At 60.1% G+C, this 41,130-nt stretch carries 37 protein-coding genes (1 of these 37 cut by a window edge); 14 read left to right on the plus strand and 23 right to left on the minus strand.

What is annotated here, in order from left to right; all coding sequences use genetic code 11:
- Both DW870_RS04005 and DW870_RS04010 read left to right on the plus strand, forming a co-directional pair.
- Positions 1 to 95, plus strand: the 3' end of a protein-coding gene (locus tag DW870_RS04005; protein ID WP_117770259.1) for a LytTR family DNA-binding domain-containing protein. It extends 628 nt beyond the left edge of the window; only the last 95 of its 723 coding nucleotides appear in the window; its start codon lies beyond the left edge, outside the window; the stop codon is at positions 93 to 95.
- Positions 95 to 1,372, plus strand: coding sequence for a GHKL domain-containing protein (locus DW870_RS04010; RefSeq protein ID WP_117770258.1), 1,278 nt, complete (start codon positions 95 to 97; stop codon positions 1,370 to 1,372). The genes DW870_RS04005 and DW870_RS04010 overlap by 1 nt, the downstream gene beginning before the upstream one ends.
- Positions 1,373 to 1,446: 74 nt before the next feature.
- On the opposite strand, the gene DW870_RS04015 is transcribed toward DW870_RS04010, so the two are convergent.
- Positions 1,447 to 2,022 carry a hypothetical protein gene (locus tag DW870_RS04015; RefSeq protein WP_055285316.1) on the minus strand — a complete coding sequence of 192 codons (576 nt, stop codon included), beginning with the start codon at positions 2,020 to 2,022 and terminating at the stop codon, positions 1,447 to 1,449.
- A 136-nt stretch (positions 2,023 to 2,158) separates the two neighbouring features.
- On the opposite strand from DW870_RS04015, the gene trxA reads away from it, so the two are divergent.
- From trxA to hypE, 7 genes are all read left to right on the plus strand, one after another.
- A complete protein-coding gene (gene trxA, locus DW870_RS04020; protein WP_022093990.1) occupies positions 2,159 to 2,479 on the plus strand; it encodes a thioredoxin in 321 nt (106 codons plus the stop codon).
- Positions 2,480 to 2,700: 221 nt separating this feature from the next.
- Positions 2,701 to 2,949, plus strand: coding sequence for a hypothetical protein (locus tag DW870_RS04025; protein WP_006235225.1), 249 nt, complete (start codon positions 2,701 to 2,703; stop codon positions 2,947 to 2,949).
- A gap of 1 nt (position 2,950) precedes the next feature.
- Positions 2,951 to 3,463 carry a nickel-responsive transcriptional regulator NikR gene (gene nikR / locus DW870_RS04030; RefSeq protein WP_118205863.1) on the plus strand — a complete coding sequence of 171 codons (513 nt, stop codon included), beginning with the start codon at positions 2,951 to 2,953 and terminating at the stop codon, positions 3,461 to 3,463.
- A 29-nt stretch (positions 3,464 to 3,492) separates the two neighbouring features.
- A complete protein-coding gene (gene hypF / locus DW870_RS04035) occupies positions 3,493 to 5,964 on the plus strand; it encodes a carbamoyltransferase HypF (protein WP_117770257.1) in 2,472 nt (823 codons plus the stop codon).
- 134 nt (positions 5,965 to 6,098) lie between these two features.
- Positions 6,099 to 6,359: a HypC/HybG/HupF family hydrogenase formation chaperone gene (locus tag DW870_RS04040; protein WP_055310039.1), complete on the plus strand. Its 261-nt coding sequence runs from the start codon at positions 6,099 to 6,101 to the stop codon at positions 6,357 to 6,359.
- Entirely contained in the window at positions 6,359 to 7,471 is a 1,113-nt protein-coding gene (hypD, locus tag DW870_RS04045) for a hydrogenase formation protein HypD (protein WP_233504644.1), read from the plus strand. The genes DW870_RS04040 and hypD overlap by 1 nt, the downstream gene beginning before the upstream one ends.
- 48 nt (positions 7,472 to 7,519) lie before the next feature.
- Positions 7,520 to 8,554, plus strand: coding sequence for a hydrogenase expression/formation protein HypE (gene hypE / locus DW870_RS04050; RefSeq protein ID WP_117770256.1), 1,035 nt, complete (start codon positions 7,520 to 7,522; stop codon positions 8,552 to 8,554).
- A 122-nt stretch (positions 8,555 to 8,676) separates the two neighbouring features.
- Here the strand turns inward: hypE and DW870_RS09560 are convergent, their stop codons facing one another.
- From DW870_RS09560 to DW870_RS04075, 6 genes are all read right to left on the minus strand, one after another.
- Positions 8,677 to 8,799, minus strand: coding sequence for a hypothetical protein (locus DW870_RS09560; protein WP_255413495.1), 123 nt, complete (start codon positions 8,797 to 8,799; stop codon positions 8,677 to 8,679).
- A gap of 19 nt (positions 8,800 to 8,818) precedes the next feature.
- Positions 8,819 to 9,085 (minus strand): HPr family phosphocarrier protein, encoded by a 267-nt coding sequence (locus DW870_RS04055; protein ID WP_117583648.1) that lies wholly within the window; start codon positions 9,083 to 9,085, stop codon positions 8,819 to 8,821.
- A 9-nt stretch (positions 9,086 to 9,094) separates the two neighbouring features.
- The gene (locus tag DW870_RS04060; RefSeq protein WP_117583649.1) at positions 9,095 to 10,627 is read right to left on the minus strand and encodes a glycoside hydrolase family 1 protein; all 1,533 of its coding nucleotides are present in this window, start codon (positions 10,625 to 10,627) and stop codon (positions 9,095 to 9,097) included.
- Positions 10,628 to 10,716: 89 nt separating this feature from the next.
- Positions 10,717 to 11,049 (minus strand): PTS lactose/cellobiose transporter subunit IIA, encoded by a 333-nt coding sequence (locus DW870_RS04065; protein ID WP_117583650.1) that lies wholly within the window; start codon positions 11,047 to 11,049, stop codon positions 10,717 to 10,719.
- A complete protein-coding gene (locus DW870_RS04070; RefSeq protein WP_117770254.1) occupies positions 11,042 to 12,430 on the minus strand; it encodes a PTS sugar transporter subunit IIC in 1,389 nt (462 codons plus the stop codon). The genes DW870_RS04065 and DW870_RS04070 overlap by 8 nt, the downstream gene beginning before the upstream one ends.
- 12 nt (positions 12,431 to 12,442) lie before the next feature.
- The gene (locus DW870_RS04075) at positions 12,443 to 12,784 is read right to left on the minus strand and encodes a PTS sugar transporter subunit IIB (protein WP_117583652.1); all 342 of its coding nucleotides are present in this window, start codon (positions 12,782 to 12,784) and stop codon (positions 12,443 to 12,445) included.
- A gap of 301 nt (positions 12,785 to 13,085) precedes the next feature.
- Here DW870_RS04075 and DW870_RS04085 point away from each other — a divergent pair, with 301 nt between their 5' ends.
- On the plus strand, positions 13,086 to 15,056 hold the full coding sequence (locus DW870_RS04085) for a PTS sugar transporter subunit IIA (RefSeq protein ID WP_158556923.1): 1,971 nt from the start codon (positions 13,086 to 13,088) through the stop codon (positions 15,054 to 15,056).
- A gap of 182 nt (positions 15,057 to 15,238) precedes the next feature.
- Positions 15,239 to 15,907: an HAD family hydrolase gene (locus tag DW870_RS04090; protein ID WP_117770252.1), complete on the plus strand. Its 669-nt coding sequence runs from the start codon at positions 15,239 to 15,241 to the stop codon at positions 15,905 to 15,907.
- A 309-nt stretch (positions 15,908 to 16,216) separates the two neighbouring features.
- Here DW870_RS04090 and DW870_RS04095 read toward each other — a convergent pair whose 3' ends face one another.
- The gene (locus DW870_RS04095) at positions 16,217 to 16,774 is read right to left on the minus strand and encodes a hypothetical protein (RefSeq protein ID WP_117770251.1); all 558 of its coding nucleotides are present in this window, start codon (positions 16,772 to 16,774) and stop codon (positions 16,217 to 16,219) included.
- Positions 16,775 to 17,010: 236 nt separating this feature from the next.
- Positions 17,011 to 17,547, minus strand: a complete 537-nt coding sequence (locus tag DW870_RS04100) for a PTS glucose transporter subunit IIA (protein ID WP_022093778.1) — start codon at positions 17,545 to 17,547, stop codon at positions 17,011 to 17,013.
- Between the two features lie 326 nt (positions 17,548 to 17,873).
- On the opposite strand from DW870_RS04100, the gene DW870_RS04105 reads away from it, so the two are divergent.
- Entirely contained in the window at positions 17,874 to 18,728 is an 855-nt protein-coding gene (locus DW870_RS04105) for a MurR/RpiR family transcriptional regulator (protein WP_117770249.1), read from the plus strand.
- Between the two features lie 516 nt (positions 18,729 to 19,244).
- Here DW870_RS04105 and pyrE read toward each other — a convergent pair.
- The 3 genes from pyrE to DW870_RS04120 form a co-directional block, all read right to left on the minus strand.
- Entirely contained in the window at positions 19,245 to 19,928 is a 684-nt protein-coding gene (gene pyrE, locus DW870_RS04110; protein ID WP_117848347.1) for an orotate phosphoribosyltransferase, read from the minus strand.
- A gap of 121 nt (positions 19,929 to 20,049) precedes the next feature.
- Positions 20,050 to 21,594 (minus strand): helix-turn-helix domain-containing protein, encoded by a 1,545-nt coding sequence (locus DW870_RS04115; protein ID WP_117848348.1) that lies wholly within the window; start codon positions 21,592 to 21,594, stop codon positions 20,050 to 20,052.
- Between the two features lie 379 nt (positions 21,595 to 21,973).
- On the minus strand, positions 21,974 to 23,404 hold the full coding sequence (locus DW870_RS04120; protein WP_117848349.1) for a 6-phospho-beta-glucosidase: 1,431 nt from the start codon (positions 23,402 to 23,404) through the stop codon (positions 21,974 to 21,976).
- A 384-nt stretch (positions 23,405 to 23,788) separates the two neighbouring features.
- Here DW870_RS04120 and DW870_RS04125 point away from each other — a divergent pair, with 384 nt between their 5' ends.
- Complete coding sequence (locus DW870_RS04125; protein WP_117848350.1) at positions 23,789 to 24,895, plus strand: ATP-binding protein; 1,107 nt, start codon at positions 23,789 to 23,791, stop codon at positions 24,893 to 24,895.
- A gap of 197 nt (positions 24,896 to 25,092) precedes the next feature.
- On the opposite strand, the gene DW870_RS04130 is transcribed toward DW870_RS04125, so the two are convergent.
- The 9 genes from DW870_RS04130 to DW870_RS04170 form a co-directional block, all read right to left on the minus strand.
- Positions 25,093 to 25,737: a DUF4867 family protein gene (locus DW870_RS04130; RefSeq protein ID WP_117876934.1), complete on the minus strand. Its 645-nt coding sequence runs from the start codon at positions 25,735 to 25,737 to the stop codon at positions 25,093 to 25,095.
- A gap of 144 nt (positions 25,738 to 25,881) precedes the next feature.
- The gene (locus DW870_RS04135; RefSeq protein ID WP_117848352.1) at positions 25,882 to 26,370 is read right to left on the minus strand and encodes an S-ribosylhomocysteine lyase; all 489 of its coding nucleotides are present in this window, start codon (positions 26,368 to 26,370) and stop codon (positions 25,882 to 25,884) included.
- Positions 26,371 to 26,539: 169 nt separating this feature from the next.
- Complete coding sequence (locus tag DW870_RS04140) at positions 26,540 to 28,030, minus strand: glycerol kinase GlpK (protein ID WP_117778710.1); 1,491 nt, start codon at positions 28,028 to 28,030, stop codon at positions 26,540 to 26,542.
- Positions 28,031 to 28,086: 56 nt separating this feature from the next.
- A complete protein-coding gene (locus DW870_RS04145) occupies positions 28,087 to 29,028 on the minus strand; it encodes a transketolase family protein (protein WP_117876936.1) in 942 nt (313 codons plus the stop codon).
- On the minus strand, positions 29,021 to 29,857 hold the full coding sequence (locus DW870_RS04150) for a transketolase (RefSeq protein ID WP_199573597.1): 837 nt from the start codon (positions 29,855 to 29,857) through the stop codon (positions 29,021 to 29,023). The genes DW870_RS04145 and DW870_RS04150 overlap by 8 nt, the downstream gene beginning before the upstream one ends.
- A gap of 2 nt (positions 29,858 to 29,859) precedes the next feature.
- Positions 29,860 to 31,260 carry an L-fucose/L-arabinose isomerase family protein gene (locus DW870_RS04155; protein WP_117876938.1) on the minus strand — a complete coding sequence of 467 codons (1,401 nt, stop codon included), beginning with the start codon at positions 31,258 to 31,260 and terminating at the stop codon, positions 29,860 to 29,862.
- Positions 31,261 to 31,517: 257 nt separating this feature from the next.
- Positions 31,518 to 32,528, minus strand: coding sequence for a LacI family DNA-binding transcriptional regulator (locus tag DW870_RS04160; RefSeq protein ID WP_117876940.1), 1,011 nt, complete (start codon positions 32,526 to 32,528; stop codon positions 31,518 to 31,520).
- A gap of 226 nt (positions 32,529 to 32,754) precedes the next feature.
- Positions 32,755 to 33,729, minus strand: coding sequence for a nucleoside hydrolase (locus tag DW870_RS04165; protein ID WP_117564514.1), 975 nt, complete (start codon positions 33,727 to 33,729; stop codon positions 32,755 to 32,757).
- A gap of 4 nt (positions 33,730 to 33,733) precedes the next feature.
- Entirely contained in the window at positions 33,734 to 34,729 is a 996-nt protein-coding gene (locus DW870_RS04170; RefSeq protein ID WP_117876942.1) for a ribokinase, read from the minus strand.
- Positions 34,730 to 34,916: 187 nt separating this feature from the next.
- On the opposite strand from DW870_RS04170, the gene DW870_RS04175 reads away from it, so the two are divergent.
- On the plus strand, positions 34,917 to 37,133 hold the full coding sequence (locus DW870_RS04175) for an acyltransferase family protein (RefSeq protein WP_117876944.1): 2,217 nt from the start codon (positions 34,917 to 34,919) through the stop codon (positions 37,131 to 37,133).
- Positions 37,134 to 37,678: 545 nt separating this feature from the next.
- On the opposite strand, the gene DW870_RS04180 is transcribed toward DW870_RS04175, so the two are convergent.
- Both DW870_RS04180 and DW870_RS04185 read right to left on the minus strand, forming a co-directional pair.
- Complete coding sequence (locus DW870_RS04180; RefSeq protein ID WP_117640528.1) at positions 37,679 to 38,875, minus strand: Nramp family divalent metal transporter; 1,197 nt, start codon at positions 38,873 to 38,875, stop codon at positions 37,679 to 37,681.
- Between the two features lie 74 nt (positions 38,876 to 38,949).
- Positions 38,950 to 40,794, minus strand: a complete 1,845-nt coding sequence (locus DW870_RS04185; RefSeq protein WP_117876946.1) for a magnesium transporter — start codon at positions 40,792 to 40,794, stop codon at positions 38,950 to 38,952.
- Positions 40,795 to 41,130 lie beyond the last annotated feature (336 nt).

A 41,130-nucleotide genomic window follows, 5' to 3' on the forward strand; every position in this document is an offset into this window, starting at 1 on the left:
TGCGCTCCGGCGCGTGCATTCCGCTGTCGCGCAGCTGCAAGCAGGGATTCCAAGACGCCTACTTTGCGGTGCGCTTTGAGGGCGGGAGACACTGATGGTCTCCTCGGTCGAAATGGTCCTTTGGGCAATCCACCACGCCACGACGCTGCTCTTTGGCGTCTTTGCCTCGGCGGCGCTGTGCGGTGTCGAGATCAACCGGCGTCATGCGCTCGAGTTGGTGGGGGTCGGAGCCGCAACCGGATGCGCATTTGGCCTCGCCAATGCCGTCGGCGGAGAGCTTTTTGCCCGTCAGGTCTATCCGCTCGTCGTGCATCTGCCGCTCGTCATCTATTTGTGCGCGCGCTACCGCCTGAGCCCGCTGCTTGCCGTGCTCGGCATTACGAGCGCCTATCTGAGCTGCCAGTTCAGCAATTGGATGGGCATCGCCGCATTTGCCGCAACCGATTCTCAGATCGCGTACTATCTGGCGCGCATCGCGACCACACTCGCCGTCTTTGCCGTCCTGTTGCATTGGGCCGGCGACATCGGTCCACGCTTGGCGATTAAAAGCACCACCGAGCTGGGCATCCTTTTAATCCTGCCGCTCGTCTATTACGTCTTTGACTACGCCACCAACGTCTACACCACGCTGTTCCACTCGGGCTCGGTGGTGACGGTTGAGTTTTTGGCCTTTGCGCTCTGTGCCTTCTATCTTATGTTTCTTGCCGTTTACCTGCGCGAATACGAAGAAAAGGAAACCGCCGAGCGAGAGCGCTGGATGCTCGAAACCCGCGACAGCGCCGCCATTAAAGAGCTCGAGGCCTGGCGTCAATCTGGGCGCGAGCTGTCGATTCTTCGCCACGACATGCGCCACTTCCTACGCGGCCTGGCCGCTTTAATTGAGGAGGGCCACACCGACGAGGCGCTCAAACGCATCGATGAACTCTGCGAAGCCGGCGACCGCACCGCCGTACGCCGCTTCTGCGCCAACGAAACGGTAAACATTGCGCTTTCGTCATTTAACTCGGAAATCAATAGAAACGGCATTACCGCCAACCTGCGCGCCGCCGTGCCCGAAACCATCCATGTAGGTGACGCCGACCTGTTTAGCGTGCTCTCAAATGCCTTGGAAAACGCTATCACCGCCGCAAGCGCCGCACCCCAAGGAAAGCGATTCGTCGACTTTGACCTGCGATTAGAGGACGGCCAGCTGCTGCTGTTAGTTTCCAATACGTTTGACCGCGCGCCGCGCATGGTCGACGGCATGCCCGTGACCCGGCATGCGGGCCACGGCTTTGGCACCAAGAGCATCAAACTTGCCGTGGAGCGCATGAACGGCAACTGTCAGTTCCGCATTAACGGCGATCGGTTTGAGCTGCGCGCTGTGATGTAAGGGCGCGGGCGCGACGGATTTGCGTTCCGCGGGTACGGCTCGCCCGCTCGGGGTCGCTTGTCGACGCGGGCTCGCTACAGCGGGGCGGCCGCCGGAGTCAGCTGCTTGATGTAGGCCCACATGCGCTGCTTAGCGGCCTTGTCGGTGAGTGCCGCCTCAAAGCCGTCGAGCGCGAGCACGCGGCGGCCCTGCACATGGGCGACCAGGCCGGGCTTGAGCATGGCGGTGTCGAAGTCATCGATCGCCACGAGCATATCGGCGTAGGTCTCGCGCATGGCGTCAGCCGCGTTGTTGTCGAGCAGTAGCACTGCCTCGGGGTCCAAAGCCTCAAGCGCCTCGCGGAACAGCTCGCACGGCAGAGTCTCGCCCACCGCGACCGCTCCGTCACCCACGCCGGCGACGCTTGCCAGCACGCAAAAATCCTCGGGCGCGTAGCCGATGGCCCCGAGCGCCTTGCGTAACGCCGCGCCATCCGGGCCGGCAGCAAGCTCGCCACCCGAACGCTCGGCCTCGTCCAAATCGCCTTTGACCAGCACGATCGGCGAGCACGCGTTGCCCGCGATACGCACGCCACGGACCGCAAGCGATGTGAGCTCCTGCTCGGCCGCCTGGGCGATGGCTTCTTTTTTCTGGCTTTGTGACGTGGGCATGCGCTCTCCAATCGTTTGCGTGCCCACCATTATATAAAAGAGCCGCCCGCGAGTGGTTGCTTTGCGGGCGGCTGGGTATAAGCACGGTCGTACTGAGTTTTACGCGGCCGGACCGCGTCGCATTATGGAGGTCACCATGGCTGACATTAATCAGATTACCCCCGAGAACTTCGATTCCATCGTTAACGACAGCCTGCCCGTGCTGGTCGATTTTTGGGCACCGTGGTGCGGGCCCTGTCGATCCCTCTCGCCCATCGTTGACGAGGTTGCCGATGAGCTGGCGGGCAAGCTTGCCGTTGCCAAATGCAACGTCGACGACAACCAGGACCTGGCCATGAAGTATGGCGTCATGAGCATCCCCACGCTGATTGTGTTTAAGAACGGCGAGGAGATTGACCGCTCGGTTGGCGCTCTGCCCAAGGCGAGGCTGCAGGCGCTGCTGGAGAAGCATCTGTAATACGCTTGTTACTTACCCGCCGTCCATGAGCGGTTTTGCACCGCTCGCCGGACTGCCGGGCGCGGCGCGGACGACCACGGATAGTATGGTAGTTACAAACAGCCCCCAGTGAACGGGTGCGGGTCGCACAGACTCGTACCCGTTTTCTTATGCAGCTGCGCGCAGAGCGGGCGTAGTAAAATCTGAACCACTGAACTGCCCCATACAAAAGGAGATTTTCCATGCATGATGTTGGAATGAACATGAGCCAGCTTGCCATGAGCGTCAAACAGGTCGACGACACCATCGAGCTCGCTCATGAGTGGAGCCATCAGCTGCTGCATGCGACCGAGAATTTTGACATGGAGCGCATCGGCGCCAAGCTCGAGGCCGCCATGGCCGCGCTGCACGAGGCGCATGACGCGCTCGAGGGCTACGAGGAAGCCATCGAGGCCGACCACAACTCCGTCGGCTCCGTGAAGCTGGTGTAACGTGGCCGAACATGAGCACGGCTGCGGGTACGAGCACGAGCATCCGCACGGGGCGGACGGCGACGCAGGCTGCCACTGTAGTGGCTCCGGCTCCGAGCTGGTCCGCTTTTCGGTTACCGCACCCGACGACCTGCTGCGCCGTTTTGACGAGCAGATCGCGCGCCGCGGCGACGTGGCCAACCGATCCGAGGCCGTGCGCGACCTGATTCGCGCCTCGATCGCCAAGGAGCAGATGCGCACGCCCGATGAGCACGTTATCGGGTCGCTCACCATGATTTACGACCATCACACCGGCGACCTGACGCGCCGCCTGGACGAGGTGCAGCACGACTACACCGATGAAATCGTATCGACCATGCACGTGCATCTGGATCACCACAACTGCTTGGAGATCCTGGCGCTCAAAGGTCGCGGCGAGCGCGTCTACGAACTAGCCGACCGCCTGCTGGGCCTGCGCGGCGTTAAGCACGGCGAGCTCACGTGCGCCGCCACCAAGCAGAGCCTGGGGCTGTAACAGCACACATTTCAACGAAGGAGGGTCGCATGCGACATGCGCATATCCATGTAACGGGCATTGTGCAGGGCGTCGGCATGCGGCCGTTTGTGTATCGCGAGGCCATGGCGCACGGCATTTGCGGCTGGGTGCTCAACGCGGGCGACGGCGTGCATATCGAGGCGCACGCTCCGGCCGATGCGCTCGATGCTTTTGTTGCCGCGCTTTCTGAGCATGCGCCTGCGGCAGCCCGCGTTGAGCGAGTCGATATTGCGGATTTGGGGCCTGGCGGCTGGAGCGCTGCCAATGAACAGGGCTTTCGCATCGTAGCATCGCAGGACCAGACCGCGCACACGACGCTCGTCTCGCCCGATATCGCCACCTGTGACGATTGCCTGCGCGAGTTGTTCGATCCCGCCGACCGACGCTATCACTACCCCTTTATCAACTGCACTAACTGTGGCCCACGCTTTACCATCATCCGCTCGCTACCTTACGATCGAGCGGCTACCTCGATGGACCGTTTTCCCATGTGTCCCAAGTGCGCCGCGGAGTATGCCGACCCACTCGACCGGCGTTTTCACGCGCAGCCCGATGCCTGCTTTGATTGCGGACCGCATATTACGTGGCGCGAAGCGGGCGTGGGCGATGGGCCGGGCGAAGCCGCCGCGTCGCTGGCCGTCGGCACCACACGCGAGGCCAGCGACGCCATTATCGACCGCTGTGTTGAGCTGCTGGCCAGCGGTGGCATCGTCGCCATCAAGGGCCTGGGCGGATTCCATCTATCCTGTGACGCTGCCAACGAGCAGGCGGTGGCTGAGCTGCGCCGTCGCAAGCGTCGCAGCAATAAGCCGCTTGCCGTCATGGTGCGCAGTCTTGCCGATGCCGGGCGCCTGTGTCATATCGACGATGCTGAACGCAATCTGCTCGCTGGCAGTATCCGCCCAATCGTGCTGCTGCGCCGGCGGGCTGTTTGCGGGAACGACGGCGATTCTTCCGACGCCCTCGTACTCGCACCGTCCGTCGCGCGCGACCTGCCCGAGCTTGGCGTTATGCTCCCCTATACGCCGCTTCAACATCTGTTGCTTGCCGTGGCAGAAGCCTGCGGTATGCACGCGCTCGTCATGACCAGCGGCAACCTGAGCGAAGAGCCCATCGAGACCGATGACGATCTTGCCTGGGAGCGCCTCGTTGCCGCCGGCATTGCCGACGCGCTGCTCGGCAACGATCGAGCGATTCTCTCGCGCTATGACGATTCCGTGGTGCGCGTGGTCAACGGCGCCGTTATGCCCGTTCGCCGCGCTCGCGGATATGCACCCCAGCCGCTGCCGTTGCCGGCGCTCGACCGCGCTCCGTCCTGCGTGCTCGCCTGCGGGCCACAACAAAAGGCCACGATTGCGCTCACGCGTGAAGGGACGAACGGCGAGGCGACCTGTTTTGTGTCGCAGCATATCGGCGATGTTGAAAACGGCGGGACCTTCGATGCCTGGAACGCTGCGCGCACGCGCTTGGAAGATCTCTTTGATTTGGCGCCCGCCGCCTTGGCTTGCGATGTACACCCCAGTTATCTATCGGGCCAGTGGGCGCGCGAGCAGGCGCGAAAATGCAATCTGCCGCTCGTCGAGGTGCAGCACCATCATGCGCATATCGCGAGCGTAATGGCCGAAGCCATCGCCGCGGGCCAGCTTACAACCGACGCGCGCGTCCTTGGCATCGCCTTTGACGGCACCGGCGCCGGCACCGATGGGACCATTTGGGGCGGCGAGTTTCTTGTTGCCAGCCTTGGCGGCTTTGAGCGCACCGCGCATTTGCGCACCTGGGCGCTCCCCGGTGGGGCGGCCTCCGTGCGCGACGCCCGCCGCAACGCCTTTGCCCTGCTCAGTGAGCTCGGCCTGCTCGAGCACCCAGGTGCCGCTCGGCTTTTGGGCAGCCTCGACGAGCAAACGCGCAGCGTGACAGCCACCATGATCGAGCGCGGCATCAACAGCCCGCGTACCAGCAGCATGGGGCGTCTCTTTGATGCCGCGGCAGCAATTCTGGACATCTGCGACAAGGCAACCTACGAGGGCGAACCCGCCATCGAGCTCGAAGCCGCCGCCTGGCGCGCGCTCGACAGCGAAGGCGTCCATTTTCCCGACGACAATGCCGGCTATTCCACATCTGACCCATCGCGGCTGGACGGCCCCGATGTTCTGGACCAGAAAGCGCTCTTTGAGGCACTTTTGGGAGGAATTGAAGCCGGAGCGCCCGCCGACAGGCTCGCACTCGATTTCCATGTCGCCGTCGCGCGCTCCTCGGCGCGCATCGCCAGCGATATCTGCGTGCACGAGGGCATCGACACCGTCGCGCTCTCGGGCGGCGTGTTCATGAACCGACTTCTGCTTCAGCTTCTCACCCGCGAGCTCAAAAGCGCAGGCTTTACTGTCCTTGTCCCCCACACCGTACCCGTCAATGACGGCTGCATCGCCTACGGTCAGGCAGCAGTCGCACGCACTCGTCTTGCGCAGATTGCATCACAGTAGCTCGCCCTCGCACGCCGCCGCGCCCAGCCGTCTCACAGGCGTAACGCGTTTGCCCGCGAACCCCGCGAGCGCTACCATCAACTGATGGATTATTGAGCGCCCGTCCAGCGCAAAGCGTATAAAAGGGGAACAATATGTGCCTTGCCGTTCCCGGTAAAGTAGTCAAACGCGACGACGACCTCAAGGCCACCGTCGACATGATGGGCATCGAGCGCCCCGTGTCGCTGCGACTCGTGCCGACGGCGCAGGTTGGCGACTATATTCTCGTACACGCCGGCTTTGGCATCCAGATTGTCGACGAGCAGGAAGCACAGGAAACGCTCGAGCTTGTTAATGCCATGTCCGAGCTGGTCGAAGAAGACCAGCTGACCACCAACCCGGCGGAGGCTTACTAGTGGCGCCCGAGCAGCCGGCGCGCTCCGGTATCGATTTCTCGGCATTCCGCGATCCCAAGCTGGCTCGCGAGCTCATCGAGCGCATTCATGAGCTTGTCGGCGACCGCACCATCAACCTTATGGAAGTCTGCGGCACGCATACCGTGAGCATCGGACGCTATGGCTTTCGCTCCATTATGCCGGCCGGGCTCAAGCTGCTGAGCGGCCCGGGCTGCCCCGTCTGCGTCACCGCCAACCGCGACATCGACCACGCAATCGCGCTCGCCAACATAGACGGCGCCATCATCACCACCTTTGGCGACATGATGCGCGTGCCCGGATCATCCACCTCGCTCGCTGCGCAAAAGGCGGCGGGGCGCGATATCCGCATCGTCTATTCCCCGCTCGACGCGCTCGACATTGCCGAGCAAAACCCTGATCGCCCGGTCATTTTTATGGGCGTGGGCTTTGAGACTACGACGCCCACCATCGCCGCCGCCATCTTGGAGGCCGAGGCGCGCGGGCTTTTGAACTTCTCGGTCTATTGCGCCCACAAGACCACGCCGCCGGCGTTGCGCGCCATCGCCAACGACCCCGAGACCACCATCGACGGCTTTATCCTACCGGGCCACGTCGCCACCATCACGGGCTTGGCGCCCTTTAGCTTTTTGGTCGACGAATTCAATACCCCGGGCGTGGTCACGGGATTTGAACCGGTCGATATCCTGCAGGGCATCTGCATGCTGGTCCAGATGGTTGTCGAGGACAGGCCGGCGATTGACAACGCCTACCGCCGTGGCGTCAACGCAGACGGCAATCCCGTGGCGCGCCAGCTGGTCGAGCAGGTGTTTGAACCATGCGACACCACGTGGCGCGGTCTGGGGCCGATTGCCAACTCGGGCCTTTCCATCCGCCCCGAGTTCTTGCGTTTTGATGCCCGCGCTCGCTTTGACGTGCCCGTTGAGGCGACGGTCGAGCCGCGTGGATGCCGCTGCGGCGACGTGCTGCGCGGGGCCATTACGCCGAGCAGCTGCCCGCTCTTTGGCCGCACCTGCACGCCCGAGCACCCCGTCGGCCCGTGCATGGTGAGCTCCGAGGGCAGCTGCGCGGCGTACTACCGCTACCGTAACTAGTCCGGACGCACCCGCACACTGGCACCACCCACGATTGGAGTTTTCGATATGTCCCATAGCGTTACCGATAGCACCGTCCTGCTGGGCCACGGCTCCGGCGGCCAGATGATGAAACGCATCATCGATGAGGTCTTTTTGGATGCCTTTGGGTCGCCCGAGCTGCTCGAAGGCAACGACGCCGGCGTCGCCACGCTGCCCGCGAGCGGGCGCATCGCCATGTCGACCGACAGCTTTGTAGTCTCGCCGCAGTTCTTCCCCGGTGGCAACATCGGCCGCCTCGCCGTGTGCGGAACCGTCAACGATGTCGCGACCTCGGGCGCCAACGTGCGCTACCTATCGTGCGGCTTCATCCTCGAAGAGGGCTATCCCATGGATAAGCTCCACCAGATTGTGCAGACGATGGCCAAAACGGCGCACGAAGCGGGCGTGTCCATAATCACGGGCGACACTAAGGTGGTCGAGCGCGGCGGGGCCGACGGCGTCTATATCAATACCGCCGGTGTGGGCGAGGTACCCGCGGGCGTGGCGCTCAGTGGCGCAAACTGCCGGCCCGGCGACGTCATCCTGGTGTCGGGCACACTGGGCGACCACGGCATCGCCATCATGAGCCAGCGCGAGGGCTTGGCGTTTTCGAGCACGATCGAAAGCGATGCCGCACCGCTCAACCACCTGATTGCCGACGTTCTGGCCGCAGCGCCCGGCACGCGTTGCTTTCGCGACCCCACGCGCGGTGGCCTGGCCTCGACGCTCAACGAGTTTGCGCAGGCCAGCGGCGTTGCCATGGAGGTCGACGAGGATGCCGTGCCCGTGCGTCCCGACGTGCAGGCCGCCTGCGAGATGCTCGGCTACGATGTGCTGCAGGTGGCAAACGAGGGCAAGATGGTTGCCGTCGTGCCGGCCGAGCAGGCCGATGCGGCTCTAACCGCCATGCGCGCCGCCCACTACGGCGAAAACGCCGCCATCATCGGTCGCGTGCTGCCACTTGCCGAGGGCGCCCGTCCCGCCGTGCGTGTGCGCACCGGCTGGGGCTCGACCCGCATCCTCGACATGCTCGTGGGAGAGCAGCTGCCGAGAATTTGCTAACGACGGCATCCGTGCGCCACCGCGCTTTGAACAATGCGCTTTTGATCGCTCAGCACAAGAGACCCCCACGACCGAGTTGAATCGGTCGCGGGGGTCCTTGCATTTGCGAGCTTTGCCGTTATCTACACTCGGAACTTTGGATACGTCAGCAGTACGAGCGAGACGCTCACGCCCAGCTGTATGAGAATCTGGCGAACGTCGCCGATGCCTCCAAGCGCCATGATAGGCAGCAAGGTAACGAGCATCGACGTGGCTTTTGCCCGCCTACTCCCCGCAGCCGCTCTCGATTAGCGCCACGAGGGCATCGACGGCGGCCGCCTCGTCGGCGCCGTCGGCTGCAATCTCAATCTCGCAACCACAGGCCATTCCCAGGCTCATAACCATCAGGATCGACTTGGCGTCTTTGGCGTCTCCGCCCACCTTACCAACGGTGATCGAGCTCTCGTACTTGCTCGCCTCCTGCACAAACAGCGATGCAGGGCGCGCGTGGATGCCGCTCGGATTCTTGACGACCGTCGTCTTGGAAACCATCTCTACTCCTTACTCCACCACGATGTTATCGGTTGCGGTGTCGGCGCCGTTGCTGGCGATGAGTTTCTTGTAGTAGAAATAGGACTTCTTTCGCCCCAACGCCATGCTTCCATTGCCAAAATCGTCAACATCGACCGAAACAAAGCCGTATCGTTTGCTTACCTCGGAAGTTCCGGAACTTACCAGATCAATCGGACCCCACCACGCATAACCAAATACATCCACACCATCCTTAATTGCTTCAGCGAGCTGCTCGACATGGCGCTTCATATAGTCGATACGATAGTCGTCCTCGACATATCCATTCTCGTCGAGCTCATCTATGGCTCCAAGACCGTTCTCAGAGATAAAAATAGGCAAATGGTAACGATCGTAAATATGATTAAGAGTGATACGGAAACCAATGGGGTCGATAGGCCATCCCCATTCCGACGCCTCAAGATAGGGATTTTTAATTGCCGTAACCAAAGAGCCCGAGGGCTTGGGGACCGGCTCACCCTTATAGCGCATGATGTAGGTCATGTAGTAACTGATCGTTACGAAATCGACAGTACCCGACTTGAGCACCCCAGCATCACCCGGCTGCATATCAATATGAATATCGTTCTCATCAAAGAAACGATCCATGTAATACGGGTATTCGCCTTTAGCCTGGACGTCACTGTAGAACCAGTTGAAGTGGTCTTCGAACAGAACCTGGAGCTGATCTTCGGGCTTGGGGGTCTCAGCATAGTTCTCGAGTCGGCAGAGCATGTTTCCGATCTTTGCATCCGGATCAATTTCGTGGCACTTCATAACGGCCTTGGCGCTCGCAACAAATTGATTATGGGAAACCTGATACTTAAGCTCCCAATTGTCGCGATACGGATTCTCCGGAGTCTTAGAATCCTCTTCGCTCATAATGACGCCACTGCAGGTGAAAGGATTGGTAAGAACATTGTTGATTTCGTTGAACGTAAGCCAGTATTTAACTTTCCCCTTGTAACGCCTAAAGCAAGTCTCCGCATAACGCTCAAATGCTTCGACAGTGTGGCGGCTTTTGAAACCACCGTATGCTTCGGCAAGATGAAGCGGGGTATCGAAGTGGCACAGCGTCACCATTGGCTCCATACCGAGCTTGTGGCATTCATCAAACACGCGGTCATAAAAAGCCAAACCGACCTCGTTTGGCTGAGCATCGTCACCGTTGGGGAAAATGCGGCTCCAGCTGATCGACATGCGGAAAACCTTAAATCCCATACCCGCAATCTCGGCCAGTTGCTCCTTATAGCGATGATAAAAATCGATTCCCCGACGCTTGGGAAGATTGTATTGCTCGGGATGTAGCTTCATTTGCTCCAACATCTCGGCGGTAACGGAATTATGCGGGAGAGGCTGACCTTCATATCCACGATTCGCCTCGCGAGAAATAAACGGAGCGAAATCAGAGGTTGCAAGCCCGCGACCCCCCTCATCAAACGCACCCTCAATCTGATTTGCAGCCGTTGCTCCTCCCCAGAGGAAGCCATCAGGAAATGCGCTCTGCTTCTTAACAGTATCCATAAATCTAGTTCCTTAAAGATGGAGTTCTTAAAAATAGAGGGAGACCTTTGTCGCAATCTCCCTCGCGTCAACCAATTGGAAGATTCGAATTACTGACCGGCGCGGATAGCCAGTGCGCGCACAATCGGCATCATCTTTTTAACCATATGAAGTTCAGCACTAATGGTCATGAGAGTGTCCTGAGCATGCGTAAAAAGCAACGAGTACTCGACTTCCTCACCTGCCGCTTGGGCTTGAATCGTGGCAGTCTGCACTTTATGCGCGGTCAGAATCTTTGCATCCGCTTGGGCAAGGTGCTCCTCTGCCGCATCAAAATCAAACTCCGCCAAGCTATCCAACGCCTGGTCAATACAAGTCCTACCGTCACCAGTATTTAAAATGACTTCCATAGCCACAGCGCTGATGTCAATTGCGTCACTCATCGTTCGCTCCCGTCGTTGTAGAATCTGCAGCTGCCAGCACAACTTTTTCGGATGGACCATTCTCAGAAGCAGTCTCGGAAATGTTTGCAGCCTTCCTTGCCTCACGAGCGACACGTTTTGCCGCCTTCTTCGCAGCGCGCTCAGCCTCGCTTTTCTGCTCGTCCTCTGCGGCATGTTTGTCGAAAACCTTAAAGAAGGGATACCAAATGATTGCCGCAAGAATCAGGTTCACCACGACAAGCACCACGTTGCGAAAATCTCCGTTGGAAAGGAAGTAAGCCGAAACCGCGTTGGGAAGGAAGTTCATCGCAAACATCTGGGTATGGAGACTTGCCCAGTCGAACTGCAGCCACAGATAGGCATTTGCGGGCAGAATGATAGCTTGAAGAATAACCGGGATGAACAGATAGGGATTATTAACGATAGTGGAAAAAACCAGAGGCTCATTGATATTAAAGAGGGACGGCACGAACGTCGCCTTACCGAGCGTGCGGTTCTTTTTGGATTTCGAGAACAGCATCATAAACGCCAGAGGCAAAGTGTTGAGCTCTCCGCCAATCATGTAGTAGCGCGAAAGGCCATACGCATTGATGTTGGTCGGCGTAGCCCCCGCGGCAACTGCAGCCATATTCTCAGCCATACCACCCTGGGTGATCGGAAGCGTCACCGAAATAAACGCCCAGCCCGAAACACCAAAGAAGTAGAACACGTCCATCACCAAAGCCATAAACACAACGCCGGGGAGAGACTGGCCAAAACTGGTAACGGGTGAAAGAATCAGCGCAATTACGGTAAAGACATCAATTCGAACAAGAAACGTCAGCAGAAACGCAATTGTAAGGCTCAGCAAAATTGGGATAATGCTGTCGAACCAGCTTTTAACAAAATCAGGGATAACCGATTCTTCACCGAAGAAGCTATGATGCGCTGCGAACTTGTAGATTGCACCGACCGTGATACCCACTGCCATAGCCGCAAACATGCCGCTCGAGCCGAACTTCCACATCTCGAAGGCCATGCCCTCATCGACCGTCTGGGGATTCATGCACAGCATAAAAGCGCCGACGCCGGTAAAGCCAGCGATCAGGGCCCTACCTTTATCGTCCTCCTTGACACAGACGCTGTGAGGAATGATAAAAGCGATGAACATTCCTACGAGACCAAACGAGTAGGTATTAAGCGCTGACAGGTCAGGTAGAGCGGGCACAAAATTACGAACCACATTAAAAAGGCTCGGAATTGCCGAGACCATTGTAAACGGAACGATATACAAAACGGCATTGGCAACGATTCCAAACCAATAGCTCGACGTAAGCTTATTGACAACGGGGACAACGTTCTTTTCGATGCTCCCTTGGACTTTTTCCATCACATTAGACATATCAAGCACACCCTATTCGCCATCAAAATCTATGTCGAGAAGATCGTAGGCATCTTCGAGAATCCCCTCGCCATCAAGCGACGCATAATAATCAGGGTCGATTGACATTACCTTTACACCGTAAGGCTCAAGCATTTTTTGCGTCGCCGGAACCTCGGCGGCAAAATGCGGCCCCAAGAGGAGGGCATCGATCTTATCGGCATAGTCCATAATTTCAGATTTGCTGACCGCATTGATGGTGCAGTCAAGGCCCTTGGACTTTGCGACCCTGCGCATGCCCGCCGCCATAAAGCCGGTCGAGGCACCGATGCCGCAAGCGAGGAGAATACGGACGGTGCCGTTCTCGTCTGCCATGGGGTACTCCTTTCCCAATAAGCGGGCCCAAGGCAGCTCCGATGCCGCCGCAGTCCCCGCCATGTTCTTGAGCGTCCGTGTCGACCCGGCCGCCCTTGACCGTGACCGCACTATACGCGGCAGAGGGTTCTTGCCGCCAACCGTCTTTTTGCCGCATGGCGGCAAGGCGGCAGATTTTCCGCTTGCGCGGCAAGCCGGGCGGTTTTCCGCTTGGGCGGCAAATTGAAAAAGACGCCCCGTCTTTCCCTGAGATACCATGGGGCGGTACACCCTATCTGCCGATCATCTCTGGGAGAAAACCATGTCGAGCGCCAAGCAGAACCGCATCAACCGCATGATCAATGTGCTCGAAAACAGCAGCTCCTGGATATCTTCCTCTATGCTCGCCAGCTTGTTGGGCGCAAGCGAGCGCAGCATCCGCAACTATGTTGCCGAGGTCAACGAGGCCGGTACACGACATATCGAATCATCTAAAGAGGGGTATCGTCTTGCTGCAACAACGTCGGCCGCCGGCAATGCCCCGGCCTCCCTCCTCGGCAACGCCGATATCGTCCCCGCTGGCAGCGATTCGCGGCGCGACTTCACCATCTCGCGCCTTGTGAACGCGCGCGACGGACTCTCCGTCTTCGATGTGTCCGACGAGCTCTTTATCAGCGAAAGCACGTTTCAGAGTTCCGTGATGCCGCAGGCGCGGGCGCTCGTGCGACAGTTTGACCTCAATATCGAGACACATGACTACCGCATGACGCTCACGGGGCGTGAGGCCGACAAGCGCAAACTTCTCGGCCACATAGCCACGCACAACTCCTATGGCTACTTCACCTCGACCAAGACGCTCGAGAACATGTTTCCCGGCTTTGATGTGCAAGGAATCCTCTCGAGCCTGGTCGAGATTTGTCAGCGCTCGGACCTGTTTATCAACAACTACGCGTTCTCCAACCTGCTCATGCACCTGCTGGTGATCATTATCAGGCTCACCTCGAACAACGAGCTCAGCGAGGTGGACGGCCCCATCGACGGAGACGGCCTGGTGGCGCAGCTTGGGCAGCGTGAGCAGATTGTGCGCTGCGCCCAGTGCATCGCCGCCTACTTTGAGAAGGAGTTTGGCTGCGCCGTCCCGCGTGCCGATTTTCAGCAGATCCTGCTGCTTCTGGCGCTTTCCGTCGAGCGCTGCGATTTTGGCGACCTCAACCGCGAGAAGCTCGCAAGCATCATCGACCGCGATTTTATGGACATGGTCCTGGGGATTCTCGACGAGTGTGGCGAGCGCTACAACCTGCCGCGCTTTATCGACGAGCCTATGCGCTTGCAGCTCGTCCTGCATATGTTTAACGCCTACCAGCGCGCCGTCTACCACGTAAGCTACCCCAACCCGCTCGCCGCGCAAATCAAAAGCGAACACGCACCGGTCTACGACATGGCGGTCTATATCGCCCACCGTTTCTCGACCGCCATGAATGTTGAGGTAGGCGAGAACGAAATCGCGTTTATCGCCTTTCACATCGGCGCCTACTTTGAGAAGTTCTCTGCGCCCGACGGTGCCATCACCTGCACGGTGATTATCGAGGAGTATCACGATTTTGCACGCAGGCTCGTCGACGACCTCAAGTCCGAGTTTGGCGACGACATAAGTGTTGTTGCCGTGATGAGCTGTGATGGCTACCTGGCCGATCCTCCCGAGAGCGATGTGGTGATTGCAACGATCGACGTGCCGGTTTGCGGCGGCAGCACCAAGATCTTGATTGGGCCAATCCTCACTAAGCAAAACGTGCGAAAGATCCGCGACCGGCTTTGCGCTATCCAAGAGCAACGGCGGCGCCTCTATGCCCAGGGCCTTTTGGGGCGCCTGCTACAGCCGGGGCTGTTTATGCGCAACGTAGACGCAAACGACGCCACAAGCTGCATCGACCGAATGGGAGAGCTTTTGGCCGCTCAGGGGCTCGCAACGCCCGAGTATATCGCTGACGTGCATCTGCGCGAGAGTGTCTCGTCGACGGCGTTTACCGACAGCCTTGCCATGCCTCACGCGATCTCGGTATATCCCGAGCGCTCGTTTATCGCCGTGGCCCACAATGACGCCTCGATTCCCTGGGGACGCCACGACGTGCGGTTTGTGCTGCTTATAGGCATCGCGCAGGAAGACATGGGGCTCTTTAGAGATGTGCTCGACCTGATTATCGAGGTGTTCTCCTCGGTAGAGACAACGATGAGGCTCATGCAGACCGACACGTTCGAGGAGTTTCTGGCTGCGCTTACGCATGATATCGGGTAGAGGGCTCGACCCGCATTCTCGACATGCTCGTGGGAAAGCAGCTGTCGAGAATTTGCTAGGGCGGAATCGCATGATTGGCGCGATGTCACCTGATATCCCTGGAGATGTTCAGATTCCAAGCACGCCCAACGCATAAGCCCAGTATTATGAGGTGCGTTTTAAACCCAACGACGGGAGCTTTCATGGCAGCAGCCTTTTCCCATGTGATCTTTGATCTGGACGGCACCATCCTCAACACGCTCGAGGACCTGGCGGCCGCCGGCAACCATACCTGCGAGACGCACGGCTGGCCTACGTTTGCCGTCGACGAGTACCGCTACAAGGTGGGAAACGGCATGCTCAAGCTGGTTGAGCGCTTTATGCCCGCCGAGTATGCGGGCGACGGCCGCATGTTTGAGCAGACGCTTGCCGAGTTTAGGGCTTACTACGGCGAGCACAAGGAGGACCACACCGCCCCCTATGCCGGCACAATCGAGATGCTCGACCGCCTGCGTGCCGCGGGCGTGCAGCTTGCCGTGCTCACCAACAAGGACCACGTCTCGGCCGCTCCGCTTATCGAGAAGTATTTTGGTTCCGAGCGCTTTGCGCTGGTGCAGGGCCGCGTCGATGCGTTTCCCCCCAAGCCCGAGGCGCCAGTTACGCTGCATGTGATGGAAGAGCTGGGCGCCGACCCAACGACCACGCTCTACGTAGGCGATTCCAATGTCGATATCCTGACCGGCCACAACGCCGGCCTTAAGAGCGCGGGCGTCAGCTGGGGCTTCCGCGGCCGCGCAGAGCTGGAAGCCGCCGGCGCCGACTACGTGGTGGACACCCAGGCAGAGCTCACGGCGCTGATTCTGGGCGAGTAACGCTGGTGCTGCTCAACCCAGCCGCCGCAATACCGTTGCGCGGAAAGTAGTCGTTGGGGACGTTCTTAAACGACTAGTCAAACAAGAACGTCACCAACGACTAGTCATTTAAGAACATCCCCAATGACTGCCATGGCAACGCCGATGTTTTGGCAACGACAGCGAGCGGTCACCAGAGCGAACAAATTGGCATGAAAAGAGGGCGGCATTGACCTTCTGGTCATGCCGTCCTCTTTGAATGACAAGTTGTCGCTCTGGTGACCGCGCAGCGTCGAGCAGTTGCGGCGTTTGGTAAAACGCCGCAACGAACTAGCTCAGCATTGCATCCATCATCTCGGAGTTGACGGAGTCGTCGGCAGACCACTCGCCGTCGTCGTTGCAGGTGTACTTGAAGATAACCGTGGTCTTCCTGGGCTCGGTGGCCTTGGTCACATCGACCATAACCTGACCGGCCATCTTATACAGCTCGTCATCGGAAGGAACCGCATCAAGCGCGGCGACCTTCTCCTGATACTGGGTGGAGAAGTCCTCGACGATCTTGTTCATGGACTTGCAGGTGATGGAGACCTCGGCGGTCGCGACACCCTTGTCCTCGTCGACCGTCACGTCGCCGATCTTGTAGTCAAAGCCTTCGAGATAGGTCTTGGCATACTCCTTGGGATCGATACCCAGCTGCTCGAACTCGTCGCCCGAAGCCTCCTCCAGACCAGAGAGGAAGTCGTCGCCACCGTTCTTGACCTCGTCAAACTGCGTCGTAAGATCCTCGGTGATGAGTTCCTCAACCGAAGGGCCTCCGCAACCGGAAAGCACGACCACGCATGCAACCAAGACGGCCATGAGGGGCGCAAGCAGCAGCTTCTTTTTCATGTTGTTCCTCCCAATGAGCGGCACCGCGCTTCCCGGACGCGGCACACGTTGTAATAAGTAAGCCCATACTATCCACTTATGAACACCCTCGGCAACGCGAAGGCGCGGTCGGTTCGTTTTAGCGTCCGAACGGTTTGCAAACCCGCCAAACGTGCAATAAAACGCTTCCCCGCGGTGCAATAAAAAAGGTGGCCGGAAAACCCGACCACCCTTGCACATCCTTTGGATGCCGCAGTTTACTTGCGGACGACCTTGACGATGGCGTCACCGGCGGCGACGGCAGACTCGGCCTCGACGGCGAGCTCGACGTCAGCAAACTCGGCGGTGTTGGACACGGCCACGACGACGCAGTCCTTGTAACCGGCGGCAGCGATCTTGGCGCGGTCGATCTTGAGTATGGGCTGGCCGGCCTTCACGACGTCGTCAGCCTTGACGAAGCCCTCGAAGCCGTCACCGTTCATGTTGACGGTATCGACACCAACGTGCACCAGAACCTCGATGCCGCTATCGGACTGCAGGCCCACGGCGTGACCCATGGTGACGGTCACCTTACCGTCGCAGGGAGCGTAGACCAGATCATCCTCGGGCCACACGGCACAGCCCTTGCCCAGAACCTCGCCACCAAAGACGGGATCGGGCACGTCGGCCATCTTGATGACCTTGCCCTTGACGGGCGAGCACAGCACGTCGGCGCCGGCAGAAGCAGAGATGGAGGCCGGGGCAGCGGCAGCCGCGGGCTCAGCCTTCTTCTTGAACATGTCAAACAGACCCATACGTTTTCTCCTCTTGATTAAGCGCAACGTTATGCGCATCCCTATGGTGATTATAGTGCTAAATGACCAAAATACTAAGGCGAGGGCTCGAATCGCAAGCCCTTCCCGGTAGTGCTCGTGGGATGAGCATCTCCTTTGCATCGCGGGTCGATAAGCCGAGTATCGCCTGCGCACGGGACGAGCAGAAGCGGGCGCACCAAGCCAGATACTTCTTTTCGCTCTCGAGTCCTGCCGCCGCCCCGTCCCTGACACTTCCTGATACCGACCGAAACGTGCCAAAATAAACCCATCCCTTTTTGGTAGGTTTGGCGAGTGTGGGAGTTCGCATGGATATCAAACGCAAGATCACCGAGGCGCAGGGCCTCACCCCCACCGAGCAACAACTCGGCATTGCAGCCCTTGCCATCGGCGAGGACATCCGCGGGCTTTCTATTAAGGAATTTGCCGCGCGCACCAACGTTTCTGTTGCGAGCGTGCACCGTTTTTGCAAAAAGCTCGGCCTCGAGGGCTTCAAAGATCTCAAGGTCGAGCTTATTCGCTTAGCAAGCGAGGCGGGAAACCGGCGCGACGTGGATATCAACTTTCCCTTCGATGCCACTTCCACGCCTGCGCAGGTTATGGAGCGCATGGAGGGGCTCTACCAGACCACGCTGGCCGAAACGCAGGAGCTGCTAGACCCCACGCAGCTCGACCACGCCGCCAAGCTCATCGCGAACGCCCGACAGGTCGACATCTACACGGGCTCGCACAACCTCTATCCAGCGGGAATGTTCCGCGACCGCCTGCTCTCCGCCGGCAAGAGCGCCACATGCTACGGCAACATCGAGGCACAGGTGCGCACGGCGCTTACCTCGGATTCAGACCGCGCGGCAATCGTTATCTCCTACAGCGGCCTTGCGCCCAACCTCAAGAAAATCTTGCCGATCCTCAGCAGCCGGCATGTCCCGGTCATCATCATCGGCACGCCCTACTGCGCGCGCATTCACCCCGGCTTTGCCGCCTACCTTACGGTGAGCGATCACGAGAGCATGACGCACCGCATCACGCAGTTCGCAAGCCACATCGCCGTGCAATACGTGCTCGATTCGCTCTACAGCAGCTACTTCGCCAAAGACTACGCCCGCTGCGCCGAATTCCTGGAGCGCTCGTTCCCCTACACCCGCCTGCCCGGGCTCAAGTAGTCATTTAAGAACGTCCTCAATGACTAATGGCCGACCTAATAACGACTTCTCGTCATTAGGTCGGCCATTTCAGCTCTAATAACTATTTATTCCGTAAACTCGTTATTAGAATCTGGCACAGGAGGCCAGGCTCACATGTGGCACCACAGCGGAAAACAGCTTGCCCCTGCGCCAACCGAATGAGCGTTGATTTTCGGACACCTATCCAACGAGCGTGGATAATCTCCCACTTTGAGGCCGTCACCGAGCCAAAACCGGGAGATTATCCACGCTCGTTTCTGACTAGTCATTGGGGACGTTCTTAAACGACTAGTCAAACAAGAACGTCCCCAATGATTACCACGGCAACACCGATGTTTTGGCAACGCCAGCGAGCGAGCCGCATTTGAGGCAAGGTGACGTGAAACGAAAGGGCGCTGACCTTTCGGTCGCGCCCTTGAAGTTGAACGTCAGATTGTCCAAATGCGGCCCGCGCAGCGTCGAGCCGTTACGCGATTTGGTAAAACCGCGTAACTACTACTCCCGAGCTCCGTACTGCTCGTAGTAGGCGTCGATGGCGGTCTTGAGCTCGTCATCGATGACAACCTTGCCGTCGATCTCGTGGTTGTAGAGGGTCTCGACGACCTCGGCCATGGAAACGATGCTCGCGACGGGGAAACCGTACTTTGCCTCGATCTCCTTCTGAGCGGTGGTCACACCGCCCTTGCCGACCTCCATGCGATTGAGGGACACGATCAGGCCCTTGATCTCGACATCGGCAGCAGCCTTGACCTTGGGATAGGTCTCGTCGATGGACTTGCCGCTGGTGGTAACGTCCTCGACCATGACCACGCGGTCGCCGTCCTTGGGCTCATAACCCAGCAGGTTGCCCTTATCGGCACCGTGGTCCTTGGCCTCCTTGCGGTCGCAGCAGTACTTGACCTCCTTGCCGTACAGCTCGTGGTAGGCAATTGCGGTAACAACAGCCAGCGGAATACCCTTGTAGGCCGGCCCAAACAGGACGTCAAAGTCGTCGCCAAAGTTATCGTGGATGGCCTGGGCGTAATACTCGCCCAGCTTCTTGAGCTGATAGCCCGTCACGTAAGCGCCGGCGTTCATAAAGAACGGGGACTGACGGCCGCTCTTGAGCGTAAAGCTGCCGAACTTAAGAACGTCGGACTCAACCATAAACTTGATGAACTCTTGCTTGTAAGCCTCCATGCGGGCTCCTCTCGTAATTGCGTACGTGCTCTTCAGTTTAGCGCAGGCGAGGCGTCGATGTGGGCGTGCTTTGAGGCCACATCCCCCCGTTAGAGTAAGGAACTGGGCGGCGGCTCATACGCTAGTCCTTGGGCGTCCAGGACCAGAAGAAGTTAATAAGGGCCACACGCGAGGCGGTATCGGTCTTCTTGTTGATTGAGGAAATGTGGCGATAGAGCGTGGAGCGCGAAAGGAAGAGCGTTGTGGCGATGTCCTGAACGCTCTGGTCCGAAACGACCAAGACCTCAAGAATATCGCGCTCGCGCTCTGTAAGCCCAAAGGTGGCGACGAAAGCATCGAGGCGTTCATCGGACGTGAGCTCCGCTGCCTCCACGGGCTCGGGGTCGGAACATGTGGGCGCAAGATCCCCACCAAGATCGTCGGTGGCAAGCGGCAGGCCATCCTGCATCACGGCATCATCGGCTCGTTGCCCCAACTGCCCCAGCAGCGTAATCGCAATGCCCACAAACATCACGAGCGCCGCACCGACCGCAGCCAGCACGTTTTGACTCGAGATGATCGCCACCGCCGGCGCCGTCACGAGCATCGAGCACACGTTGTTGACGACGCGACCCATGCACGGCCAAAAATATGACCAGCGCGCATAGAGCGAGACGGCGGCGAATTTTGTGGTAAAGAACACCACGAAAAAGCCCGAGCCCAGATAAAAGATGATCGTGGCAGCAAGCTCGTTGCCGCCATTGCCATCGACGATGAGCACAAAGAACGAAAGCGTGGACAGTATGGCGGCGCATGTCATGCCGATATTCATATACGAGCGGCCGTGCAGGTCAAATAGTGCGCCAGCGACCAACGAGCTCACGACAAGCAGCAGGCGCGGCCAATCGCCCAAATCGACGGCTCCGACAGCATGCAGGGTCGTGAAGCCCGCGTTGAGAGCGGCGAATACGCTGGAAAGATACGCCGTCGCCACGGTCAGGCGAACTACGGCGCGACGGAATGCCGCCTTTGCCTCGGGATCGTCATGCCACTTGGCGCCATATTCCAGAGCATCTACCGAAAGCCCGGCAGCACTGGGTTCAAAGTTGGGATCGGACTCGTCGCGCAGCTTGGCGCATCGGGCACCGTGGAGCAACGCCACCTGCGCGATCGCACAGACGACCAGAACAGCCTGCTGAGGAATGCCGACAGGCATCACCATGTGGTTGAGAACCTGCACCAGAACGCCCATGGCGTAAGAAAGTGCGGCGGCGCGCGCCAGGCAGGGCGTCTGCGCAAAACGCCGCGCAAGATTGGCATGGGCGGTCGATCCGCAATAGCCCAGGGCGCAGCACGCCACCAGGCCGCCGGCAATTACTACCTCAAACCGCACTGCCGTAATCATCAGCAGCAACGCCGATACCAACAGCACGCCTGTAATATCGCTCGTCGCATCGATCGTCTGGGGAAGGCGATAGTACAGAAATGGGCGCACGAAAAAGCCAATCACGCTCGCGCCGACAACGATGCTCTCGTAGATGACGACCTCACTCGATGGCACGAACTCGGCTATGCGCACATCAAAAAGATACTCGCACGCCAAAAACGTGAAGAAGAACAGCGCCAGGCATATAATCTCCCGAATGCCCCGACGCAAATATGCGGTTGTGTCTCCCATGCCCCTCATGGTTAACCCCCAGCAGCTCAATTGTCTGGAAATCTATTTTAATAAAGAACCAGTCTCAATATCGAAGCCAGGCTCGAAATGCTGCCAATTCGACCCCAGTCATCCACATCACGCCGCGATTTTGAGCCGCATGGACCAGAAGGGACACGCGCAACGCCACTTCCTTGATGGGCATCCCGATGCGAACGCGCCCGGCAAGCATTAACTGCTCGCCGGGCGCCTGGGCTAGGACGTTATAAAGCAGGACTTCCGAAACGCGACGGTCAGGTCCGCCTCCTAAGGGCCTGAGGTGCTCAAGATTGGGAGCGACAAGCCCGACGAAGCGTACTTTAGGTACGCGAGGAGGGTTGGAGCCTCAAGGTTGAGTACCTCAGTGCCCTTAGGCCAAATCTTCGCCGTTGGTGGCGATAACCTTCTTGTACCAGTCGAAGCTCTTCTTTTTGGAGCGCTTGAGGGTGCCGTTGCCCGCATCATCGCGGTCCACATAGATAAAGCCGTAGCGCTTGGACATCTCGCCCGTGCCGGCAGACACCAGGTCAATCGGGCCCCAGGTGGTGTAGCCCAGCAGGTCAACGCCGTCCTCGGTCACCGCATCGCGCATCGCGGCGATATGCTGGCGCAGGTAGTCGATACGGTAGTCGTCGTTGATGGAACCATCCTCCTCGACAACATCCTTGGCGCCCAGGCCGTTCTCAACCACAAACAGTGGCTTCTGATAACGGTCGTACAGGTCGTTGAGCGTAATGCGGAAGCCCAGTGGATCGATGGCCCAGCCCCACTGGCTCTCCTGCAGGTAGGGGTTCTTGGCGCCGGCGAAGGCGTTGCCCTGGGTGCGCTCGACATCGGGGTTATCGGCACCGGCGGAGCAACGGGTGCTGTAATAGCTAAAGCTGATGAAGTCGACGGTGTTGGCGGCCAGGATCTCGCGGTCCTCGTCCGTCATGCCCACATCGATACCCAGACGCTCGAGCTTCTTGACGGCATAGGCCGGGTAGTAGCCACGGCTCTGAACGTCGACGAAGAAGTAATTGTCCTGATTGTCGAGCTGCGCCTGGCGCACATCGCCCGGACGACAGCTGTAGGGGTAGTAGCTACCTGCGGCGAGCATGCAGCCAATCTTGACCTCGGGGTCGATCTCGTGGGCAATCTTGGTTGCCCAAGCGCTGGCAACGAGCTCGTTGTGGGCGGCCAGGTACTCGACAGCCTCCTTGTTCTCGCCCTCCTCAAAGACCAGACCGGCACCCATAAACGGCAGGTGCAAGATCATATTGATCTCGTTAAAGGTAAGCCAGTACTTCACCAGACCCTTGTAGCGGGTAAAGATTGTGGTCGCGAGGTTCTTGTAGAAGTCGATGAGCTTACGGTTGCGCCAGCCGCCGTACTCCTTGATGAGGTGAATCGGACAGTCGAAGTGCGCGATGGTCACGAGCGGCTCGATGCCGTGCTTTTGACACTCGCGGAATACATCCTCGTAGAAGGCCAGGCCAGCCTCATTGGGCTCGGTCTCGTCGCCGTTGGGGAAGATGCGGGTCCAAGCCAGGCTCATACGGAAGGTCTTAAAGCCCATCTCGGCAAAGAGAGCAATGTCCTCTTTGTAGTGGTGATAGAAATCGATGCCGGTCTGCGCGGGATAGTAATAGCCGTCCTCGAAGTCGAGCATTTTACGCTGGCCGGAGACCACCGCATAGCGCTCGGGGCCGTGCGGAGCCACGTCCACGTTGGCAAGGCCGCGGCCGTCCACGTTATAGGCGCCCTCGCACTGGTTGGCAGCCGTCGCGCCGCCCCACAGAAAGTCTTTACGAAAAGCCATGCATCGATCCTTTCATACGCTGCTTGTCGTGGTTTCAGTATCCCCGCAAATAGGGCCTCGCCCAACGACAGCGACGCAGGCCGACACTTCTTTTCGCACACGGCGGCCCGGCAGCCGCCCCCGTCTGACACTTTCTGATACCGCCGCCCCAAACCACCACAAAGGGGACAGGCACCTTTGTGGCGGCTTGGGCCCGGTTTGTCTCGATCTGTAACAGGTAGAGACGATTTAGCCCGCTAGATGTTACAGATCGAGACAGAAGATTCTAGTCGCAGGTGATGTCGAGGTTTTGCCGACGAGGCCTACGTAACCGCCTTCGCTCAGCAATTCATTTGACTGAATAGGAAAGAAAGGAAAAAATAGGAAAAAAAGGAAAGGAGACTTATGACTGAAACCATCTTCTCCCCCTCATTTGGAAATCGCCCGTCCTATCTGGTGGGTCGCGGGAACGTGATTTCGACATTCATCTCCGGTCTTGAGCAGGAGCCGGGCAATCGAGACCGAGCCATGCTCATGCTCGGCCAGCGAGGCAGCGGCAAGACGGTTCTTCTGTGGGAACTTGCCGACCGCGCACGCAAGCTCGGTTTTGTTGTCGCCACACCCACCGTAGCCTCCGAAGATATGCTTGAGCGCATTGTTGAAAAAATCCAAGAAGCAGGCGAGCCTTATGTCAGCAAGCGTCATCTCCCCAAACTTTCTGGCGGTAGCTTGAGCGTCTTCGGCTTCTCAGCCGGTCTCGAGTTCACACGCGATGTGCAGGAGACCAAGAGTTTCCAGTTCAAACTCACGCAGCTGGCGCGCAAGCTGACCGAGCAGGGGCACGGCATCCTCATCCTTATCGATGAGCTCCAAGCTAATTCACCTGAGATTAGACAGCTCGTCACCGCCTATCAAGAGCTGGTCGGTGAGGGACTCAACGTCGCGCTTGTTATGGCAGGTCTCCCGGGAGCCGTCTGTGCAACGCTCAATGACCGCGTGCTGACATTTCTCAACCGCGCTCGCAAGGTCACGCTCGAACCGCTTTCAGTCGGAGATGTCGATGCCTATTATCAGCGGGCTTTCGAAGAGCTCGACCTTGATATTCCAGGCGATCTTCGCCTCCGTGCCGCTCGCGCAACCCAAGGCTCGCCCTATATGCTGCAGCTCATCGGCTATAACATCGGCAATCGCTGCAAGACAGGAGAACACGTAACGCCAGAGCAAGTCGACGGAGCTATCGAAGCGTCAAAAGCCGATTTCGAAAACGATGTTTGTGAAACGACGCTCGCCGCGCTATCGGACCAAGACGTCGCGTTTCTCGACGCAATGACTGATGACGAAGACGCCGTTTCGCGCATTTCCGATGTAGCGAAACGTATGTCAGTCACACCCGACTATGCGCAAAAGTATCGCCGGCGCCTCATCGACGCCGGCGTAATCGAACAGGCGCGCCGCGGTTACGTGCGTTTCGCCGTTCCATATATGGCTGACTATCTGCGCAGCCAACTCTAGGCAGCCACCACAAAGGGGACAGGCACCTTTGTGGCGGCTTGGGCCCGGTTTGGCTCGATCTGTAACAGGTAGGCCGTCGAAACCGAGCCTGGTGTTACAGATCGAGATTGTTCGGTCTGTCCCCTGCAGTTTGTCTAAATCTGTAACAGGTAGAGACGATTTAGCCCGCTAGATGTTACAGATCGAGACAGAAGATTCTAGTCGCAGGCGATATCGAGGTTTTTGCCGATGAGGCCTACGTAGCCGCCCTCGGCAGCCTTGGGGCTGTCAGCATGGCAGAGAACCCACTTGTCGGCCTTCCAGTAGCAGTAGCTGTCACCGGCGGTAGGCATGTCGGTTGCGGCCTCGGGGCGCGGGCCGTTGGTGCCGGCGGGAAGCGCCACCATCACCTGGAAGCCACCGTCGTCGACCATGCACGGCGTGTAGTGGAGCGTGGTGTTGAAGACCTCGACAACCTTGCCCGCCGGCACGCAGAACGCCTTGACGCACGCGGTATCGAGCTTGCCGTCCTCGATCTCCCAGCGATGCGCCACGAGCAGGATAAAGTCGCGCGCGCCCAGGTTGAACTCACTCGCGCGGTGGTACTCCAGGCAGTTGAGACGCGTGTTGTGGCCGTTGCACCAGCCGAGCTGGAAGGGACGGCCACCAAACATGAGAAAGCCCAGTTTATCGGCATCCTTGACGCCCTCGAGCTCCGGCGCACTTGCAACGTACTTGCTGCCCTCGGGGATGGGCGCGGCAGAGAGCGCCTCGAGCACGGGCGACGTGAGCTCAGACGGAACGTCATCCCAAACGTTGCCATAGGATTTGAACTCGGGATCGTTGACAGAGTAGATATGCATGTTCACTCCTGTTCGTAAATGTGACTATACGAACATTCTAGAACAAACATGAGCGATTTTGAACGCTCACCCCGACCAATCAACAAAAAGGCGCCCCCGCATAAGCGAAGGCGCCCAATGCGCGCGTTTTGGACGACAAAGCCCTTACGCCTGCTGATAGTGCAGATGCTTCTCGTCGATATCGGCCAGGTCGCGGTCGAGGTAGCGGCGCGCAAGCCAGTTGGCCATGGGGAGGTTCTGGTCCAGGTAGTTACCGCATTCCTCGGGAGCGGCACCGGGGACATCGCCCTCGAAGCCGGCGACAAACTCAAACAGCTCGCGGACGAGCGGCAAGACCTTCTCGCTCGTCAGCTCGCCAAAGACAACCAGGTAAAAGCCCGTGCGGCAGCCCATGGGGCCAAAGTAGACAATGCGGCTCGACCACTCGGCATGATTGCGAAGGAACGTCGCGCCCAGGTGCTCGATGGTGTGGCACTCGGCCGTGTTCATGACCGGCTCCTTATTGGGCGTGGTCAGGCGCAGGTCAAAGGTGGTAACGGCGGCGCCGGTCGCCGGATCGCGGTCGATGCGGCTCACGTACACGCCGGGCTCAAGCAGCAGATGGTCAACGGAAAAGCTCGCGATACGCTCCATGGCAGTTCCTCTCGGTAGTTAAATTGGGACGGGGCTCTTTTAGCTGGTTCGAATGGTCGCACCAATCATACCAGTCAAAAAAGCCCCGCCCCAAATGAGCTGCCTAGGACGGGGATCAATGAGTTTTTTATCCCCGTCCCAGAAAAATCCTTGGGCGCCGCGCAGCCGCCTAGGCAGTGTATGCAATTGTGGCGTCGACAGCATGGCGCCAGCCGGCGATCTTTTTGGCTCGCTCGTCGGCAGGCATGGCAGGCTCCACGATGCCGCGGGCGCCGTAGACGTCAACGACATCGCGCGTGTACATGCCCAGCGCAATGCCGCAGGCCCAAGCCGCACCCAGGCCGCTCATCTCGTCGTTGCTCGCAATGCGGATGGGCGAGCCGACCAGGTCGCTCTCAAACTGCATCAGGTACGCGTCGCGCGTGGGACCGCCGTCAACACGAAGCTCGGCCAGTGCCGCGCCCGAATCCTCGACCATCGCATCGATCACGTCGAAGATCTGATAGGCGATCGACTCGTCGGCGGCCTTTACGAACTCCGCACGGCCCGTGGTGCGCGTCATGCCAAAGACGCAGCCCTCGGCATCGCTCGCCCAGTGCGGCGCGCCCAGGCCAGTGAACGCCGGCACAAAGTAGACGCGGCTCGCCGGATTGGCGGCGTAGCACAGGTCGGTGACTTCCTCGGGATTGTTGATGAGCTCCAGGTCGTCGCGCAGCCACGTCTTGACGGCGCCGGCGTAGCTCACGTTGCCCTCGAGCACATACTCGGTCACACCGTCCATACGCCACGCAAGCGAGCTCGAAAGCCCGTGCGAGCTGGCGACGAACTCGTCGCCGACGTTCATCATGACCGAGCTGCCGGTGCCATAGGTCGCCTTTGCCATGCCGCGGCTATGGCAGCCCTGGGCAAACAAGGCGGCATGGCTGTCGCCGAGCACGCCGTGAATGGGCACGGGCGCCGGCAAAAAGCCGCCCAGGTTCGTCATGCCGAACAGGCCATCGGAATCGGTCACCTGCGGCAGGCAAGCCGAATCGACGCCAAAGGCCTCGCACACCGGCTCGCTCCAGCAGCCACGGCGCAGGTCAAAGAGCTGCGTGCGGCTGGCATTGGACCAGTCGCAGCGAAACTCCGCGCCGCCCGTGAGCGTCCAGACCACCCAGGCATCGATGGTGCCCAGGCACAGCTCGCCCGCCGCAGCGGCCTCGGCAGCCGCGGGAACGTTCGCGAGGATCCAGGCCATCTTGCCCGCCGGGTAGTAGGGCGAGAGCACCAGACCCGTCGTGTCGCGCACCAGCTCGGCCACGCCTTCGCGCGCAGCAAGCTCGTCGCACAGCTCGCGGGCGCGGGCGCACTGCCACACCACGGCGTCGCACAGCGGCTCGCCCGTCGTGCGCTTCCAGGCAACGGTAGTCTCGCGCTGGCTGGAGATGCCGATGCCGGCGACGTCGGCCGGATCGACCCCGGTCTCCTCCACCACGGCGCGCGCCACGGCCAGCACGTTAGCGGCGATCTCGGCTGGATCATGGCTCACCCAGCCGGCCTCGTTGACAATCTGGCGATGCGGGCGATCGGCACGATGAATCAAATGGCCGCCCTCGTCCACCAGCAGCGCCTTGGTGCCCTGCGTGGATTGATCGATTCCGATGATGTAGCGGCCCATGGCCACCCCTTTCAAAACGAATGTGACAAAGGGGCGGTCCCTTTGTCACATTCCAGTTACTCTGCGGGAAGGAACTCGGCGACCGTCTTTGCGATTCCCTCGCCCGTCAGGCCGTAGTGCGCAAAGACCTCGGGGCTCGTGCCGGTGATGACCGGCGCATCGGGCAGGCTCAGGCACTTGACCGGACGCGGGCAATGCTCGCCCACGACCTGCGCGACCATGGAACCCAGGCCACCGAAGGGGCTGTGCTCCTCGACGGTCACGACGGCGCGCGTGGCACCGGCGGCCTCGATCACGGCCTCGGCATCGAGCGGCTTGACGCAGTACATATCGAGCACCGTTGCCGAGATGCCCTGCTCGGCCAGCAGATCGGCGGCGTCCACGGCATGGCGGACCATCTCACCGGTGGCGACAATCGTCACATCGGTGCCGCGGCGCACCCAGGTGGCGCGATCCATCTGGAACGGGCACTCGTCCTCAGTGTACACGTCCTCCACCGGGTTGCGGCCCACGCGGATGTAGGCCGGCTTGTTGTCGGCGACCAGGGCACGCACGAGCTCGGCGGTCTGGAAGCGATCGCTCGGCAGATACACGCGCATGTTGGGAATCGCGCTCATGGCGGCGATATCCTGCGCGGAGTGATGGCTCATGCCTAAGGCGCCGTAGGACACGCCGCCCGAGATGCCGATGAGCTTGACGTTGGTGTTGGAGTACGAAACGTCGACCTTGCACTGCTCATACGAGCGCGTGGTCACAAAGGACGCCGGCGAGGCGGCCCAGGCCTTCTTGCCGCACGAGGCCATGCCGGCGGCGATGCTCACCAGGTCCTGCTCGGCAATGCCGACCTCAACGGACTGCTGGGGATACTGGTCAAAGAACGGCGTGAGCGATGCAGAGCCGCGGGAGTCGGAGCACAGGACGACGATGTCTTTATCGGTTGCGGCGGCCTCGAGCAGCGTGTCGCAGATAGCCTTTCGGTTGGCGATCTTGTTAGCCATTGATGGCCTCCTTATGGGCAGCGAAATCGGCGATGATCTGGGCATATTCCTCATCGTTGGGCAGGTGATGATGCCAGGCGGCCTTGTCCTCCATAACCGGCGAGCCGTAGCCCTTCACTGTGTTGAGGATGATGACCGTGGGCTTACCCTTGGTCTCGGCGGCCAGCGTCAGCGCGGCGTCGATGGCCTGGACGTCGTTGCCCGGAATGGACAGCACGTTCCAACCGAAGGCGGCCCAGCGCTCCTCCTGCGAGTCCTGCTTCATGACGTCCTCGGTGCTGCCGCTGATCTGCAGGCGGTTGCGGTCCACGAGCGCGCACAGGTTATCGAGCTGGTAGTTGCCGCCGCTCATGGCGCCCTCCCAGACCGAGCCCTCGGCAAGCTCGCCGTCGCCCATGATGGTGTAGACGCGGTAGCCGCGGCCATCCATCTTGCCGGCAAGTGCCATGCCCACAGCCACGGGCAGACCGTGACCCAACGAGCCCGAGTTCATCTCGATGCCCTTGAGCTTGTTGTTGGGGTGGCCGATGTAGGGGCTGCCGAACTTGGAGAAGCGGGCCTTGACGTCATCAAGGTCAAGATAGCCCTCGTGGCAGAGCACCGCGTAGTAGGCCTCCATGGCGTGGCCCTTGGAGAGCACGAAGCGATCGCGGTTGGGATTGTCGACGGTCTCGGGCGAAATGTTGAGGTGGTTGGCGTAGAGGGTCATCAGCGCATCGATGACCGACATGTCGCCGCCGATGTGCCCGCCGGCGCCAGCCATGATGATATCGACGCAATCGCGTCGAAGGTCCCAACGCAGGGACTCAAGCTCTTCGATAGTTGCCATTTCTACTCTCCTCGCAGGTAAGCTTTGACGTCTTCTTCGATGGGGTCGTACAGGTCGGGGGCAATGCCAATGTACTTGCACGCCTCGTAGAGCACCGGCACCACGTTGGCGTGAATGGCGACGCAGTGGTGGATGTAGGGACCCTCGACGATCTTGGCCTCGAGGCGCTTGAGGTTTTCGACCTCGACCCACAGGTAGGTGCCCATGCCGGCCGGGCCGTCGATGCCGCGAGCGTTGCCCAACAGCAGCGAGTACTCGCCGTTGTCGCCGTCAAAGCGAGCAAGGGTGAGGTCGCCGTGCTTGGCCTCGGCCGTCAGCGCGCCGGGGTGATCGAAGGCCAGCGGGTAGGTGAGCTTGGGCTTGACGGCCGCGCAGCTGCAGGGCCAGGGGCCGCAGTGCTGCAGCAGCTCGCCGTTCTCGTTATCGGGATGGCGCACGGTCCAGTCGGCGAACATGCCGCGGTGGCGGCCCAGGTCGGCGGCCTCGACCATCAGCGCAGTGATGGCGCCATGGATATCGGTCTCGCACACGACGGGGATACCCATCTCGTTGAGGATAGCGTTGGCGGCGCAGGGCATAATGCCCAGCTCGTCCTGCAGGGCGTTCCAGCATTGGATGGCACCGGCGTTGCAGCCGTACTTCTCGACCAGGCGCTTCATGGCGATGGCAAGTCCTGCGACCGCGGGGACCTTGTCCTCGGGAATGCAGATCTCAAAGCTGTCGTTGATGTGGGCAAGCATGGCGGCCATGGCCTGCTCGTCGGCCTGGGCGTCGCGCACAGCCTGGACAAGCTCGGTCATGGGGATGGGCGAAAGCTGGATGTTGAACTTCTCGAGCAGCTCGCCCTCGTTGCACATGGTCGACCAGAAATCGAACGGACGGGTGGCCATCTGCAGGATGCGGGTGTGCTTGAAAGTCTTGACCACGTTGCACACGGCCAAAAAGTCCCAGACACCGCGCTCGAACTCGGGATCGGTCAGACGGCAGTTGGTCATGTAGGTGAAGGGAACCTGGAAGCGACGCAGGACCTTGCCGGTGGCGAACAGACCGCACTGGCTATCGCGCAGACGGGTGCCGTCGGGCTCGGGGCGCTCGTCGCGCGGACCCCACAGCAGCACGGGCAAGCCGAGCTCGCGGGCAAGGCGGGCGCAGACATACTCGGTACCAAAGTTGGCGTGGCAGAGCATGATGCCGTCGACGCCCTCGGCGCGGAACTTCTCGACGATAGGCGCGATATGGCTGTCGTCGAACAGCAGGCCCTCGTCGTTGATGTCGTCGATATCCACAATCTCGACGCCGATCTCGCGCAGGCGATCAGCCGTAAGGCCGCGATACTTGATCGCGTCCGGCGCGCTAAAGATGCTACGGCGCGTGGGCACAAAACCGAGCTTGATCTTGTCCATGTACGTCCTCCCCTAGTCACATGTTCAGTAAACAGACGCATGTTTCGTTTTGTTCTGTTTACTAAATGTTTTACTCTTCTGTTTAGAAGTTTAGCGCGAAATACCCGTAGACGGTAGAGAAATCAGCCTAAACGGTATGTAAACAATCTGAACATACAAGGGAAACAAAAAGAGGACCCCGAAGGATCCTCTTCTGAATGGCACTATGTTAACTGCCCTAGCGAGCTTTGGCACGCTGCAGGCAATGCCGTCTCCGCCTAGATTTCGCGCACGCTCTGGCGCTCGACAAAATAGGTCGACACGGCCGTTTTGCAGGTATAGCTCTTGGGATTGCGGATGTTACCCACCAGACGGCGCACCGCGATCTCGCCCACCTCGTGTTTGGGAACATGCACCGTGGTGAGTGGCGGGTTGGAGAAGGCGCCCAGAGATAGGTCGTCAAAGCCGATGATCGAGACATCCTCGGGCACGCGAATGCCGTGCTCGTTGAACGCGCGCATGGCACCCACGGCGAGCACGTCGTTCTCGGCAAAGAAAGCCGTCGGCAGGTCGTCGCGTGAGACGCTGTCGAGCCATGCACCCATATCGCGATAGGCACCTTCGAGCGTGGTGCCCAGCGTGACGCGCCATGCCGGGTTTGCCTCGAGGCCCGCATCCTCAAGTGCTTGGCGATAGCCGCGCTCGCGGTCCTTAAAGTTGCGGATACGAAGGTCGCCCGCCAGATAGCCGATTTGCTTGTGACCTTTCTCGATAAGGTAGTCCACGGCACGCAGCACCGAATCGGTATTGGCAATGACCACGGCATCAAAGTACTGGCGGTCGCTCCAGCCATCGAGCACAATCAGGTGGGCGGCGGCGTTAGCGAACAGGGCGTAGTCCTCCTCGCCCAACTCCGTACCCATTAGTACAATAGCGGCGGCCGGATCGGCAATCAGGCCCTCGACCTGCGGACGCACGGCGTCTAGGTCGCTAAAGTCGAGCGAGACAAAGCTCGTGCTCATGCCGTGGCGACGCGCCTGGCGCTCCACGCCCTCGATGACCGCGGGGTGGAAGGTGCTCTCGTCCAGGATGGCGCCCGTCTTGCGCGCGAGCACAAACTGGATGCTCTCGAGCTGCGTCGACTGCTGATAGCCGAGCGACTGCGCGCACTCCAGGATGACTTTGGCGGTCTCCTCGCTCACGCTGCGCTTGCGGTTGAGCGCGTTGGACACGGTTGCGGGCGAAAAACCGGTGATGCGGCTGATCTCGCGAACACTTGCTTTGGCCATTGTTCCCCCTAGCAACGGTCGTGGCGGAGCATCGTGGCCTGACCGCCCCGTGACTCGACAACTAAACGACCGCAAATTCAATCTAAACAGAATAGTAAATGTTTAATAGCTAGTTTAGCCTGTTGTCAAGCGAAGCGACGCGACTATTCCCCCAACGGGCGTATTTACTCGGTAGCTAAAAAAGCCCGTCCCAAATTGACTACATGGGACGGGGCGTGAAAATCATTTAGCCCAGGACACGAGCCATACGGGCCTTGAACTCGGACAGGAAGCGCGGGGCGTCCACGGTGAGCGCCACGAGCGCGCTCTTATCCGGATCGGACAGACGGTGCTCGTCACAGATAGTGCGGCCGCGGTACTCGCCCAGCAGGTCGACACGAAGATTGCAGCCGAGCGCACCCACGAGCGTGGGATCAATCGCCACGGCAACCGCCAGCGGATCGTGCAGCGCGCAGCCGCCCAGGTAGGGCGCGTTCATTTCGTACGAACCGATATAGTGCTCGACCATGCTCGCAAACGCGCAGCCAGCCATAGTGCCCGAGCCCGTCCAGCCGGCAACGTCGCGACGTGTGAGCACCACGCGGTGCGTCACATCCAAGCCCACCATGGTGAGCTTGCGGCCCGAGCGCAACACGGCGTCGGCAGCCTCGGGGTCGCCCGCCATGTTGGCCTCGGCGCCCGCGCTCACGTTGCCGGGCACGGTAAGCGCACCGCCCATCACGACCACGCGGCCGATGGACATCATCGCCGCCGCATCGCGCTCCAGGGCAAGCGCCAGATTGGTGAGCGGGCCGGTCGCAACGTAGACCAGATCGGGACCATAGGTACGCGCGGCATCAATCAGGTAATCGACCGCCGCATTGCCATCGGCCGACGTCGCGCCCACTGGCTCGTACGGCGAGGCGGGCACGCTTGCGCCGCCAATACCGTTCTTGCCGTGGATAAGCGTGGTGGACGCCGGCGGCGTGTAGGGTTCGGTCGCCTTCATGGGACGATCGGCGCCCAGGTACACCGGCACCTCGGGACGACCCAACAGGTCGAGCACCGCCAAGCAGTTGTGCGCCGACTGCTCGACGCGCACGTTGCCAAAGCACGTGGTGATGCCCACGAGCTCCACCTCGGGGCTTGCGATGGCATAGGCGAGCGCCATCGCATCATCCACACCCATATCCAGATCAAGGATCAGCTTCTTGGTTGCCATTGTTCTACTCCGCTTCTCCGTCTACATCCAAACCGTCTAAACCAAACTTGTGCTCGACTTCCGTACGCGTGGGAATTGATTGCTGAGCGCCCAGGCGCGATACCGTCACCGCCGAGGCGCGAGCACCCGCGGCCATGCACTCAAAGAGCGGCAGACCCTCCAGACGAGCTGCAGCAAGCGCACCAATAAACGTATCGCCCGCGGCCGTCGTATCGACCACCGCGCTCGAAAGCGCCGGCATGCGCAGCGGCTCACCGCCATCGCCGAGCGTAACCGAGCCGGCGCCGCCCAGCGTGATGACCGCGGCGCCGGCGCCCTTGTCGAGCAGCGCATTGAGCGCGGCGACGCAGCTCGCATCATCTGTGGGCAGAATGCCCGTCAGCATCTGGCACTCGGTCTCGTTGGGGCAGACCAAGTCGACCGCAGGCCACGCTCCTGCCGGCAAATCGCAGGCGGGCGCAGGGTTAAAGACCGTATAGAACCCCAGCTCGTGAGCGCAAGCAAGCGCCCCGGCCGTCGCCGCAAGGTCACATTCGCCCTGGGCGATAAAGACGCCGCCAGCAGCCGGGGCAATCTCGCTGGCATCGCCGTCGAGCTCGTCGGCCACCAAGCGCCTCAGTGCGCGGGCAACGTCCTCGCCCGCAAGCGCATGGTTGGCGCCCGGCGACAGCACGATGCGGTTGTCGCTCTCGCAGCGAATGATAGTCGCGGTACCGGTCTCCACGTCATCGCGACGCGCCACGAACTCAACGCCCACGCCGGCATCCTGGAGCCCTGCCACGAGCGCATCGCCAAAGGTATCGCGCCCAACAGCGCCGATCATGCATGTGCGCGCACCCATGCGCGCAGCGGCGACGGCCTGGTTAGCGCCCTTGCCACCAGCGTTGGTGATAAAACCGCTGCCACCGACTGTCTCGCCCGCACGCGGCATGCGCTCGCACGCCACCGAAAGGTCCATGTTCATGCTGCCGAACACCGCAACGATGCTGTGATCCGCCATGGAAACCTCCTCGTCTTCAGGCTTTGCGCCCACCGTCGACCAACGATTGTGCACTCTCGCACCCCCTATAACTTTAGTCCACTTTGATGTGGACGCGCGCTTGAGCTTACGCCAGCAGCAAGCATTCACAGGGGCAGGCAGCTACAATGAATACGTGCTGATTATTCTCGTCATTGGATGATGTTTTATGGAACAATTCTCGCAATCGGGCTCGCGCGGTCGACGCCGCACGGGCAACGAGCCGGCGCCGCACGAACGCGTGAAGGGCGAACGCCGTGCCAACGAGCCGCGACGCACCGCGAGCCCCCATCGCGCTTCTGCCAACAACGCGGGCCGCGCCAACACTCCCGCCGCGGAGCAGACGCCTGCTCGCCCCAAGTCCCGCTACATCCCTGCCCTTGACGGCCTGCGCACGCTTGCCGTCGTCGCAGTGGTGCTCTATCACCTCAACCTCACGTGGGCTCAGGGCGGCCTGCTTGGCGTCACGATCTTCTTTGTGCTTTCGGGCTATCTGATCACGCGCTTGCTGCTCAACGAAGTCGCTAAGACCGGCCGCATCGACCTCAAGAGCTTCTGGATCCGCCGCATCCGTCGCCTGGTCCCCGCCGTGGTAACGGTAGTGTTCGTGACCTGCGCGCTGTGCACCATCTTTAACCACGTGATGCTCACCAAGATGCGCCCCGACATTCTGCCGTCGCTGCTGTTCTTCAACAACTGGTGGCAGATTGCCCAAAACGTCTCGTACTTCAATGCTCTGGGCGATCCCTCGCCGCTTACGCACTTTTGGTCGCTCGCCATCGAGGAACAATTCTACCTGGTTTGGCCACCGCTGCTGTTTGCCATGGTGTCCATGCATGTGAGCAAACCCAACACGCGCCGTGTGGTCCTGGGACTCGCAGCGGTATCCGCCCTTGCCATGATGGTGCTCTACAACCCTGCCGCCGACCCCAGCCGCGTGTACTACGGCACCGACACCCGCGTCTTCTCGCTGCTGCTGGGCGCCTGGATGGCCTTTATCCCCGATCGCGACCTGGCGCCGGTGCGTCTCGCTCATCGTTTGGGGCTCAATCGCCTGGCTGGCGCCGCCAAGCACGGCAAGAACGCCGAGGGCAAGCCTAGCGAGAAGGCCGACAACGCAGCCGAGACCGTCCCGGCACAGCCGAGCGCCCTCGTGCGCTTTTGGTCCTCGCCCGCATCCATCGATGTGTTGGGCGTCGTGGGTCTGGTTGGCCTTGCCGCCATGGTCGCGCTCACCAACGGCTACACCGCGTTCCAGTATCGCGGCGGCACGCTGCTATGCTCCATCCTCACGCTCATGGTCATCGCGGCCTGCGTGCAGCCCCAGGGAATGGTTGCCCGCGCACTGTCCGCCGAGCCGCTCGTGTGGGTTGGCAAGCGCTCGTACAGCATCTACCTGTGGCACTATCCGCTACTGTTGCTCATGAACCCGGTCGCCAACATCAACGATACGCCGTGGTGGCAGTACATTTTGCAGGTGTTGTTGGTGGTCGCCGTAGCCGAATGTTCATATCGCTTTATCGAGACGCCGTTTAGAAAGGGCGCCTTTGGGCGCACCGTATCCGAGTTTCGCGACGGCGCCACCACGCCCGCCAACTGGGTACGCGCGCACGTCCCTGTCTGCGCAGCCTGCGCTGTCGTGTTGGTCGTTGCACTGGGCGGCCTGGTCTTTGTGCCCGAGACGTCTGCACTGAGCGGTGAGGGCGCCGAAGTCCTCAACAAGGAAGCCAAGAACACCGCGCCAACGGACCAACAGGCAGCCGACGACACCGACAAGGACAACGACGGCTTCCCCGATGGCTCCTACGACCTGTTGATGATCGGTGACTCCGTGTCGCTGCGCGCCGTTGATTCCTTTGACGGCGTGTTCCCGGACAGCCATATCGATGCCGAAAAGGGCCGCCAGTTTGATGCGGGCCGCGCGACATTTGAGGGCTATCTCCAACAGAACCTTGCCGGCAAGATCGTGGTCTTTGCACTGGGCACCAACGGCTTGGTAACCGACGACCAGATCGACGCCATCATGACCGATGCAGGAGATAAGCGTATTGTGGTGTTTGTGAACACGCGCAGCCCGCAGCCGTGGGTTGACTCTACCAACCAGGCCATCGCCAACGCTGCTACGCGCTACAAGAACGTGCGCGTTATCGACTGGTACGGATACAGTGCCAATCGCAACGACCTGTTCGATGGCGATGGCACGCACCTGTCGACCACTGGCGTGACTGAGTACCTCAACTTGATCCACGATGCAGTCAAGAAGGACCTGCCCGTGCATCCCGAGGATCACGTCAACGATCCGCAGCCGGCGGCCGTCAAGTCTGCCACCGACGCGCTCGTCAATGCGCTCGCTCTCAAGCCGCACAAGCTGGGCACCGACAAGTAACCTGCAACGCAAACTTCCCACATCCGGAGGGGGTGCCTGCCACGGCAGGCACCCCCTCCGGCAGTTAGGGACGTTCCTTATGTGCCGGCACCTAGGGACACTCCTGACACAGCCGAGGAACGCCCTCCTTGCGACCGAATTCTGGGCACCTCGCCACCCCGAACGTTGTTTCCAAGCCCACACCCGCAGCAAACAACCCAAAATCACTCTTTTCGAGCCGGCTCCAAGAGGTCGTGGACAAAAAGGGGCAAATATGAGTACTGTTGCCATTTTAGTAGCAGGCAAAACCACCCAAAATGGCGCTCATGCGGTAGCGCGCGACCCTTTCAGTTGACCAGAATAGCCGGCTTAGGACTTGGAGACCCGCTTTTAATGAACAGATTCTTAGCTATGTTCATTATTTTCTTGGTCGTAAATGCTATCGGCCAGGCAACAGTACTCATATTTGGCATTTTTTGTCCACTCGCATATTACTAACCCCCTATAACAGGCAAAATACAGGCCGCAACCCATGGCAGCGGCCTGTTTGGAGTCCAAAAGAGACGCTAAGCGCTGTAGCCCATCGCCTGCAGGACAAACATGACGACCGTCAGCACCGTAATCACGGCGATAGTCGCCCACGTGAGCACGTTCCACACGCGACCGTTGCGGTTGGCACCCATAATGTGACGGTCGGCGGCGATAACCACCTGGAACACCAGAACCACGGGCAGTAGCACGCCATTGATGACCTGCGAGGTCATCATAATCTGGAACAGATCGACGCCGGGCATAAGCACCAGCACGGCAGAGATACCGATGATGGCCGTAATGATGCCGCGATAGACCGGGGCCTCGTCCCAGCTGCGGTCGGCACCGCGCTCCCAGCCAAATGCCTCGCAGATGGCACTCGACGTAACGCCCGGCAGCACGCAGGCAGCCAAAAAGCTCGCTGCGACCAGGCCCGAGGCAAACAACACCGTGGACCACTGGCCCGCGATGGGCTCCAGCGCGCGGGCGGCATCGGCGGCATCGCTAATCTGAATACCCGCCGGGAACAGCACCGTACCGGTCGTGATGATAATGAAGCCCGCAATGATATCAGCAGCAATCGAACCGCTCACGGTATCAATACGCTGCAGCACGATGTCGTCCTCGCCCGCATTCTTATCGACCACGTTGTTCTGAGCCAAGAAGATCATCCACGGTGCGATGGTGGTACCGATCGTTGCGACCACGAGCGACACGTAGCTGGGGTCGTTTTGAATATTGGGGACGACCAAGTCGACCGCGACCTCGCCCCAGTTGGGGCCGGCCATAAACGCGGCGACGATGTAGGTCACGAACACGCAGCTTACCAGCAGCAAAATCTTCTCGATGCGCTGGAAACTGCCCGACATGGTAAGCATCCACACCAGCAGCGCCACGAGCGGCACCGAAATGCTCGCCGGCACGCCAAACAGGGCAAGTCCGCTCGCGATACCCGCAAACTCCGAAATGGTCACGGCCGTGTTGGCGATCAACAGCGCCGCCATGGCCAGCACGCTCTTGCGCACGCCAAAGCGCTCGCGAATGAGCGACGCCAGGCCCTTACCCGTGACGCATCCGCAGCGCGCCGCGGTCTCCTGCGTCACGATGAGCAGCACGGTCATGACGGGAAGCATCCAGAGCATCTTGTAACCATAGCTGGCGCCCGCGCTGGAATACGTGGCGATGCCGCCGGCGTCATTGCCCGAAAGCGCCGCCAACAGACCGGGGCCCATGGCGCCAAAGATGGCCGCAATGGTCAGCTTTTGCTTGGTGCTCGCCTTTTGCTTCGTGTTTTGCACGCGACCACCTAACCCATGACTGACATGGTGAGCAGCACCGCGGCGATGCAGTACGCCACACACGAAATCATGACGGCGATGACGTTCATGGCGGTACCCGATGTGTTAAGGTCGTGCTCATCGCGCCAGAACAGCACTATCAGGTAAATCACGGCGCTCATGTTGCCCACCAGGCAGATGATGGCGGCCATGTTAAAGCAGCCGGTAAAGAGCTGCTCCTCAAACATGGGCGCGCCGGGGAACGCGGCGGTGCGCACCAGCTGCGCGCACAGGTAAGTAACAAGCGAAAGGATCAGGCCCATACCCGTGCTCTGGAAGAAGAATCCCAGGTACGGTTTGGGCTCGTCGTCGTGACCGTCGTACTCGAGGAAGTAGTTCTTGACGAACGACACCATGCGCGAGGCAGCCAGCAGCACGAGCGGCATGGCGCACATGGGGAACACCACCAGATGCGCGGAACCCAGCGCCGTCCCCAGCACCGTCGCCATAATGCACGAGGCGATGCCCCACACGACGACCCAGTACTGACGATGCACGAACCAGCTGAGCACGTTCGTCGAGTCGTCCGACGCGCTATCGCCCGAGCCGACACCGGCGATCTGCAGGTCCTCCTGATGCTCCTCGGCGATAACGTCCATGGCGTCGTCGAAGGTCACGATACCCAGGATATGACGGTTCTCGTCGCAGACAGGGATTGCAACCAGGTCGTACTTGGTCATCTCGTCCGTCACGTCTTCCTGGTCCTCGTCGGGCGACACGTAGACCAGATCGCGATAGGCGAGCTGGCCCAGCGTGGCGTCGCGGTCGGCCACGATCAGCGTGCGCAGCGAAAGCACGCCCGTCAGCATGCCGCTCGGATCCTCGGTATAGACGTAATAGACGCTCTCAAAGTCCTCGTCGAGTTTGCGAATCGCCTCGATGGCATCGCCGACCGTCGCCGTGGCGGGCAGCGAGACAAACTCCGAGGTCATGATGCGGCCGGCGGTGTTGTCCTCGTAGCCCAGCAGATTACGAATCGCCTTCTCCTCCTTGACGCCCATCAGGCGCAGGAGCTTCTCGGCCTTCTCATAATCGAGCTCGTCGATCAGGTCGGCAGCGTCGTCCGGGTCCATCATGGCCAGCATCGACGATGCGTCGGTATCGGACAGGCCCTCGAGCATCTCGGTCATGAGTTCGTCGTCATCGAACTCCGAGATGGCCTCGGCGGCCTGTGCCGTATCGAGCTGGGCGAACACCTGCGCGCGCAGGCGCGGATCGAGCTGCTCGATGATGTCAGCAATGTCGGCAGGATGCAGCTCGCCAAGCGTCTTGTGCGACACCGAGAGCTGGATGTTCTTAGTCGAGCGATCGAGCAGGTCCATATAAGACCAGGCGATAATGTCCTCGCTGAGCGGCTTGCCCAGGTGCTTCATAAAGCCCTCGACGACGTGCTCGAGCGCGGGGCTGATTGCACGCAGCAGGCCGCGGACGCCGACCTCGGCACCCAGCAGGCGCAGCTGATTTTCGCCCGACATGGAGAACTTGATGTCGTTGACGCGCACGACCTTCATGCCCTGCGTGTCGACAATCTGTTTGTTGAGCACGTCGCGCGCGAGCAAGAGTTCAGTCGGCTGCAGGTACGAAAAACGGATTTCGGTGGCCGACGTCTTAAGGTGCACGCCCGTCTCGTCGATACGGTCGACCCATTTGCGCCAGCTGATCATAAACGGCGTCTTGCCGGGACCACGGAACGCGAGGGACGTCACGTGCGGAAAAACTTCGCCGGTTGCAATGCCAAAATCGTTCACAACGCCGAGTTTTTCGCCATCGACGTCCAAGACCGGCAATTTGAGCATCTCACTCAGATAATTCAATGGTGCTCCCCATCATTATTCCTGCGGACCGCGTGACCATGCCGGCACGCAATCCGTGGACTTTTAGACATGTATACGCATGCGCGGGCGGCACGCCGCTCGGCGCTCACACCCCGTGCACGCGCAGAAAGCACCTGCATGGGGTCATCGACTGTATGGTCGAGGTTTGGATTTCACCTGTAACCTTTCTCTTGACCCTCATTAACCGCAGTAACTATAGCATCAGCATCGCGCTGCGGCACCGAATTTATGCGCTGCACATTGCAGGCATACCAAACCCTTGATTCTCATCTTCATTGCAACAGCCTCAGGACTCAGCGCAACGCGTTGCGCTGA

The sequence above is a fragment of the Collinsella sp. AM38-1BH genome (genome assembly GCF_003467545.1).
Lineage (GTDB): Bacteria > Actinomycetota > Coriobacteriia > Coriobacteriales > Coriobacteriaceae > Collinsella.

Coding starts and splice junctions, on each gene's coding strand:
- DW870_RS04125 (WP_117848350.1), top strand. CDS start 23,789: ATGACTGAAACCATCTTCTCCCCCTCATTTGGAAATCGCCCGTCCTAT.
- DW870_RS04145 (WP_117876936.1), bottom strand. CDS start 29,028: ATGGCTAACAAGATCGCCAACCGAAAGGCTATCTGCGACACGCTGCTC.
- DW870_RS04065 (WP_117583650.1), bottom strand. CDS start 11,049: ATGAGTGACGCAATTGACATCAGCGCTGTGGCTATGGAAGTCATTTTA.
- DW870_RS04180 (WP_117640528.1), bottom strand. CDS start 38,875: ATGGGCCCCGGTCTGTTGGCGGCGCTTTCGGGCAATGACGCCGGCGGC.
- DW870_RS04135 (WP_117848352.1), bottom strand. CDS start 26,370: ATGGAGCGTATCGCGAGCTTTTCCGTTGACCATCTGCTGCTTGAGCCC.
- DW870_RS04070 (WP_117770254.1), bottom strand. CDS start 12,430: ATGTCTAATGTGATGGAAAAAGTCCAAGGGAGCATCGAAAAGAACGTT.
- DW870_RS04130 (WP_117876934.1), bottom strand. CDS start 25,737: ATGCATATCTACTCTGTCAACGATCCCGAGTTCAAATCCTATGGCAAC.
- DW870_RS04040 (WP_055310039.1), top strand. CDS start 6,099: ATGTGCCTTGCCGTTCCCGGTAAAGTAGTCAAACGCGACGACGACCTC.
- DW870_RS04010 (WP_117770258.1), top strand. CDS start 95: ATGGTCTCCTCGGTCGAAATGGTCCTTTGGGCAATCCACCACGCCACG.
- DW870_RS04140 (WP_117778710.1), bottom strand. CDS start 28,030: ATGGGCCGCTACATCATCGGAATCGATCAATCCACGCAGGGCACCAAG.
- DW870_RS04100 (WP_022093778.1), bottom strand. CDS start 17,547: ATGGGTCTGTTTGACATGTTCAAGAAGAAGGCTGAGCCCGCGGCTGCC.
- DW870_RS04170 (WP_117876942.1), bottom strand. CDS start 34,729: ATGGCGGATCACAGCATCGTTGCGGTGTTCGGCAGCATGAACATGGAC.
- DW870_RS04155 (WP_117876938.1), bottom strand. CDS start 31,260: ATGGACAAGATCAAGCTCGGTTTTGTGCCCACGCGCCGTAGCATCTTT.
- hypE (WP_117770256.1), top strand. CDS start 7,520: ATGTCCCATAGCGTTACCGATAGCACCGTCCTGCTGGGCCACGGCTCC.
- pyrE (WP_117848347.1), bottom strand. CDS start 19,928: ATGGAGGCTTACAAGCAAGAGTTCATCAAGTTTATGGTTGAGTCCGAC.
- DW870_RS04060 (WP_117583649.1), bottom strand. CDS start 10,627: ATGGATACTGTTAAGAAGCAGAGCGCATTTCCTGATGGCTTCCTCTGG.
- hypF (WP_117770257.1), top strand. CDS start 3,493: ATGCGACATGCGCATATCCATGTAACGGGCATTGTGCAGGGCGTCGGC.
- DW870_RS04090 (WP_117770252.1), top strand. CDS start 15,239: ATGGCAGCAGCCTTTTCCCATGTGATCTTTGATCTGGACGGCACCATC.
- trxA (WP_022093990.1), top strand. CDS start 2,159: ATGGCTGACATTAATCAGATTACCCCCGAGAACTTCGATTCCATCGTT.
- DW870_RS04115 (WP_117848348.1), bottom strand. CDS start 21,594: ATGAGGGGCATGGGAGACACAACCGCATATTTGCGTCGGGGCATTCGG.
- DW870_RS04075 (WP_117583652.1), bottom strand. CDS start 12,784: ATGGCAGACGAGAACGGCACCGTCCGTATTCTCCTCGCTTGCGGCATC.
- DW870_RS04085 (WP_158556923.1), top strand. CDS start 13,086: ATGTCGAGCGCCAAGCAGAACCGCATCAACCGCATGATCAATGTGCTC.
- DW870_RS04160 (WP_117876940.1), bottom strand. CDS start 32,528: ATGGCCAAAGCAAGTGTTCGCGAGATCAGCCGCATCACCGGTTTTTCG.
- DW870_RS04120 (WP_117848349.1), bottom strand. CDS start 23,404: ATGGCTTTTCGTAAAGACTTTCTGTGGGGCGGCGCGACGGCTGCCAAC.
- DW870_RS04150 (WP_199573597.1), bottom strand. CDS start 29,857: ATGGCAACTATCGAAGAGCTTGAGTCCCTGCGTTGGGACCTTCGACGC.
- DW870_RS04015 (WP_055285316.1), bottom strand. CDS start 2,022: ATGCCCACGTCACAAAGCCAGAAAAAAGAAGCCATCGCCCAGGCGGCC.
- DW870_RS04165 (WP_117564514.1), bottom strand. CDS start 33,729: ATGGCAACCAAGAAGCTGATCCTTGATCTGGATATGGGTGTGGATGAT.
- DW870_RS04095 (WP_117770251.1), bottom strand. CDS start 16,774: ATGAAAAAGAAGCTGCTGCTTGCGCCCCTCATGGCCGTCTTGGTTGCA.
- DW870_RS09560 (WP_255413495.1), bottom strand. CDS start 8,799: ATGCTCGTTACCTTGCTGCCTATCATGGCGCTTGGAGGCATCGGCGAC.
- DW870_RS04025 (WP_006235225.1), top strand. CDS start 2,701: ATGCATGATGTTGGAATGAACATGAGCCAGCTTGCCATGAGCGTCAAA.
- DW870_RS04175 (WP_117876944.1), top strand. CDS start 34,917: ATGGAACAATTCTCGCAATCGGGCTCGCGCGGTCGACGCCGCACGGGC.
- DW870_RS04105 (WP_117770249.1), top strand. CDS start 17,874: ATGGATATCAAACGCAAGATCACCGAGGCGCAGGGCCTCACCCCCACC.
- DW870_RS04055 (WP_117583648.1), bottom strand. CDS start 9,085: ATGGTTTCCAAGACGACGGTCGTCAAGAATCCGAGCGGCATCCACGCG.